45 protein-coding genes and 1 tRNA gene (2 of these 46 only partly in view) are annotated in these 57671 nt (G+C 49.6%); 26 read left to right on the top strand and 20 right to left on the bottom strand.

What is annotated here, in order from left to right:
- A protein-coding gene (locus tag ACDC99_RS11275; protein ID WP_289064926.1) for an OPT family oligopeptide transporter crosses the window boundary here: on the top strand, window positions 1-359 show its 3' portion. It extends 1636 nt beyond the left edge of the window; only the last 359 of its 1995 coding nucleotides appear in the window; the start codon falls outside the window, past its left edge; the stop codon is at window positions 357-359.
- Window positions 360-1189: 830 nt separating this feature from the next.
- Here ACDC99_RS11275 and ACDC99_RS11280 read toward each other — a convergent pair.
- The 3 genes from ACDC99_RS11280 to pckA form a co-directional block, all read right to left on the bottom strand.
- Entirely contained in the window at window positions 1190-1429 is a 240-nt protein-coding gene (locus ACDC99_RS11280) for a hypothetical protein (RefSeq protein ID WP_370756772.1), read from the bottom strand.
- Between the two features lie 22 nt (window positions 1430-1451).
- Complete coding sequence (locus ACDC99_RS11285; protein WP_370756773.1) at window positions 1452-4292, bottom strand: hypothetical protein; 2841 nt, start codon at window positions 4290-4292, stop codon at window positions 1452-1454.
- 1050 nt (window positions 4293-5342) lie between these two features.
- Entirely contained in the window at window positions 5343-6956 is a 1614-nt protein-coding gene (gene pckA, locus ACDC99_RS11290) for a phosphoenolpyruvate carboxykinase (ATP) (RefSeq protein ID WP_042520274.1), read from the bottom strand.
- Window positions 6957-7307: 351 nt separating this feature from the next.
- Between pckA and upp the strand changes: the two genes are divergently transcribed.
- On the top strand, window positions 7308-7967 hold the full coding sequence (gene upp / locus ACDC99_RS11295; RefSeq protein WP_370756774.1) for a uracil phosphoribosyltransferase: 660 nt from the start codon (window positions 7308-7310) through the stop codon (window positions 7965-7967).
- 545 nt (window positions 7968-8512) lie between these two features.
- Window positions 8513-8830, top strand: a complete 318-nt coding sequence (locus ACDC99_RS11300; RefSeq protein ID WP_288176896.1) for a hypothetical protein — start codon at window positions 8513-8515, stop codon at window positions 8828-8830.
- 68 nt (window positions 8831-8898) lie between these two features.
- Here the strand turns inward: ACDC99_RS11300 and ACDC99_RS11305 are convergent, their stop codons facing one another.
- The gene (locus ACDC99_RS11305; protein WP_044065192.1) at window positions 8899-10188 is read right to left on the bottom strand and encodes an ATP-binding protein; all 1290 of its coding nucleotides are present in this window, start codon (window positions 10186-10188) and stop codon (window positions 8899-8901) included.
- Between the two features lie 1327 nt (window positions 10189-11515).
- Between ACDC99_RS11305 and ACDC99_RS11310 the strand changes: the two genes are divergently transcribed.
- From ACDC99_RS11310 to ACDC99_RS11355, 10 genes are all read left to right on the top strand, one after another.
- Window positions 11516-12541: an IS110 family RNA-guided transposase gene (locus ACDC99_RS11310; RefSeq protein ID WP_042517114.1), complete on the top strand. Its 1026-nt coding sequence runs from the start codon at window positions 11516-11518 to the stop codon at window positions 12539-12541.
- A gap of 301 nt (window positions 12542-12842) precedes the next feature.
- A complete protein-coding gene (locus tag ACDC99_RS11315) occupies window positions 12843-14291 on the top strand; it encodes a DUF6242 domain-containing protein (protein ID WP_156136987.1) in 1449 nt (482 codons plus the stop codon).
- Window positions 14292-14492: 201 nt separating this feature from the next.
- On the top strand, window positions 14493-15191 hold the full coding sequence (porG, locus tag ACDC99_RS11320) for a type IX secretion system protein PorG (protein WP_042519267.1): 699 nt from the start codon (window positions 14493-14495) through the stop codon (window positions 15189-15191).
- Window positions 15184-15939, top strand: coding sequence for an isoprenyl transferase (locus tag ACDC99_RS11325; protein ID WP_022316699.1), 756 nt, complete (start codon window positions 15184-15186; stop codon window positions 15937-15939). Before porG ends, ACDC99_RS11325 begins: the two co-directional genes overlap by 8 nt.
- Window positions 15940-15986: 47 nt before the next feature.
- A complete protein-coding gene (locus tag ACDC99_RS11330; RefSeq protein ID WP_044080386.1) occupies window positions 15987-18608 on the top strand; it encodes a BamA/OMP85 family outer membrane protein in 2622 nt (873 codons plus the stop codon).
- A gap of 27 nt (window positions 18609-18635) precedes the next feature.
- A complete protein-coding gene (locus ACDC99_RS11335) occupies window positions 18636-19151 on the top strand; it encodes an OmpH/Skp family outer membrane protein (protein WP_022316701.1) in 516 nt (171 codons plus the stop codon).
- A gap of 112 nt (window positions 19152-19263) precedes the next feature.
- On the top strand, window positions 19264-19764 hold the full coding sequence (locus ACDC99_RS11340; protein ID WP_042519127.1) for an OmpH/Skp family outer membrane protein: 501 nt from the start codon (window positions 19264-19266) through the stop codon (window positions 19762-19764).
- Between the two features lie 176 nt (window positions 19765-19940).
- Window positions 19941-20444, top strand: a complete 504-nt coding sequence (locus tag ACDC99_RS11345; protein ID WP_022316703.1) for an OmpH/Skp family outer membrane protein — start codon at window positions 19941-19943, stop codon at window positions 20442-20444.
- A 79-nt stretch (window positions 20445-20523) separates the two neighbouring features.
- Window positions 20524-21363, top strand: a complete 840-nt coding sequence (gene murI, locus ACDC99_RS11350; RefSeq protein ID WP_022316704.1) for a glutamate racemase — start codon at window positions 20524-20526, stop codon at window positions 21361-21363.
- A gap of 214 nt (window positions 21364-21577) precedes the next feature.
- Window positions 21578-22756, top strand: a complete 1179-nt coding sequence (locus ACDC99_RS11355) for an ATP-binding protein (protein ID WP_042519125.1) — start codon at window positions 21578-21580, stop codon at window positions 22754-22756.
- Window positions 22757-22783: 27 nt separating this feature from the next.
- Here the strand turns inward: ACDC99_RS11355 and ACDC99_RS11360 are convergent, their stop codons facing one another.
- The 4 genes from ACDC99_RS11360 to ACDC99_RS11375 form a co-directional block, all read right to left on the bottom strand.
- Window positions 22784-24862 carry a helix-hairpin-helix domain-containing protein gene (locus ACDC99_RS11360; protein ID WP_370756775.1) on the bottom strand — a complete coding sequence of 693 codons (2079 nt, stop codon included), beginning with the start codon at window positions 24860-24862 and terminating at the stop codon, window positions 22784-22786.
- A gap of 148 nt (window positions 24863-25010) precedes the next feature.
- Complete coding sequence (secDF, locus tag ACDC99_RS11365) at window positions 25011-27974, bottom strand: protein translocase subunit SecDF (RefSeq protein WP_370756929.1); 2964 nt, start codon at window positions 27972-27974, stop codon at window positions 25011-25013.
- A 258-nt stretch (window positions 27975-28232) separates the two neighbouring features.
- Window positions 28233-29318, bottom strand: a complete 1086-nt coding sequence (locus ACDC99_RS11370; protein ID WP_022316708.1) for an endonuclease/exonuclease/phosphatase family protein — start codon at window positions 29316-29318, stop codon at window positions 28233-28235.
- Between the two features lie 4 nt (window positions 29319-29322).
- Window positions 29323-30282 carry a rhomboid family intramembrane serine protease gene (locus ACDC99_RS11375; protein WP_022316709.1) on the bottom strand — a complete coding sequence of 320 codons (960 nt, stop codon included), beginning with the start codon at window positions 30280-30282 and terminating at the stop codon, window positions 29323-29325.
- Between the two features lie 244 nt (window positions 30283-30526).
- On the opposite strand from ACDC99_RS11375, the gene ACDC99_RS11380 reads away from it, so the two are divergent.
- Window positions 30527-30799 (top strand): HU family DNA-binding protein, encoded by a 273-nt coding sequence (locus ACDC99_RS11380; protein WP_042519121.1) that lies wholly within the window; start codon window positions 30527-30529, stop codon window positions 30797-30799.
- 533 nt (window positions 30800-31332) lie between these two features.
- Here the strand turns inward: ACDC99_RS11380 and ACDC99_RS11385 are convergent.
- Together ACDC99_RS11385 and ACDC99_RS11390 are read right to left on the bottom strand one after the other, a co-directional pair.
- Window positions 31333-32394 (bottom strand): glycosyltransferase family 9 protein, encoded by a 1062-nt coding sequence (locus ACDC99_RS11385; RefSeq protein ID WP_278840941.1) that lies wholly within the window; start codon window positions 32392-32394, stop codon window positions 31333-31335.
- 36 nt (window positions 32395-32430) lie between these two features.
- Window positions 32431-33039, bottom strand: a complete 609-nt coding sequence (locus ACDC99_RS11390; protein ID WP_022316712.1) for a DUF4254 domain-containing protein — start codon at window positions 33037-33039, stop codon at window positions 32431-32433.
- 118 nt (window positions 33040-33157) lie between these two features.
- Between ACDC99_RS11390 and ACDC99_RS11395 the strand changes: the two genes are divergently transcribed.
- The 4 genes from ACDC99_RS11395 (at window position 33158) to rnc (ending at window position 37211) form a co-directional block, all read left to right on the top strand.
- On the top strand, window positions 33158-34183 hold the full coding sequence (locus ACDC99_RS11395) for a 4-phosphoerythronate dehydrogenase (protein ID WP_044065185.1): 1026 nt from the start codon (window positions 33158-33160) through the stop codon (window positions 34181-34183).
- A 155-nt stretch (window positions 34184-34338) separates the two neighbouring features.
- A complete protein-coding gene (locus ACDC99_RS11400) occupies window positions 34339-34575 on the top strand; it encodes an acyl carrier protein (RefSeq protein ID WP_022316714.1) in 237 nt (78 codons plus the stop codon).
- A gap of 361 nt (window positions 34576-34936) precedes the next feature.
- A complete protein-coding gene (gene fabF, locus ACDC99_RS11405; protein WP_022316715.1) occupies window positions 34937-36199 on the top strand; it encodes a beta-ketoacyl-ACP synthase II in 1263 nt (420 codons plus the stop codon).
- Entirely contained in the window at window positions 36192-37211 is a 1020-nt protein-coding gene (rnc, locus tag ACDC99_RS11410) for a ribonuclease III (RefSeq protein WP_287071668.1), read from the top strand. Before fabF ends, rnc begins: the two co-directional genes overlap by 8 nt.
- A gap of 614 nt (window positions 37212-37825) precedes the next feature.
- On the opposite strand, the gene ACDC99_RS11415 is transcribed toward rnc, so the two are convergent.
- From ACDC99_RS11415 to ACDC99_RS11425, 3 genes are all read right to left on the bottom strand, one after another.
- Window positions 37826-38908 carry a C1 family peptidase gene (locus ACDC99_RS11415; RefSeq protein WP_370756776.1) on the bottom strand — a complete coding sequence of 361 codons (1083 nt, stop codon included), beginning with the start codon at window positions 38906-38908 and terminating at the stop codon, window positions 37826-37828.
- A 100-nt stretch (window positions 38909-39008) separates the two neighbouring features.
- Complete coding sequence (locus ACDC99_RS11420; RefSeq protein ID WP_289065396.1) at window positions 39009-39737, bottom strand: tRNA 2-thiocytidine biosynthesis TtcA family protein; 729 nt, start codon at window positions 39735-39737, stop codon at window positions 39009-39011.
- Between the two features lie 73 nt (window positions 39738-39810).
- Window positions 39811-40179 (bottom strand): DMT family protein, encoded by a 369-nt coding sequence (locus ACDC99_RS11425; RefSeq protein WP_022316720.1) that lies wholly within the window; start codon window positions 40177-40179, stop codon window positions 39811-39813.
- Window positions 40180-40478: 299 nt separating this feature from the next.
- Here ACDC99_RS11425 and ACDC99_RS11430 point away from each other — a divergent pair, with 299 nt between their 5' ends.
- Window positions 40479-41057, top strand: coding sequence for a hepatitis A virus cellular receptor 1 (locus ACDC99_RS11430; protein ID WP_370756777.1), 579 nt, complete (start codon window positions 40479-40481; stop codon window positions 41055-41057).
- An 11-nt stretch (window positions 41058-41068) separates the two neighbouring features.
- Entirely contained in the window at window positions 41069-41593 is a 525-nt protein-coding gene (locus ACDC99_RS11435; RefSeq protein ID WP_022316722.1) for a hypothetical protein, read from the top strand.
- A gap of 505 nt (window positions 41594-42098) precedes the next feature.
- Here the strand turns inward: ACDC99_RS11435 and ACDC99_RS11440 are convergent.
- The 4 genes from ACDC99_RS11440 to ACDC99_RS11455 all read right to left on the bottom strand — a co-directional run bounded on the left by ACDC99_RS11440 (window position 42099) and on the right by ACDC99_RS11455 (window position 47579).
- Window positions 42099-42653 (bottom strand): NADH peroxidase, encoded by a 555-nt coding sequence (locus tag ACDC99_RS11440; protein ID WP_042519110.1) that lies wholly within the window; start codon window positions 42651-42653, stop codon window positions 42099-42101.
- A gap of 250 nt (window positions 42654-42903) precedes the next feature.
- The gene (locus ACDC99_RS11445) at window positions 42904-44541 is read right to left on the bottom strand and encodes an RluA family pseudouridine synthase (protein WP_302750927.1); all 1638 of its coding nucleotides are present in this window, start codon (window positions 44539-44541) and stop codon (window positions 42904-42906) included.
- A gap of 120 nt (window positions 44542-44661) precedes the next feature.
- A complete protein-coding gene (locus ACDC99_RS11450) occupies window positions 44662-44895 on the bottom strand; it encodes a DUF4248 domain-containing protein (protein WP_022316725.1) in 234 nt (77 codons plus the stop codon).
- A gap of 707 nt (window positions 44896-45602) precedes the next feature.
- Window positions 45603-47579 (bottom strand): AAA domain-containing protein, encoded by a 1977-nt coding sequence (locus tag ACDC99_RS11455; protein WP_370756778.1) that lies wholly within the window; start codon window positions 47577-47579, stop codon window positions 45603-45605.
- A 363-nt stretch (window positions 47580-47942) separates the two neighbouring features.
- On the opposite strand from ACDC99_RS11455, the gene ACDC99_RS11460 reads away from it, so the two are divergent.
- The gene (locus ACDC99_RS11460; protein WP_042519103.1) at window positions 47943-48959 is read left to right on the top strand and encodes a YqiA/YcfP family alpha/beta fold hydrolase; all 1017 of its coding nucleotides are present in this window, start codon (window positions 47943-47945) and stop codon (window positions 48957-48959) included.
- A gap of 1199 nt (window positions 48960-50158) precedes the next feature.
- Here the strand turns inward: ACDC99_RS11460 and ACDC99_RS11465 are convergent.
- From ACDC99_RS11465 to prmC, 3 genes are all read right to left on the bottom strand, one after another.
- Window positions 50159-51184, bottom strand: coding sequence for an IS110 family RNA-guided transposase (locus ACDC99_RS11465; RefSeq protein ID WP_042517114.1), 1026 nt, complete (start codon window positions 51182-51184; stop codon window positions 50159-50161).
- A gap of 766 nt (window positions 51185-51950) precedes the next feature.
- Window positions 51951-52454, bottom strand: a complete 504-nt coding sequence (locus tag ACDC99_RS11470; RefSeq protein WP_302961695.1) for a regulatory protein RecX — start codon at window positions 52452-52454, stop codon at window positions 51951-51953.
- Window positions 52451-53284 (bottom strand): peptide chain release factor N(5)-glutamine methyltransferase, encoded by an 834-nt coding sequence (gene prmC, locus ACDC99_RS11475; protein WP_022315712.1) that lies wholly within the window; start codon window positions 53282-53284, stop codon window positions 52451-52453. Before prmC ends, ACDC99_RS11470 begins: the two co-directional genes overlap by 4 nt.
- A 156-nt stretch (window positions 53285-53440) precedes the next feature.
- Here prmC and metG point away from each other — a divergent pair, with 156 nt between their 5' ends.
- The 5 genes from metG to ACDC99_RS11500 all read left to right on the top strand — a co-directional run.
- Window positions 53441-55507 (top strand): methionine--tRNA ligase, encoded by a 2067-nt coding sequence (metG, locus tag ACDC99_RS11480; protein ID WP_022315713.1) that lies wholly within the window; start codon window positions 53441-53443, stop codon window positions 55505-55507.
- A gap of 375 nt (window positions 55508-55882) precedes the next feature.
- A complete protein-coding gene (gene ribD / locus ACDC99_RS11485; protein ID WP_370756779.1) occupies window positions 55883-56896 on the top strand; it encodes a bifunctional diaminohydroxyphosphoribosylaminopyrimidine deaminase/5-amino-6-(5-phosphoribosylamino)uracil reductase RibD in 1014 nt (337 codons plus the stop codon).
- Window positions 56897-56915: 19 nt separating this feature from the next.
- Window positions 56916-57170 (top strand): TIGR03905 family TSCPD domain-containing protein, encoded by a 255-nt coding sequence (locus tag ACDC99_RS11490; RefSeq protein ID WP_042519097.1) that lies wholly within the window; start codon window positions 56916-56918, stop codon window positions 57168-57170.
- 93 nt (window positions 57171-57263) lie between these two features.
- Window positions 57264-57335 (top strand) — tRNA-Arg (locus ACDC99_RS11495).
- Window positions 57336-57431: 96 nt separating this feature from the next.
- Window positions 57432-57671, top strand: partial view of a DUF3467 domain-containing protein gene (locus ACDC99_RS11500; protein ID WP_022315717.1) — the 5' portion only. It continues 78 nt past the right edge of the window; only the first 240 of its 318 coding nucleotides appear in the window; it begins with the start codon at window positions 57432-57434; its stop codon lies off the right edge, out of view.

Consider the following 57671-nt stretch of genomic DNA (forward strand, 5'->3'; position numbering starts at 1 on the left):
CCGTAGTGCTCACCTTCTGCAAGGTGCCGGCATTGCCGTTCGCCCTCGGTATGTTTATCCCTATCGAACTGAACACTCCGCTGCTCATCGGCGGTTTCATCAGCTGGTATGTTTCTTCGCGCTCAAAGAGCGAGAAGGTGAACAAAGACCGCAACGAGAAGGGTACTCTTATTGCCAGCGGATTCATCGCCGGTGGTGCCCTGATGGGTGTTGTCAGTGCGTTGCTGCGCTTCTTCGGAGTGAAGTTCGACTATGAAGGATGGTGGGCAAACTCATGGTCGCAGGTTGCCGCCCTCGCTGCCTACCTGCTTCTCATCATCTATTTCGTATGGGCTACGAAGGTGAAGGAAAAGAAATAATCCCCTTACGATCTGATGACCGTTTTGGAATACACCCAAAACGGCCATCAGGTCATTCAATGTAATTTTTTTTATTGCTGTCTGCTACAACTTCTCTTTTTGAACATAAGTAAGACGGATTCATTTTTTTGATGATATCTTTTGCGAGCCTCACGGCTTGATTCCTGTCGCACAGGTCGCCCTTACGAGAGCAAACTCTCGACAGTCAACTTGCATGAAAGGAATCGGTGACGACTATGTCGCCACCTCGCAAAAGCATACAAGCGATAAACCAAGATAAACCGGCTGCGCGTAGTAACTGTCCTCTATTCGTAATTCTGAGCCGTGGGGGAATAATAATTATGACAACGCACATAGGCATCAGCCCCCACCTAACCTCTCCCGTAGGCAACCCATCCTGGCCTTCCCCAAGGGAAGGAACAAGTTACTCTGCAAATCAGCATCAGCCCCCACCTAGCCTCCCCCGTAGGGGAGGGACAGATACACTTGACTGCTTGACTGTCAATGGCTTATCAGATTAGGAGTAACCTGCATCTCCCCTACGGGGGAGAACGAGAGGGGGCTGATGATGATCACCGGAGAAACCTACTCCTATTCACGACATCAGCCTCCACTTAATCATATTAGCCCCCACCTAGCCTCCCCCGTATGATGGGCTGTCATAATCAGAGACACAAACAACGAAAAGCGGTTGAACAACGACATGGAAGTCGTCATTCAACCGCTTCATTTAACTCTAAACGGTCATTATGCCGTTCGGCGTTTTATCCCAATTCTGTCATTATGCCGTTTGGGGTTTATCCCGATTCTGTCATTATGCCGTTCTGGGCTTAATCCTCATCGCCCCAAAGGTTGAAGCCATTGTTGTCCTTGGCAGTCTCTGGCTGAGAAGTACCGTTCCAAATGCTGATGCCTTTGTCGCTGAAGCCGTAGTTATTCTTCAGTGTCACTTCATCCTTCTTGGCAGTCAAGTCATTATATTTCTTCACGCCGATGCTTGTGGCGGCCATCACCTTTTCGGTGTGCACCTTCATCAGCGTTGTCTCTGGTGATATATATATCTTTTTCATTTTTATCTGTCCTCCCTCAGTTTTACTTTACGATAAATTTCTTTCCGTTCACGATGTATATTCCCTTTGGCAGACTGCTGGTGTCGGCGGCGTTCATCTTCTGTCCGCTCAGACTGTAGATGCCATTTGAGGCAACCTCAGCATCATCGTTTCCGCTGATGGCGTTCCAGATGGCAGTAGTCTCGCCCTGCTCCTCAATGCCGTTGATGTGCATAGTGAGCTGCTTTGCTTCTGACGGGTTGGTAGAAGTGGAGATAATCCATGAGCGGAAAGCTCCGGCATGAGGTTTCACTGTGTTTGTCTCCACCTTGGTTGGGTCATACTGATAGAAGCTGTTTGTCTTGGCGTCGATGAAGTAAGAGTATGCAGGGAAGTCCACGTTGTTCCATGAACCGGTGCATTTGAAGCCTGTGTTCACGATGTCAACTACCTCTTTGCTTGTCAGCGTAACGTTTTTGAATACCGGATTAGTCACATCCTTAGCTGGCTTCATGAGCACAGGAGTACCGCCTACGATCATCTGATAGAAATGCTCGAAGAGGTTGAGGTCTGTACCTGTAACGTCGCTGTAGTGCAACACCTTCACTCCATTACCGAACACGTCCTTCATCTGCTTTTGGCTTACGCTGAATGGCAATACCACGGAATACCATCTGCCGCTGCGGAATGTGCGGTTTTTGAGAGTTACGTTATACTGATTGCCAACTGTCAGACCTTCTATCGTTGTTGCATTGTCTTTATCTCCGTAGAGAGTCACCTTTTGCAAATTTTCAGTTTTGTAATCCGCATCTTTATCGAAGCAGAAACCAGAGAGGGCGAGCTTCGTCCTTGATGCGAAGAGATAGTAAGTCTTGCCAGCCTTTACAGGGAACTCGTATGTCACGTATCCCTCGCTGATCAGCATATATCCTGTATGGTCGTAGTTGGTGTCGCCGGTCTCGCTCATGCCGTCACCCTTGAGAATATCGGCGTTGCAAGCCTCGTGGAGCACGATGATAGGCTGGATGCTCGTGCCGAGAGTCAGTGCCTTGCGCTTGTCAGCGTCGGCAACGGCAGAGTTGAAGTTTGTGAACTTGTCATTCTTGCCGTCGATGATATTCTGGTAGTATGCCTGCAGCTTGTCCATGTAGTCCTTCGTATAGAAGTTGTCATTGGAAGCATTGTCTGTATTTTGGATCTCTGTCCAGTCAGCCTTGTTCACCTTTGATGATGTGTAGGCATAATTGGCAGGTATGCTCTTGCCTGTCTCGTCGAGGAAGTATACCGGGCGCTTTCTAACCTTCTCAGGGTATAGCTTTCCGCTGACGTTATGGATAGCTCCCTGCTGCTCCACGAATACTGTGAGTTTTCCGTTGGCTTCAGGCTCAAACTTGAAGAAGCTGCCCACTGCCGGCAGTGCGAAAGTCCTCTCGTGGAGTTCCTGGCTTAAAGCATTGCAGTGGAGATATTCATGGCTTTTGTTCTCGCCACCGATCTTTCCGTCGCCGAGTTCCGACTCCACGTCAGCAGTTCCATACAATGCCTTGACTGATACTGTGTGGATAGAACCGAGGGTGTTGTCGTTCTTAGAGAGAGCCGTGAAGTTGCTGCTTCCCTTTATGCCTCCGTATGTCATTGTTATGCCGCTAATATCCTTAACGGTAGTGCCAACTTCCTGTGATTCCGATGTATTCAGATATGTTGTGTTAGCGTCGAGCAGGAAGTATGTGCGTGATACGATGTCAGATTTTATTACTTCGTTATTGCTATTAGTATACTCTGCGTAAGCCCTTACTGTAGAAGTTTTTGTCAGATTCAATTTTACAGGCAATGATTCAGCTACAGTCCAAGTACTTGTGGTAACGGTGCCGTCATTGTTTCTTACCTCTGTTGCGTATTTTACCTTGAGCTTGCCGGAGGGAGCCTGTGCCCATTGCTGGTCTGAAATAGTTACATCGAGATTTGTTGCTACCGTTGCCTGGTCACCAGGAGTGATATCGGGAGTAGCGAGGCCGCAAGAACCATCGTTCTTGAACGACTCTGATGCCTGCTTATCACATTCTCTGTATTTGGTATCGTCGCCTATTTTCACACGCTTCGTGAAGGCATTCACTGTCACATCGGCATTATTACTCCATGCCATCTTCACTGTCTGAGAAGTCCCTTCCAGCTTCACTCTTTTTGTATTTCCAGCCGAGTTAGGGTTAGAACCATCTGTGGTGTACCAAGTTTCGAGCGTCGTTCCTTCTTGCCCCTTTGCTTTCTGAGTGATGGTGAACGACAACTGTGAAGTCGTCGTTTCGTAGGTGTTCAGAGTGATTGTAGGGGCGGTTACGGAGAGAAGTCTCAATTCACCGGGAATATCCTGATAATAGATTGTGGCACCGAAAATGCGAAGATCTTGTTTGCCGCAAGAGAATGTCACAGACGTTTGACCGTTCCATGCTACAGGCATTTGGCAATATGTTTTTTTCCCGTCTGGAACATCAATAGATGTCGTATTAAATTCAACTGGGATTGTCGTTGGATTGGAATTGTTTTTACTTACCATAAGCTCAATCTTTCTGATTGTAGCAACGTTGGCGGTGATGGTAAGATTTCCAGTTCCGCCTGCAGAGAACTTAACGTTGTTGTCCATAAGAGAAACTCCGTTTCCCGAGAATGTTGCCGTTATAGCCTCATCTTTTGATTGGTACGATGATACTTTTTTTTCGTACGTAAAGGGGAAAGTCTTGTCCGTTGTTTCTTGCGCCCACGATACAGTCATGGAGCAAAGAAAGAGAATTACGAATGTGGCGAGTCGCTGTAGCGACCTTTCGCATTTGTGCTGCTTGCTGCCGGTAGAACTCGACAGGCAAGTCGTCCCTGTTTGTAGATTCTTCATTTTTTTGTTGTTATATTAATTTATTGTTCTTCTGTTGTACCTGGTTCTCGCTTCTGATATACGTGTTGGGGGCACCGGTGTGGGTATCGTCTCTCCGCCTTGCGCCTTCTTGTGTCATTGTGGCAATTCCTTTTTGGGGAACTGCCGGTATGACGCTGTGCTTGTATGTCGAATTTTTTATGTTGTAGAGTCAGATAGATTCCCTTACCTTAGTCGACAGGTTTTTGCCTGTTTCCTTTTGGCTTACGAGTAGATTCTCTATACGTATGTTTTGACTTACGAATGGAGTCGCTTTTTCGTCTGTTTTTGTAATTCGGTGTGGGATAATCTGTTGCTAAGTTACACAGATGAATGATACGTTATATTATCGGATGCGTTTTTTTTAACGAAAACGTTTGCGCAGACGTTGTGCTTTATCACGGAGATTATCGTGGTAGTGGTGTGTGGACATCGTCTTTATTATAATATGGATACATTATTATCACTGATTATTTATTTATTCTGTGGCGCTTTTCCTCTTTATATGATTTCAGACAAAACAAGATATGATTTTAGACAAAAACCAGGATAAACCTATAGTCAGTCACTGTGTTGAATATCAGCCCCCACCTAGCCTCCCCCGTAGGATAACCCATCCTAGCCTTCCCAAAGGGAAGGAACTTGTTACTCAGAATATTGTCATCAGCCCCCACCTAGCCTCCCCCGAAGGGGAGGGACAGATACCCTTGTTGTCTGATTATCAGAAGGCTATCAATAGTAAGAGTAACCTGCATCTCCCCTACGGGGGAGAACGAGAGGGGGCTGATGTTCATTGGCTGAATTGATTGGCTGAAGTCTTGACAAAGCAGAGTAACTTGTTCCTTCCCTTTGGGAAGGTTAGGATGGGTTATTTTTGGGTTTAATCGCTGTGTCCCACTCTGTCAGAAACGAAAAAAATCCCGCCAGGCAAAGCCCGACGGGATTCTTATTCTTGTGAGATGTCCAGTTTGTCAGTGCTTCGTGAGAAGCCGACAAGCGGGAACATCATGCGATGTATCGTCTGTTCAGCGATTAGAGCTGAGGACCAGCTGCAACGAGAGCCTTACCAGCCTCGTTAGTCTCATACTTCTTGAAGTTCTTGATGAAGCGGGCAGCGAGATCCTTAGCCTTCTCCTCCCACTGAGCTGCGTCAGCATAAGTGTCGCGTGGGTCGAGGATGTTGGTGTCTACGCCGTTGAGCTCTGTAGGAACAACGAAGTTGAAGAATGGGATAGTCTTTGTTGGAGCAGCGTCGATAGAGTGGTCGAGGATAGCGTCGATGATACCACGAGTGTCGCGGATAGAGATACGCTTGCCGGTACCGTTCCAACCAGTGTTCACCAAGTAAGCCTTTGCACCGCTCTTCTGCATCTTCTTAACCAGCTCCTCAGCATACTTTGTTGGGTGGAGCTCCAGGAATGCCTGGCCGAAGCAAGCAGAGAATGTAGGAGTAGGCTCAGTGATGCCACGCTCTGTACCAGCGAGCTTTGCTGTGAATCCAGAGAGGAAGTAGTACTTTGTCTGCTCAGCGCTCAGGATAGATACTGGAGGAAGAACTCCGAATGCGTCTGCAGAGAGGAAGATAACCTGCTTTGCAGCCGGGCCCTGAGAGTAAGGACGCTGGATGTTCTTGATGTGGTAGATAGGATAAGAAACACGTGTGTTCTCTGTTACGCTCTTGTCAGCGAAGTCGATCTTGCCGTCCTTGTCCACAGTAACGTTCTCAAGGAGAGCGTCGCGTGTGATGGCACCGTAGATGTCTGGCTCAGACTCCTTGTCGAGGTTGATAACCTTGGCGTAGCAGCCACCCTCGAAGTTGAACACACCCTCGTCGTCCCATCCGTGCTCGTCGTCGCCGATGAGCTTACGCTTAGGATCGGTAGAGAGAGTAGTCTTGCCAGTACCAGAAAGACCGAAGAAGATAGCTGTGTTCTCACCGTTCATGTCGGTGTTTGCAGAGCAGTGCATAGAAGCGATGCCCTTCAATGGGAGGAAGTAGTTCATCATAGAGAACATACCCTTCTTCATCTCACCGCCATACCATGTGTTGATGATAACCTGCTCCTTAGAAGTTACGTTGAACACTACAGCAGTCTCTGAGTTCAGACCCAGCTCCTTGTAGTTCTCAACCTTAGCCTTAGAAGCATTGTATACGATGAAGTCCGGCTCCTGGTCGAACTCAGCCTCGTTCTGAGGACGGATGAACATATTTGTAACGAAGTGAGCCTGCCAAGCCACCTCAACGATGAAGCGAACCTTCATGCGGGTGTCCTTGTGAGTTCCGCAGAAACCGTCAACAACGAACAGCTTCTTGTTGCTCAGCTCCTTCTTTGCAATTTCCTTTACTGCAGTCCAAGCCTCCTTGGAAGCACGGTGGTTGTCGTTCTTGTATTCCTCAGAAGTCCACCATACTGTGTCGTGAGAATTCTCGTCGTCAACGATGAACTTGTCCTTAGGCGAACGGCCGGTGTAGATACCAGTCATCACGTTTACGGCGCCGAGCTCAGTCTCCTGACCTACCTCGAAACCCTCGAGACCTTCCTTGGTCTCCTCGTTGAACAACACCTCATAAGAAGGATTGTACAGAACCTCAGTAGTACCTGTTATTCCATACTTCTCTAAAACTGACTTATCAAACTTTGCCATTTTATAATAATGTATTTAGTGTGAATATTTCTTTTTATCTTGAATAACTATTGAATCTGTCTTTGCAGAATACCTATCGATTTCTGTATACCTACTGTTTAAAATCGGGGCAAAGGTAGTAAAATTCTATTTTTCAACAAAGCGATGGTTGCCAAAATAACACTCGTCTAAACAATTTTAGGTTAAAGAAGTTTAAATGTAATGTCACTGAAAGTTATTTGTAAAATGCAAGTGTCAATTATTATTCTTTATTTCTTATTTTTGCACGATTCCAGAAACCGCTTCCGTCGGGACGCCCTCTCATAAGCAGCCCCGCATGGATAAGAATAACGACAAAACAATATATTCCCTATGAAAGTAATAAACTTCAGTGATCAGAATTCTATCATCAACCAGTATCTGGCAGAGATGCGCGACAAGGACTATCAGCAGAACCGACTGCTCTTCCGCAACAACATACAGAGAGTGGGCGAGATTATGGCATACGAAATAAGCAAAACGCTTGACTATCAGCAGAAAACCGTGCATACGCCGCTTGCCGACGCAGAGGTCAGCGTGCCGGTGGACGATGTGGTGGTGGCAACGATCTTCCGTGCCGGACTGCCCTTCCATACCGGATTCCTCAATGTCTTCGACCATGCCGGAAACGCCTTCGTCAGCGCATACCGCAAATACACCGACGAGGAACATACCCAGGTGGGCATACACATAGAATATCTTGCCACTCCCGACCTGACCGGCAAGACGCTCATCATCGCCGACCCGATGCTCGCCACCGGAGGTTCGATGGAGCTGGGCTGGGAGGCTCTCGTGTCGAAAGGCAGGCCGAAGCACGTGCATGTGGCGTGCGTCATAGCCACGCCGGAGGGTGTGGACTATATCAAGACACACCTGCCGGAGGAGAACACCACGATATGGTGTGCCGCCATCGACCCGGGACTCAACGAGCATAAGTATATCGTTCCGGGATTCGGAGATGCCGGCGATTTGTGTTATGGCGACAAGCTGTAGGATACTACAGGATAGATTATAGGTTTTGACCGATTTGGGTTTAAAGAAGACTTCGTATCTTCTGACATAAGTTCCCCTGCCTTTCTTCCTCTGGAAGGGCAGGGCGTTTTATTTCAAAAGCCCGGTCGGTCATCATGACGTTTTGGGCAACCGCTTGGCGTAAAATCTGCCCAACCGGGGCAAGGTGCTTGCCCATGATGAGAAAGCAGCGTGCCCCATGTGGGCAAGCACCTTGCCCATTATTTGTTCAAATGACATGGTGGCAAGGGATATTGGAGATGGCGTACAGCTTGACCCGAAACCTATTGTCATTCCGTGTTTTCATTTTTAGACCGGTGGAACATCGCCTTATGATGATGGACACTATATTATCACAGATATAACCTGTTGGCGGAATTAAATTAGCGCACGCTTATTAATGACCGATTGGGGTTAAAATTGGGCACGGTGCTTGCCCAACTGGGGTACGCTGCTTTCTCATCATGGGCAAGGTGCTTGCTCCGGATGGGCAGAATTGCAGTCAGACGTCTGCCCAATAAGTTAACATGCTATCTGACAATTCCTTCCATCAGCAAAACCATCCAGACAATTGGCTGACAATCGTAAGGTGGTCAATTGCTTGTTTGTCTGGATATTACGGCAAAAAACCAGATGGTCTGACAGTTTTTTCGGCAATTCTTGATTTTACGGAGAATCAAGCGATATTTACAACTTTTACTCATATCTGTCAACATAAATTAATCCCGCCAACGGGTAGATATAATTTATTCCGTGGTGCTTTTCCTCTTTATATGATTGCAGACAAAACAGAATATGATTTAGACAAAGAAACGGGATGTGATTTTAGACAAAAACCAGGATAAACCCATAGGATGGGTTATCCTTCGGGGGAGGCTAAGTGGTGGGGTAATTCGCGGTACCCACTATATATCTATACCCAATTGCCGACTGCATACAGAGGTCTGTTCTCCATCCATTCCTGATTCTGGTATGGCATCATGGAAAGGCGCAGACCTTTTAGTTCAGGGTGTTTGCCTATGAATGTTCTCAAGGATTTGGCATGCACGTTCACTTCAGCCTTAACTTCAATCGGAACAACAACAGCACCTTTTTGTACCACTAAATCGATTTCAACCCTCGAATCATTGCTGCTATAATAATATATAGACAAGTCCTCTGTCATCAACTGTGTCAATACAAACAGTTCGGTAAATGCACCTTTGTATTCCTTGAACAGGGTGTCAGCCACAATGATACTTTCAGCAGGAGCGTCTGACATTGCCCCCATTAATCCTATGTCAAGTACAAATAGCTTGAATACGGACATTTCCTCATAAAACTTCAAAGGAATCGAAGGTGTAGTAATTCTGTTGATTTGATATATTAGCCCCGCATCCAAGAGCCACTGTATGGCTATTTCGAACTCAGAGGCTCTTGCCCCTTTCTTTAAAACTCCAAATATGAATTTTTTGTTCTCCTTGGCGAGTTGCGCAGGTATGGAGTCCCATACCATATTGATGCGGGGCACTTCTTGAATTGGTGCATGCTTGGAGAAGTCTCTACGGTAATCGAACAGAATTTGCTTCTGGATGTTACGCACTTCCTCAAGATTCTTTGTCAAGGCAAATTCTGCCACAGCAGCCGGCATCCCTCCTACATAATAATACTGACGCAGACGATCAATCAAACGAACCGACAAAGAATCGATAATGGAGAAATCCTTTGAGGCTAGAACATCCACCAAAGGCTGTTCGTCTATAGCCATGAGAAACTCATCGAAAGTCATAGGATACATCTTTATCATGTCAACCTTACCTACTGGGAACGATGTGTCACGGTGAAGCGAAATTCCGAGTAGCGAACCAGCCACAGCTACATGATATTGGGATGCATCCTCACAAAAATATTTCAAAGAATTTAGAACCGTCGGATTCTCTTGTATCTCGTCGAAAATGATAAGAGTGTTCTCCGGTTCAATATTCACATGCAGAATGGCTGAAAGAGAGAGCAATATTCTGCTGATGTTATAGTCCTGAGAAAATATCTTGTCCAGCGTTTTGTTCTTGTCACAATTGACATACGCCATTTTCTCGTAGTAATGTGAACCGAACTCTTTTAAGATATATGTTTTGCCCACTTGTCTTGCTCCGTTGACAATCAATGGTTTACGGTTTTTCTTGTTTTTCCATTCAATGAGCTTTGATAAGATTTTTCTCTTCATATCTACATTTATTTGCACGAGTATTTGCTGCAAAGATACATTTTTTCGCACGAATAATCATCACGGTCACACATTTTTTCGCACGAGTCAATTATGTTTTTCGTTTTGCTGCTAATAAATGAGTAGACACATTACTATTTTGCAATACAACATGACATACCAAAAAGGAAGCACTGAAGCACTTCCTTTTCCTGAAGAATTCTCTTGTCCTATGGCATCAGCCCCCACCTAGCCTCCCCCGAAGGATAACCCATCCTAGCCTTCCCAAAGGGAAGGAACTTGTTACTCAGAATATTGTCATCAGCCCCCACCTAGCCTCCCCCGTAGGATAACCCATCCTAGCCTTCCCAAAGGGAAGGAACTTGTTACTCAGAATATTGTCATCAGCCCCCACCTAACCTCCCCCGTAGGGGAGGGACAGTTACTATTGCTATTGATAATCTATTGATAATCAGACAACTACAAACGGCTATCATGTAGTCAAGGGTATCTGTCCCTCCCCTACGGGGGAGGTTAGGTGGGGGCTAAAGTTCATTAGGCGGAGTAATCTGTTCCTTCCCTTTGGGAAGGTCAGGATGGGTTGTCTTGGGAAGGTTAGGATGGGTTGTCTTGGGAAGGTTAGGATGGGTTGTCTTGGGAAGGTTAGGATGGGTTGTCTTGGTGAAGGTCAGGATGGGTTGTCTTGGTGAAGGTCAGGATGGGTTGTCTTGGTGAAGGTCAGGATGGGTTGTCCTTGGTGAAGGTCAATGGGTTATCCTTCGGGGGAGGTTAGGTGGGGGCTGATGGCAATATTCAGAGTAGTTGGTATTGGTATTGAGTTAAGATTGAACTTCATTAACCTTGTGGTTTATCCAGGTTTTTTTCTTTAACCCAAAACGGTCATTAGGCCGTTTATTGTATTTTATATTTACTGCTTGCAGTCTTTTGTTTTTTATAAGGCGTCTTTTGCTTGTTTTTAATTCGTAATAGCTCGCTATTACTCATTAAAAGCCAAACAAAATCCACTCTTCTAAAAGAACAAAATCCAGGCAAGCCCTAATGACCTCTAAGTTTGCAGAAGATTGCGACGAAGTCGCATAAACTCCAAAATAATCAAGGTAAAACTATGATTGCTAAAGACAGTTTCGTACCTTTGTTGTAAAAAGGTAGAATCGGTCTGTCGAAGAGGTAAACCAGCTAATGACCCAGCCGTAAAGCTATAAATCGTTTAGGTCCTCATCGACATAGTTGCAAAGACCAGATAGAAAGTTATCGGCTCTGAGCCTTGTTAGAGTGTTAGTCCATACAACTATTGACCAATTCTACACAATATAACTCGTACAAAGTTATGAAGAATTTATTTATCGGAGTTGATTTTTCGAAAGAAAAAGTTGATGTGGCTATCCTTTTTGCAGACGGACTGGCAGAAACCGCTGCTAGAGTGTTCAACGAGTTCAAGACAACCGTGTCTGGCTATAGGCAGTTGGTCAAGTGGGTTGAGCAGAATTCCTGCGGTATCGACTCGTCCTTGTGGCTCTTCTGTGGCGAGAACACGGGCGACTACAGCAAGGGACTGTGCAACTTCCTCTACGGTAAAGGCTACGACATGTGGCTTGAGAACGCAAAGAGCATCAAAGACGCATCTGGTCTTAGACGATTGAAGTCTGACCGTGCTGACGCCTCGATGATTGCAGAATACGCCATGAGGAATTACGATAAAGCCGTTATGTACGAGCCTCTTAGCGAGTCGCTTACACAACTGCGTGAGCTGTTCCTATACCGTCAGATGATCGTAAGACACAGATGCAGTTTCCAGGTGCGTAGAGGCGAAAAGCGACTCACTATGGAGAAGTCGCCAGTCAAGACAATGATTTCGCAGAGCGGACGGCACATCGTCTCTGAACTCAATAAGGAGATAGAGAAGATAGATAAGCGCATTGCCGATCTCATCAAGTCGGACGAGGAACTCACCGAGGTGTTCACCATCGTGACCTCGGTGCCTGGCATAGGAACGCAGAACGCTGTGTGCCTGATGGTGTACACCGACAACTTCCGGCGTTTCAACTACGACTCACGCAAGATTGCCTGCTATTACGGCCTAGCTCCATTTGGCAAAGATTCGGGAACCAGTGTGCATTCCGATCCGCATGTACATTATATGGCTAACCGCCAGATAAAGGCCATGCTGACGCAAGCGGCACTAGCTGCCGTCAACTTCAATCCCATTATGGCGAGGTACTACATGCGCCTCGTAGAACGAGGAAAGAAGAAGCAGGTTGCACTGAACAATGTCAAGAACAAACTTGTACATTTGGTCACAGCCATGGTCAGAAATCGCCAAACATTCACCCCTGAATATAAAATCTCAGCATAAATTGAAAATAATGGTCAAAACATTTGGATATTAACATAGAAAGCGATTTGGGTTTAATCATACACTGAGATCAGCTGTTTACGGATTAACGGATGTCAGGTGCTAATCAAATTCCCAGCAAGTTCAGATTGCCGATTTGGGTTAAAAGACCTGTAAAAGTCGGCTTGTGTCATAAGAATCGTGCGTCGATTGACTAAAAAAACTCAATAAAACGGTTATTTTATATAATAAAGCATTATATAAGGTAGATTTTCCGATTATTCTGACTACATTTGCAGCTAAATTACACTAAAAGACTCTTATGAAACGAAACTTATTCCCGATCACGCTGCTTCTGGCAGGAGTCATGATGCTCGCTTCATGTCTCAACGACGAAGATGACAGCATCAAAATTACATATTACGGCGATGCCGCCCTCACCTCGTTTTCCGTTGGAACGCTGACGAGGACATACCTCAACAACAAAGGTGAGGCATTGAAATCCACCGTCGACGGTACCGACAGCACGACAACGGTAGACGGAAGCAAATACAAGTTCACCATCGACCAGCTGAAGCGTGAGATATACAATGCCGACTCGCTGCCGGCAGGTACCGCCGTGAGCAAGGTTGTATGCTCGTTGGCGAGCAAGAATTCCGGAGTGGTGTATGTAAAGAGAATGGCAAGCGACACCCTCGATTATTTCACCGGAAACGATTCCATCGACTTCAAAGACAAGAGAGTGTTCAGGGTGTATTCCACCGACGGACAGTCATACAGAGACTATAACGTGGAAATCCGCGTACACAAAGAGCTCGCAGACTCCTTTGAGTGGCAGAGAGAAGATGTGTCGAACATCCTTCCAGACCTCGGCAAATACAAGGGAGTGAAGATTTTCGCCATGGGCGAAAACGTGTTTGCGATGGTCAACGACGGAGCCACCTCGTTCGTAATGCGCAAGGGAATCAACGACAACAGCCGTTGGAACACGGTGACGCCCAACGTGAATACCGTGTTCTCGCCGGATGCCTACAAGAATGTGGCGACACTCGACGGATGGATATATATGCTCACCAACGGCATTATGTTCAAGTCGAAAGACGGAGCTGAATGGCAGAACGTGAATGTACAGGGAGTGGAAAACCTGAAGCAGCTCGTGGGAGCGTCGGCAACAAAACTCTATGCCATCACACAGAACGGTATGGCATCGTCGAAAGACGGCGAGGTGTGGACCGACGTGGCACTCGACGGCGACAAGAACCTGCTGCCTACCGGAAGCATCAGCTTCTGCACCATGCCTTCGACGACGAATAAAGGCGTGGACCGACTCGTGATGGTGGGAAATTCCGCCAAGGCAGACACCGCCGCCGTGGTGTGGGGAAAGATTGAAGACTACAGCGAGGAACAGGACTCATACTCGTGGTCGCTATATGAGGGAAACTACAAGAAGGAACTGCCTAATATGGCAGGACTATCAGTGGTGAGATACGACGGCAGACTCTATGCCATCGGAGGCGCAGGACTCGGCGGCAGCACCGCACAGCCATACGCGCAGCTCTATTTCAGCAAAGACCAGGGCCTGACATGGCATAAGAGCACACTCTTCACACTGCCAGCCGACATGCCGAAGGACGTGGACCCCAATACGCTGAGCATGACGACAGACAAATACAACAACGTGTGGATAATCAGTGCCTCTACGGCACAGGTGTGGAAGATGCGCATCAACCGCCTCGGATGGAAGACCGAACAGACGGCTTTCAGCGAGTGACCGTTTTAGAAATTCACAGAGCATGGGCGGATATGGTATCCGCCAGCCGGCGAAAGGCCGGTTTGCCGAACGCCATGCCTAATATATAATAAGGTGTAAAGAACATACAGCCCCAGAAGGCAGAAAACATATAAAATGACAACATCGCATATCCAGAATATCCTATATGCTGCGCCCCGTGAAGCACGCTCTGCAGGAGTGATGAGGCTCGCGGAACGAGGATGGGCTTTGCTGCTCCTGCTCCTCCTGCTGCCGCTGACGATGCAGGCACAGGAAGACGACATGTATAAGATGGAGATAGGAGCCGGTGTGGGACTGGTGAGCTATGAGGGCGACTTCAACGGGAGCGTGGCAAAGAACGCACAGCCCGGAGCATCCCTCGTGTTGCGCCGCGTGTTCAATCCATATATGGGACTGAAACTCAATCTCCTCTACGGCAAGCTGAAAGGCGACTCCGACGGGGAGAAGACATACTATCCCGACTATCAGCAGGAGAAATACAGCTTCAGCAACACGCTGATGGACCTCTCGCTGACATACGAATACAACTTCTGGCCCTATGGCACGGGACGTGACTACAGAGGGGCGCAGAAGCTAACGCCATTCGTGTTTCTCGGTCTTGGAGCCACATACGTGAAGACAAGCGACAAGAGCGTCTTCACCGGAAACTTCCCGCTCGGAGTGGGAGTGAAATACAAGTTGGGAAAGCGGGTGAACCTCGGACTGGAATGGGCAATCCATTTCTCCCTCAGCGATGAGCTTGACGGAGTGAAGGACCCTTATATGATAAAGAGTAGCGGACTGTTTAAAAACACCGACTGCTACTCGGCTCTGCAGCTGACGCTGACATACAGCTTCATGCAGAAATGTAGAACTTGCAACAGTGACAAATATGACTGACAACCAGAACATTATACCCCTGGATATGGAGCGCATACCGCAGCATATCGCCATTATCATGGATGGTAACGGACGGTGGGCTACGGAAAGAGGAAAGGAGAGAAGCTACGGACATCAGGCCGGAGTGGAATCGGTGAGGAGAATAACATCGGAGTGTACGAGACTTGGAGTGAAATACCTCACGCTATACACATTCTCCACAGAAAACTGGAACAGACCTGCCGACGAGGTGGCAGCCCTCATGGGACTCGTGCTCACGGCACTGGAAGACGAGCTGTTCATGAAGAACGACGTGCGCTTTCAGGTGATCGGCGACATCGACCGTCTGCCGGAGGAGGTGCAGAAGAAACTGCAGGAGACCATAGACCATACCGCCGACAACAAGGCAATGACAATGGTCATAGCCCTCAGCTACTCGTCAAGATGGGAGATAACGAAGGCGGTGAAGGAGATATCAACGCTCGTGGCAGAAGGAAAAGCCAAGGCCGACGACATCAACGAGGACTTCATCAGCAAGCATCTCGTCACCAGTTTCATGCCAGACCCCGACCTGCTGATACGCACCGGAGGAGAGCTGCGCATATCAAACTACCTGCTATGGCAGATAGCATATTCAGAACTCTATTTCTGCGACACATACTGGCCCGACTTCGCCGAGGCAGACCTTCACAAGGCGATAGCCAGCTACCAGTCAAGGCAGCGACGCTTCGGAAAGACAGAGGAGCAGGTGGAACAGGAGGAAAACTGAGGCAAAAGGAGAACAAGAAGACAAAAGATTATACGACATAAACAACGATGAATAAGTTATTAAAGAAAGTGCTGTTGTGCATAGCAGCGGTGATAATGGCATCCGATGCCTGTGCACAGGAGAAGATCGTAAACCCAGACATAACATACGCTGGATCACCACGCAACTGCGTCATCGCCGGCATCGCCGTATCAGGTGTGGACGGATACGAAGACTATATGCTGACAGGTATCTCAGGACTCACCGTGGGACAGGAGATATCTGTGCCGGGACAGGAAATCACCGACGCCGTGAAAAGATACTGGCGCCATGGACTCTTCTCAAAGGTCACCGTAGCCGCCGACTCCATCATCGGTGACAAGATATTCCTGCATTTCTATCTTGCCACCCGTCCGCGTGTGTCAGTAATCAACTACACGGGAGTGAAGAAATCGGAAAGAGAAGACATGGAGACGAAACTCGGACTGCTCAAAGGCAGCCAGATAACTCCAAACATGCTCGACAGAGCGAAGACCCTCGCCGAGAAATACTTCAAGGACAAGGGCTTCAACAATGCCGAGATAACGATAACCCAGATTGACGACATCTCCAACAAGAACCAGGTCATCCTCAATGTTGATGTGGACAAGAAGGAGAAGATAAAGGTGAGAAACATCACCATCGATGGCAACAAACAACTGTCTACCAAGAAGATAAAGGGTGGACTCTTCTCAAAGGGCGCCCTCGGCAAGATCCGTGAGGCAGGCAAACTGTCGAGCTTCCTGAAAGCCACCAAGTTCACGCCGGAGAGATATAAGGAAGGCAAGCAGGCGCTGCTCGACAAATACTACGAGCTGGGATACCGCGATGCCGCAATACTGGAAGACAGCGTGTGGGAAAACGACCCCAAGCATGTGAACATATATCTGAAAGTCACAGAAGGAAAGAAATACTATATCCGCAACATCACATGGGTGGGCAACACCGTATTCACCACCGACTATCTCAGCCGTGTGCTCGGCATGAAGAAGGGCGATGTGTATAACCAGAAGCTGCTCGGCAAACGACTCAGCGAAGATGAGGACGCCGTGGGCAACAACTACTGGAACGACGGATACCTCTTCTATAACCTGCAGCCGACAGAGGTGAACATCGTGGGCGACTCCATCGACCTGGAGATGAGAATCTTCGAGGGACAGCAGGCACATATCAGCAGAGTGCGCATCAACGGCAATACAAGACTCTATGAGAACGTGATACGCCGTGAGCTCCGCACAAAGCCAGGCGACCTCTTCTCGAAGGATGCCCTGCAGCGTTCTGCCCGTGAGCTCGCATCGATGGGACATTTCGACCCGGAGCAGATACAGCCAGACGTGAAGCCGAACTACGAAACAGGAACCGTGGACATCTCCTACGACCTCGTGCAGAAGTCAAACGACCAGGTGGAGTTCTCGCTCGGATGGGGACAGACCGGTGTGATAGGTCGTGTAGGACTGAAGCTCAACAACTTCTCGATGCGCAACCTGTTCAACAAAAACCGTGAGCACCGCGGCATCATGCCTATCGGCGACGGAGAGACACTCTCGCTCGGCGCCCAGACCAACGGTTCATACTATCAGTCGTATAACGCTTCATACTCCACAAACTGGTTCGGAGGCAAGCGACCGATACAGTTCACCGTCGGTGCATACTTCTCAAAGCAGACCGACGTGAACAGCAACTACTACAGCAGTGCGCTGATGAACAACTATTACTACAACTTCTACGGATACGGAAGCTCAAACAACTTTAACTACGAGAACTATCTCGACCCAGACAAATATGTGGAGCTGTTCGGAATATCAGTGGGATGGGGCAAGCGCCTGCGTTGGCCTGACGACTACTTCACCCTCTCGGCAGAGGTGTCGTTCCAGAGATATATGTTGAAGAACTGGCAGTACTTCATCGTGACAGATGGTAACTGTAACAACCTCAACTTCTCGCTCTCGCTCTCAAGAACATCTACCGACAACCAGCTCTTCCCACGTCGTGGATCAGAGTTCCTGGCTTCTGTGACAATCACTCCGCCATGGTCAAAGTTCCAGAAGAAAGACTATGCCAACCTTGCCACCGACCCTCAGTCGCCTAACTACAAGGACGAGCAGCAGGAGAAATACCGTTGGGTGGAGTATCACAAATGGAAGTTCAAGGCACGTACCTTCACTGCCCTCACCAATGGCCAGAAGTGCCTCGTGCTCATGGCACGCGCCGAGATGGGACTCCTGGGATCATACAACAAGCACAAGAAGTCACCGTTCGAAACATACTATGTGGGAGGTGACGGTATGAGCGGATACTCTTCAGGCTATGCAGAAGAGACCATCGGACTCCGTGGATACGAGAACGGTACGGTGGGATACAACAGCTATGCCTACGACCGCTTCACCATGGAGCTTCGCTATCCGTTCCTGCTCGGCAACACCACAATCTACGGGCTCACCTTCGTGGAGGCAGGTAACGCCTGGAGCGACACCAAGAAGTTCAACCCGTTCGACATGAAGCGCTCTGCCGGTATCGGTGTGCGTATCTATCTGCCGATGGTGGGACTGATGGGTATCGACTGGGCATACGGTTTCGACAAGGTGCTCAACGGATCATCGTATAAGAGAGGCGGATCGCAGTTCCACTTCATCCTCGGTCAGGAGTTCTAAATAATGGATAAAGAAAATATTAACACAATGAAGAAACTATTGTTTATCGCCGTGATGCTGGTTTCAGCATTGGGCATGAGCGCACAGAAGTTCGCTCTCGTCGATATGGAGTATATCCTCAAGAATATCCCTGCCTATGAGCGTGCCAACGAGCAGCTCTCTCAGGTGGCAAAGAAATGGCAGGCAGAAGTCGACGCCATGGGCACAGAGGTGCAGACGCTCTACAAGAACTATCAGAACGAGTCGGTATTCCTTTCGCAGGAGCAGAAGAAAGCCCGTCAGGAAGCCATCCTCGCCAAGGAGAAAGAGGCAAGCGAACTGAAAAAGAAATATTTCGGACCGGAAGGCGAACTGTTCAAGAAGCGCACCAGTCTGATGACCCCTATACAGGAGGAGATATACAATGCCGTGAAGGACATCAGCGAGCTGCGCGGATATTCCCTCGTGCTCGACCGTGCTTCAGACACCGGCATCATCTTCGCTTCGCCAAAGGTGGACATCAGCAATGAGGTGCTTACCAAGCTCGGATATTCAGCCAACTGATTTAGTGATGGATTATTTGGTGGGTAATAAAAAACATATTACATTTGCACCGCACAGAGAAAAGGTGGAAAGACAAGAATAATATTAATAACAAAACAAATAAACAACGAAAATGAAAAAACTGATTTTAATGTTGATGTTGTTCGCTCCTATCGCAACATTCGCACAGAAGTTCGGACATGTCAACGCACAGGCCGTTATGGAGAGCCTGCCAGAGTTCATTAAGGCACGCGCTGAGGTTGAGGGTCAGGCAAAGGTCTATGACAACCAGCTCAAGGAGATGCAGACAGAAATCCAGAAGAAGGCTGAGGAGTATGACAAGACTCAGGCTACTATGAACGATACCAAGCGCAAGGAGACAGAGGCTACTCTGCAGGACCTCTACCAGAAGTTCCAGCAGGCTCAGCAGGATAACGCTCAGGCTATCCAGAAGCTCCAGAACGAGAAGCTCCAGCCTATCGTTACAAAGCTCCAGAACGCTATCAAGAACGTTGGCAAGGCTGGCGGTTATGTTTACATCATGGACCTCTCAAGCGGTATTCCATACATCAGCGACACTCTCAGCAAGGACGTTACTGCTGACGTGAAGGCTGAGCTCAACAAGCTGAAGTAATACAGACCGCAAATACGGTGGACAGTGAATGAGGCGGATGACGAAAGTCTGAAGCCGGAGACGGCAGTCACCGTGGAGATATTACATACGGAGTGTGTCAAAAGTAGAGGACTGCGCCTTATAACGCTCCTTGCTTTTGACACATTCTGCTTTAAATCAACAACACCTATCAGATTATGAAAAGAATTTTCTTATTTCTCTTCGTTGCCATCTTCGCTTTTGCTGCTGAGGCACAGGATTTCAAGTTCGCTTATTTCAGTTATGGCGAAGCCCTCAAGTCGATGCCCGACTATGAGCTGGCTGCCACCAATGTGAACAAGCTGCGCAACCAGTATGACAACGAACTGAAGAAGGCAGAAGACGAGTTCAACGCTAAATATGAGGACTTTCTCGAGAACCAGCGCACCCTCGCTCCAGCCATCCTCGACAAGCGTCAGGCAGAGCTGCAGGAACTGTTGCAGAAGAACCTGAAGTTCAAGGAGGAAGCCAAGCGTCTGCTCTCTCAGGCAGAAAACGATGCCTTCGCTCCTCTCAAGCGTAAGCTCAATGCAACGGTAAAGAAAATCGGTATGGAGCGTGGCTATGCCTTCGTGCTGAATACCGACGGCGACGCCTGCCCGTATGTTGACAGTACCAAGGGCGATGACATCAGCGTGATAATCGCTGACGCACTGAAATAATCCCCAACCGGTCCATAAGACTGATTGGGAACAATTGCGTAACAACTATGGTTTGCAATCATATAAACATCATACTACTATGATTGAATCTACAGGTAAAACAGGTCCTATCGGAGTGTTCGATTCCGGCTATGGCGGACTGACCATCCTTCATCAGATGCGTCAGCTGCTGCCGCAGTACGACTATCTCTATCTCGGCGACAACGCCCGTGCTCCGTATGGTCCGCGGTCGTTCGACATCGTATATCAGTTCACTCGTGAGGCAGTGGAGAAACTGTTCAGCATGGGATGCCATCTCGTCATCCTCGCCTGCAACACCGCCTCCGCCAAAGCCTTGCGGTCGATACAGCAGAATGACCTGCCGCAGATAGACCCCAACCGCCGTGTGCTCGGCGTGATACGTCCCACGGCGGAATGTATCGGCAGCATCACGCAGTCGCGCCACGTGGGCATCGTTGCTACCGCCGGAACCATCAAGAGCGAGAGCTATGTGATGGAGATACACAAGCTCTATCCCGACATCACCGTGACGGGAGAGCCATGCCCCATGTGGGTGCCGCTGATAGAAAACAACGAATATGACAGTCCAGGTGCCGACTATTTCGTGGAAAAGCGCATCGGCAATCTGATGCGCCGCGACCCGCAGATAGACTCCATCATCCTCGGCTGCACCCATTATCCGCTACTTCTGAACAAGATTCTGAAGTATGTGCCGCGTGGTGTGCGCATCGTGCCGCAGGGCGAATACGTCGCCAACAGTCTGAAAGACTATCTCATGCGCCATCCTGAGATGGATATGCGCTGCTCCAAGCACGGCACCTGCCATTATCTCACCACAGAGAGTGCAGAGAAGTTTCGTGAGTCAGCACAGCTCTTCCTCAACGAGGATATCGATGTGGAGCGTGTCGTGTTGGGATAAACAACAATTTCTCCCGATTTTCTTGCTTTTCCCATTTTAAAATCTTATGTTTGCACCTTGGAAAGTGCAGATGAATCCAGAATATGCACCTTTGAAGGTGCATTTCTTGTAATTAAGTGCACCTTTGAAGGTGCATTTTGTGGTATTATATGCACTTTGGAGAGTGCAAACTTTATTATGGAACCAACTTCGGCGGTATAAAAATAATACGGATATGGATATTACACTTGTTAACTTCATGAACGAACAGTTAAGTCTTGTAAGTTTAGACTTCAAACGCTATATGTATGAGAAGTTGCCTTGGGAGGCAAGGCTCGTAGGGTTGATGGGACCGCGTGGTGTCGGTAAGTCAACAATGATACTGCAGCGAATCAAGGAGATGGCAGAGGCAGATCAGCAACAAACTCTCTACATATCGGCAGATCACAGTTATTTCACCACCCATACCTTTGTGGATACAGCTGACGAGTTTGTTAGAGAAGGTGGTAAATGGCTGTTTATAGACGAAGTTCATAAATATGACGGCTGGTCGAGAGAATTGAAGCAGATTTATGATTCCCATCCAGAGCTGCATATATTCTTTACTGGTTCTTCAGTACTTGATATTCTTGAGGGTGAAGCCGATTTGAGTCGGCGTGCATTACTGTTTGATATGCAGGGGCTGTCTTTCCGTGAATACCTCGAATTGTTTCATGGCATCAAGACACCAGTCAGGAGTCTTGAGGATGTGTTGGATGGCAATACACGTATCGAAGGCATTCTCCATCCCATACCATTGTTCAACAAGTATTTGCGTGAAGGCTATTATCCATTCGCAGAAGAAGGCTATGTGCAGCAGAGACTGCAACAGGTGGTTCGCCTTACTATGGAAGTAGACATACCACAGTTTGCTAATATGTCGCCAGCTACGGGTAAGAAATTACGTAGGATGCTGACGATCATAGCCGGTAATGTGCCTTACAAGCCGGAGGCTACAGGTCTGGCAAATGAAATAAAGGTGAGCAGAAATGATATCCCTACTTATCTGCTATATATGGAAAAGGCAGGTATGATAGGTCAGTTGCGCGATGAGACAGGCGGAATGAGAGGCTTGGGAAAGGTGGAAAAGGTTTATCTTGACAACACCAATCTGATATATGCCATATCTGGCGAGAATGCCAACATAGGTAATGTCAGGGAAACGTTCTTTTACAACCAGACCCGTCTGGCATGTGATGTTACATCTTCCAAGGTATCAGACTTCGCCATAGGTAAATATACTTTTGAGATTGGAGGAGCAAAGAAAAGCCACCGCCAAATAAGGGATGTTGAAAATGCTTTTGTGGTGAGGGATGATATGGAATATGCAAATGGTGATATACTCCCGTTATGGAGTTTCGGACTATTGTATTGATTCCAATCTGTGGAACTCCAAATTATTTCAGAATTTCCAACGCAGCTGCAACTGTATGTCGGTGAGAGATGATGCATCCACCTGCTGCAGTGCCGTTCCCACTTGCGAACGGTCGAAATACGTTGTCGTGCCAGCCTTTGCCATCACGTATAGACGCTTGGTGGGCATATACTTCATGATGAGCGCATAGCGGATTCCTTCGCCGTAATACGACGGGAAGGAGAAATCATAAAGCATGCCGCGTTCATAGCTGTATATGCTGCTGTAGTAATCGTCGGTGTGGAAATATCCGCATGTGGCGTAGATGGCGAAGCGGCGTATTGCCGTGGTGCCACCGCCGAGAGAAGCCATATATCCGTTGCTGCGCTCTTTGAACACCGTTGTGGTGCCGTCTATCTGAGCCTTTATGCTCCAGCTGCCGCCATCGTATAGTGCCGCCAAGCGAGCACGTTGGTCTGTCTTGTAAATCAGTGCCGTCTTGTCGGCATTGTCTTTCTGCCGTTTCTTCAGCCGGTAGCGCCCTGTCAGCGTGAGGCGTCCTGTGGTGTAAACGGCAGAAAACAGGTTATCGAAAGAACGTGATGCCGTTGATGCCTGATACCGTGCCCACGGGAAATAAGCTGCGTCGGCGTAATAGCTCAGCAGCAGACCGCCAAAGGGCTTCCAGTCAGCCCCCACATACACTCCGCTTTCGTTTTGCACTCTTCCTCCGTCGCTGTAGCTTTGAGAGAAGAGCGAATAATACTTGTATGAATAATATCTCTGCACGAGGCGCATGGTGAAATTAGACGCCAGGCGGTATGACATCGTGTTTATCGTAGCCCATGCGTGGCTGCTTCCCGTTGCTGTTTCTCCCCTGAAGGAGAACAGTCCGCTGCGGTAGCCATAGTCTACGCTCATGCCATAGAAACGTTCGCCATGGGGATAATATCTGCGGTAAAGCGAATTGGTGTTTGGGCTGAGGCGCTTGTCGAGGCTCGTGTAGTATGCCGACACGCCGCCAACGAAATGCGACTTCATGAACGAGAGGTTCGCTCCGGCGGCAAACTGCGAAGCGTTGTTTTTCTTCTTCATCTCCGTCTCCGTGCGGTGGTATCCAGTCTTCAGTATCGTGGCTATAGAACCGTCGTCGTTGTTCAGCGTGGCGTCGATATACCGGTATGATACGAAAGCAGTGAGATCGAGACATGGAGAAATCCTCACCGTGGCGGCACCGCCCTGCATATAGTTGCCGGATGACCGTGAGGAATGCGGACGGATAGCAGTCCCCGTCTTGTTGAAAGAAGCCATTGAGGTGGTCTTTCCTATCGAGAAATCATTGTTCACGAGCAATCCCATTCCCATCTTCACCTTGTAGCGTCCGAGAGTGAGAGCCTTGAGGCGTCCGAGTTTCCTTATAGAGAGATAATATGAATAGAAGTCGTAGCCCATGCTGTTGCGGCCAGAGAAAAACGGTTCGCCGGCATCCTGCGCTCCCACGATGCCCAGTCTGAAATTGTCGGTATAGCGGTATTCGTAGCGAATGCTGTGGCGGTATTTATATCCCATATACCCGTTTTTGTCACCTTTCCGCTCGTAGAGAGGAATGTTGCCGGTGGCGGTGAGGATGTTCTCACCGTATTTGATGATGTTTTTGAGCGTCAGTGAGCTGCGCTTCTCCACGGGAGTTATCACTATGAAGTATGGCAACAGCCGTCGGTTGGTGAATGTCAGAGACCGTATCATGGCGAGTTCGGCTGTGGTTTTCATCTCCTGGTTTCGGTATATATATTCCAGGATGTCAGCCACCTCGTCATCGCTGAGGAATGGTATGCGCTCAAGGTCCTCGCGGGTGGCGTGGTTGATGTCAACCGGCGACTGTTCGAGGTCGCACAGCGCATCGTACATGGATTCCCACTGCGCCACATCCTCGTCGCTGTCGTCCATCATTTCGCCTATAATCGCCTGCCAGGTGTGTTGCTGTGATGTAGCCTCCTCTTGTGCCGATGAGCAGAGAGAAACGGCGAGAAACAGAATGACAAGCATCCCGTACCTACGGATTATTGATATAAACCTTGCGTTTGTGAGCATGTTGCGGTATGGTATTAGAATTGTGATTATATTCAATATGTTGCTTTTCAGCTTGTATGATACAAAGGTAATGAAAAAAACGGACAAAGAGGTCGGGCTTGATTATTTCTCAAAAAAAAACATCACCCACAATCCTTCCGGATCATGGGTGATGCTGATAGGTTCTTATTTCAGAGAGATGCCGTTATGCCATCTCTTCGATAGCCTTGTCTCCACGCTGACCTTTGTCGCGGCGGCTCAATGTCATGTAGGCAATAGGAGCAGCAACGAAGATAGATGAGAGAGTACCGAATATCACACCGAGAATCATTGCGAACGCGAAGCTGCGGATGTTGTCACCACCGAGGATGAAGATACAGAGCAACACGATCAATGTAGTGAGAGAGGTGTTCACGGTACGGGCCAGTGTCTCATTCAGAGAGTTGTTGAATATCGTGAAGAAGTCGCGCTTCTTGTAGAGGCCGAGGTTCTCGCGGATACGGTCGAATACCACAACCTTATCGTTGATAGAGTAACCGATAACGGTAAGGATAGCTCCGATGAACGTCTGGTCGATCTCGAGAGAGAAAGGAACGACGTTCCACAGGAGTGAGTAGAAGCCCAATACCACTACAGTATCGATTGCGAGGGCAACGCTGGCTCCGAGAGAGAATGCCAAGTTGCGGAAACGCAACAGAATGTAGAGGAAGATGGCGATGAGGGCGAAGATGACGCTGATGATAGCACCGTATGTGATATCCTTAGCCACCGACGGACCTACCTTTGCACTGCTGATGATAGAACCACCGGCACGCACGTCAGGATTCTTGAAAGCCTCTACGCTCTTCTGGGTTACCATACCCTCCTTGCTCAACGCCTTGAAGAGGATTTCCTCTACCTCGTCGTCGATTGTAGGGCTGTTAGACTCTATCTTGTAGTTGGTAGAGATACGGATTGTCTTGTGGTCAGTACCCAATGCCAATGCGCTTACAGAACTGTTAGGGAACGAGGTCTGCAGAGCTCTTGACACATCCTCCGGCTCAACAGCCTTCTCCAGTTTCACAACGTAGTTGCGACCACCGGTGAAGTCGATGCTCTTGCTCAAGCCGCGAACGAAGAAGCTAACCACGAATACTGCAATGAGAATACCAACTATTGTGAAGGTCTTCTTATACATGTTCATGAAGCCCACGTGGTTGTTCTGCAAGAAGTTGCGGGAGAGACGTGTGGTGAAGTTCTGTTTCAGCCACTTGTCCTTAGCCAGGCGGTTTTCGTAAACGAGGCGTGTGAGGTATACTGCGGTGAAGAATGAGCAGCAGATACCGATGATAAGAGTAGTGGCGAATCCACGTACAGGACCTGTACCGAATACGAACAGGATAACACCAGTGATGATAGAGGTGAGGTTGGAGTCGAAGATAGCCGAGAAGGCATTTCCGTAACCAGCCTTGATAGCCTCACGCAGAGCCTTGCCCTTGCGAAGCTCCTCCTTCGTACGTTCATAGATAAGCACGTTAGCGTCGACCGCCATACCGAGTGTCAATACGATACCGGCGATACCAGGCATCGTAAGCGCCGCCTGGAACGACGTCAGGATTCCGAGTGTGAAGAAGAGGTTGACGAGCAAAGCGAAGTTTGCCATCATACCAGGGATGAAGTCATACATGAGAACCATGTAGAGCATCAAGAGGATGAACGCCACGGCGAATGAGATGAGACCCTGCTGGATTGACTGTGCACCGAGTGTAGGACCAACCACGTCTTCCTGCACGATACGTGCCGGAGCAGGCATACGTCCGGACTTCAGAGTGTTTGCCAAGTCCTTGGTGTCCTCAATGGTGAAGTTACCTGTAATCTGAGAGTTACCGCCTGAAATCTCACCGTTTACGCGAGGTGCGCTATATACGGCACCGTCGAGAACGATGGCGATAGCCTTGTTGATGTTTGCCTTTGTCATCTCTGCCCAGCGGCGTGCACCGTCAGAGTTCATCGACATACTTACGCTTGGACGGTTGCTCATCTGGTCGAACTCATCCTTGGCGTAGGTGATCACGTCACCTTCGAGAGGAGCATGGCCGTTGCTCTGTGTAACCTTCAGTGCATAAAGCTCATAAACGTTCTTTACAGAAAGTCCGTCAGCCGGCTTCGCACCCCAAAGGAGCTTGAGGTCAGAAGGCAGAACCTGCTTTGCGGCAGCAGAATAGATAATCTTGTTCACGGCAGCAGTGTCGCGCACGTTGGCATAACCAACAACGCTGAGAGAACCCCGTGGCGCGAGCTGCAGAACTGCGAGAAGCGGATTTGTCTTCTTTGCCTGTGCCATCTGTGCGCTCTCAGAGCTTGCAGCAGCCTTGGCAGCGCTGTTCTTGTTGGCGTTGACCTTGAGCTTTGCAGGAGAAGTCTTCTCGGCAACCTCAGCCTTCTCGGCAGCGTCGTTCTTCTTCTCAGTGGCAGCGGTGTCTTTCTTCACCTCGCCGCCGTTAGCCATTGTCTGGTCGAGCTGGCGCAGGTAAGGAGTGATTTCCTCGCTGTTGTATGTCTCCCAGAATTCAAGGTTTGCGCTACCCTGGAGGAGCTTGCGCACACGCTCAGGCTCACGAACACCAGGCATTTCCACCATGATGCGGCCTTCCTGGCCTTCGAGCTTCTGGATGTTAGGCTGTACGACACCAAACTTGTCGATACGGTTGCGAACGACGTTGTATGAGTTGTCGATAGCCGACTGCACCTGTGAGCGGAGAGCCTTCTCCACCTCCTTGTCGGAGCTCTGGGTGCTTACCTGTCCCTTGAGCTGCTGTGTGGCAAAGATTTCTGCCAGGCGGTGGCCAGGTGCGTTCTGACGATAATACTTGATGAAGAGAGAGATGAAGTCGCTCTGACTTGTCTCTTCCTCCTTCTTAGCCTGTTCCATAGACTTCACGAAGGCAGCGTCTGTCTTGTGGTCAGCCAGTGTCTCCACTACGTCCGGAACGGAAATCTCCAAGATAACATTCATACCGCCCTTCAAGTCAAGACCCAGACCGATCTGGGTTTCGAGACATCTCTGGTAGGAATAAATGCCGAGGTACTTCACTGAGTCTTTGTAATCCTGCTGAGCAATAGGATCTTTTATCTTTGCTGCCTCGCTGTCATAATAGTTTGTGGCAACGGAGAAAGACAAATAGAAGATGCTTGCAAGGGTCATCAAGACTGCCAGTACAATTACAATTCCTTTGTTTTGCATTTTGTTTTTATTGATTTAATTATAGTTTTTCAGATATATCCTGCATCATTGCCTTGCTGCTCTGAAGCGGGACTCCGCAGGGGCTCCCCGAGGCTTTGATACGTGAAGTTTCTTGTCGGGGCATGATGGTTTCCGTGTGAGAAAGCACAATACAGCCCTACATAGCGTGCAAAGATACTGATTTTTTTTAAACTTCTTAAACTGTCAGTGTGTTTTTTTATCATTATGCAGAGATTTCTTTACAAATCCCCACAGAGGATAGTGGTCGGAGACATTGATGCTCCTGTCTACGGTGAAGTTGTAGGGGTGCCAGTCGTTGGAGCACATCACGTTGTCGATGCGCACGTAGATACGGTTGTAGTGATAGGATATGCCGGGACCGTTGGCTGTCGTCACGTAGCAGTCGGTGAGGGTTCTGGCGAGCAGATGGTGGCAATATGAGATGGGGGTGTCGTTGAAGTCGCCGAAGAGGAGGATAGGTTCTCCCTTGCGGCTTTCTATATATCTGATGACACCTTCCACCTGAGGCACCCTGCGCTTGGCTGCTTCGCCCAGACGCACTATCATGCGCTTGGAGTCCTGGCGTACGGAACGGTTCTCCCAGTCTCCCTTCACGATATTGCGGAACTCGCTGCGCTCTTCCAGGGTGAGGCCCGATGTCTCGAAGTGGCAGTTTATCACTGTGGTGCGGTCGCCGTCGATAAGCACCTCGTAGGCTCCGCACATGCAGCCGGAGAGTTCGGGGTTGATGCGCGTCTTCGACAGTATGGGGAATTTGCTCAGCACTATCTGCACCTCGCCGTTCACGCCGTTGCGCATGGTGTCGATGTATTCGTATTCCTTCTTGAAGGCGTCGCGTATGACATCAGAAAACGCCGCCTCCTGCATGCAGACTATGGAGGCACCGCTGCCGTTCACGTAGTCGGCTATCTTCTGTATGCTTGCCGAGTCGCCGTTGTGGAACATATACACGTTGTACGACATCACCTTTATGGCGCCGTCGGGAGTGGAATGCAGCATGTTGAGTGGTGAATAGAAATGTGCCGGAATGTAGCACAATACGTATCCCGCTAACGGTATGAGCGTGAGGCGCTTCCATGTGAGCAGAAACAATACGAGGAAGCCGCCGTTTATGAGTAGGAATATGGGGAAGACAAGTCCGACATTGGCAAAGAGGGGGTGCTCCACGGGGTTCAGCTTGTAGCTGTATCCCACGGCCAACATCACGCATACCGTGACGGCACTCGCTGCCGCCAGCATGTGCATAGTGAACTTCTTGACTTTGTCCATCCGCTTATTTCTTGCCGTTTTCAAAGAGTTTCCTCTTTTCCTTTTCGCTCAGACTGTCGTATCCGCTCTTGCGTATCTTGTCGAGGATATGGTCTATCTCCTCCTGTTCCTTGTTCTTGCGGGCGTTGTAGTCCCAGTCGCTCTCCCTGCTGCCTCCGCCGAAAGAAGAGTTGTCGTGACCCGGCTTCTTGAAGCGTGAGAAGAAATCTTTCAGTTTGTCGGCAATGCTTCTGCCGCCGGTGCTGCCATAGCCCGAACCATATCCGCCACCATAGAAACCGCCGCCGTATCCACCGTTGGGATGGCGCTGCCAATAGCGGATGAGCAGATAGCCGAAGAGCATGCCGCCGAGGTGTGCGAAATGTGCCACGCTGTCGCCTGGCATTCCGAGGCCGAGCGAAAGTTCAAGCACGGCATATATTGCAACGAACCACTTTGCCTTGATGGGCACGGGTAGCGGGAATATGAATATCCTCTCCTCCGGAAACAGCATTCCGAAAGCCAGCAGTATGCCGTATATCGCTCCGGAGGCACCCACTGTGGTCCAGGTGTTGAGTGCGAACTCGTTGGCATGCACCGCCGTCATCACGTCACCGATGCCGAACTCCGGATATGCTCCCTTCATCGTGAGATAGAAGGAGATGAACTGTGCCACCATCTGTATCAGACCGGCTCCGATGCCGCAGGTGAGATAGTAGGTGAGGAAACGCTTCGGTCCCCACACCGTCTCCACGATGCGTCCGAACATCCATAGGGCGAACATGTTGAAGAAGATGTGCGACAGACCGGCGTGCATGAACATGTATGTCACGAGCTGGTACAGGTGGAAGTCTGACACGAGGAAGAAATGCAGTCCAAGCAGACTGTTGAGGTCGATATTCAGTCGTGAGAAGACGAAATATGCCGCGAACATCAGCACATTTATTATCAACAGGTTTTTCGTTATCGTAGGAATATTGCGCATAATATTAAAACGTCATTATTTGATTAATTCAGGTGGCAAAAGTACTAAAAATATCCGTGAAATGCTATTATAGAGGGGGATAAGACACTTTTTTTAATCTTATTCATAACTTTTTCCTGATTTTTATTTGAATTTAAAAAGGATTGCGCTATATTTGCGAAACATTTTCCTGCGTAAACCTTGCTTCGCCAGCGTATTACGCATGTATACGACAAATTTATTAATCAAATAAAAAACATCAATTATGAACAAGACAGAACTTATAGACAAAATCGCTGAAGGTGCTGGTTTGACAAAGGCTGACGCAAAGAAGGCTCTTGAGGCTACAACAGCGGCAATAAAGGATGCTCTCGTAGCAGGTGACAAGGTGGCTTTGATCGGTTTCGGTACATTCAGCGTTAACGAGCGTCCAGCTCGCGAGGGTATCAACCCTGCAACAAAGCAGAAGATTACAATCGCAGCCAAGAAGGTTGCCAAGTTCAAGGCTGGTGCTGACCTCGACGAGGCTCTGAACTGATTTTTTTCAGAAAGCAACGCTTTTGGCATGATTGCCAAGAAATAAAATAGGGCTTCCCCCACGGGAAGCCCTTATTTTGTTTCTTTATTTTATCCCAAGCCGGTCATTAGGGCTTGTACGCCAACTCCAATATATCCTTTGTCATCCATGATAATTGAACCAAAAACGGGCACGCTGCTTGCCCAACTGGGGCAAGTAGCTTTCTCAACTGGGGCAAGCACCTTGCCCCAGCTGGGCAGATTTTACGCCAAGCGGTTGTCCAATAAGTTCATATTGCAATATCCATATTCCTATTTGCAGGATTCTGCCGACTTATGCAATTCCTGTCGTCCGAATTCCATTCATCTGATTCCCTTTCGCCTGACAATTATCTCTCGTCTTCAAACCATCCAGACAGTTTGCTGACAATCGGTTGGTAGTCAACTGACTGTTTGTCAGAATATTACAGCAAAAAACCAGATGGTCTGATGGTTTTGGCGTTTTTTTAGTTAGTTCCGTAAAACGGGTACGTTTAGTGATTTTTTCACCGTCACTTACTTTCTTTTCTCCTGTAGTAGAACGATGTCCACCCGTCCGGCAATCTGCTCCGGCGTGATGCCGGTCAGACAAGGATAGTCGCCCTTCGCACATATCTTGTTGCCGTAGATGCTGCATGGTCTGCACGGCATGTCGATCATCACGGCATTGCTCTCGCTCTGTCCCCAGCCCATGAATCCGGCGTAAGGATGGGTAGCTCCCCATACGCTCACCACCGGTGTGCCAACGAGGGATGCGAGGTGCATGTTCGAACTGTCCATCGAGAGCATCACGTCGAGATGGCTCATCAGTATCAGTTCCTTGTCTATTCCGCCGAGCACACGGGACGCTATCTCCAGGCGGGGGTTGCGCTCGCGCCATGCCGCCATGGTGTCCATTTCCGACTTGCCGCCGCCGAACATCAGTATTCTTGCGTCGGGATGGCGGTCGGAGATGATGGTCAGCGTCTTTTCCATCTGCTCCTTAGGGTATATCTTGCCTTTATGGGCGGCAAACGGTGCCACTCCTATCCACTGCTGTTCCTCCGGCTTCACGTTGAACGGTTCGGAGAGCTGCGAGAGTTCGTTGCCGCCGTCGGCAAAGATGGATTCAAACTCCACTTTCACCGGATAGCCCAGCTGTGCGAATACGTCGGCATAGTTGCTGAATGGTGTGGGCTGTTGCACGAGCTGCTTGTTCTCCATCGCCGTGATGGCACGTCGTCCGGCTCTATGCTTGTTGATATGTGCCACTTTGAAACGGTCGATATTGAACCTCATGCGCAGATATTTCGACCGCAGCACGCTGTGCAGGTCGGCGATGGCGGTGAAGTTCTTTGCCATCAGCCGGCGGTAAAGGGCGTTCAGCCCCTTCACTCCATGGTACTCGTTCTTGAGGTCAGCTTCCATAAACCCCACGTTGTGTGGCATGTGCTCGAAGAACGGGCGCGCGAATTTCTGGCTAAGCATCGTAATCCTGACGTCAGGATACTGCTTGGCCAGTGAATAGACTACGGGGACCGTCATTGCGACGTCGCCCATAGCCGAGAATCTTATTACCAGTATATGGTCGGTTTTCATTCGTGTGCAGAAGGCTGCGGAGCGTGGGCTCCCGCCTTATTTCTTGTTTGCGTAGAGGATAGGGTTAGTAGAAGGGTCGTTGTACATCTTCATCTGTCTGTACACCTTCATGTATTTCCTTCCCGCCTTTATGTCGTCGAGAAGTTGGTCTATGGCAGTGCCGAGGTCTACCTGCTGCTCCAGCAGCACGTTGAGCTTCTTCTGGCACTTGTCGATATGCTCATCGGATGCGTCGCTGCGGTCCACCTGCTCCTTCATGTGGTATATCTTGAGGGCGAGGATAGAGAGGCGGTCAACTGCCCATGCCGGACTTTCCGTATTGATGGTGGCGTCAGCCAAGGGCTTCACGTCATTGTATATCATGCGGAAATAACTGTCAATCTGCTCCACGAGGTCCGTGCGGTCCTGGTTGCTCCTGTCGATGCGGCGCTTCAGGTTGAGAGCCTCTACGGGGTCGATGTGCGGGTCGCGGATGATGTCCTCGAGATGCCACTGCACCGTGTCTATCCAGCACTTCAGATAGAGGCGGTTCTCAATGGAATCGCGGTCGTACGGGTTGTTTATCTGTGTGTCAACATTGTCTTTCACATGGTAGTCGTTGATAGCCAGATTGAACACCTTGTTACATAGTTGTGAGAATGTCATGACTTTACGTTGTTTAAATTTGTGGCAAATCTAATAAAATAATTTTATATGACCAACTAAAACACAATAAATAACCCATCACGAGGTTATAAAGGCAACATTAAAGGTTTTATGAATCATGAAGATTATTGTTGACGACAAGATTCCGTATATTAGGGAGACGCTTGGTGAGATAAGCCCAGACGTTACCTATTTGAAGGGTGCCGACATATCTGCCGGCGACGTTGAGGACGCTGATGCACTGATAGTGAGAACTAGGACATGCTGCGACGAGAAACTGCTGCAGGGGAGCAAGGTGCAGTTCGTTGCCACCGCCACCATCGGCTACGACCACATTGACACAGAATACATGCAGAAGGCAGGGATAAGCTGGATGAACTGTCCGGGATGCAACTCCGGCAGCGTGGCGCAATATCTGCGTTCTACCCTCATCCTGCTGTGCCGCGAAAAGGGCATATCGCCAGAGAAAGACATCGTCGGTGTTGTGGGCTACGGTCATGTAGGCAGCAAGGTGGTGGCAGAGGCACGCGCCATGGGCTTCAAGGTGCTCGTGTGCGACCCACCGCTTGGCGACGGCGGCAGCACGGCAGAACATTTCGTTGACATGCGGCAGATAGAAAGAGAATGCAGCGTCATAACTTTCCACGTGCCACTCACTAAGGGCGGAAACCATCCCACTTTCCATCTTGCCGATGAGGCTTTCTTCGGCAGACTTGCCAAGTGTCCGGTGATAATAAACACGAGCCGAGGCGGTGTGGTAGACAACGGAGCCTTGCTCGCTGCCCTGGACAAGGGGATGGTGAAGGATGCCGTCATCGACACATGGGAGGGAGAACCCGACATCTCCCTCGCATTATTAAATAAGGTATATATAGGTACGCCCCACATCGCCGGATACAGCGCCGACGGCAAGACGAACGCCGACAATATGGTGATTGAGGGCCTGTGCCGCCACTTCGGGATAGAGAACCGATGGCATATCCTTCCGCCTTCTCTGCCAGACGGTTTCAAGGCAGGCGACAGTGAAGACGACACGAAACTCGCACTCTATAATCCTCTGGAAGACAGCCGGCGACTCAAAAACGCTCCTGAGAAATTTGAGGAATTGCGTGGAAATTATCCTTTAAGAAGAGAAAAATTGTAACAAAACACGCTATTTTCTGCACAGTTATACCCTCTGTGTGCAAAAGAAAGTGCTTTTTTGTTGAATTTATTTGCACAAGTTATAAAAAATGCGTTCCTTTGCACCCGATTTACGAAATTGAATATAATTTAAACACTTTAAAAACATTAACTATTATGTCAGAAATTGAATCAAAAGTAAGAGCTATCATCGTAGACAAACTTGGTGTTGATGAGGCTGAAGTTAAGCCAGAAGCAAGCTTCACAACAGACCTCGGTGCTGACTCTCTCGATACAGTAGAGCTCATCATGGAGTTTGAGAAGGAGTTCAACATCACTATCCCAGATGACAAGTCTGAGTCAATCGCTACTGTAGGCGACGCTATCGCTTACATCGAGGAGAACGCAAAATAATTATCAGAAGTGATATAAATCGAAGGTGAAAGAAGTGAGATGAGACCGGTCTATGGATCTCACTTCACTTCTTTCACTTTTTTTTCTATTAAAGTTGATAAGTTGGCAAGTTGGCGGGTGCAAGCGGAAGGACAGGCAAATTATGCCGTCATAGGGCTTGCTGATCTGAAAGTCAAAATGTCAGTGAATCAACGGGTTTTCGAATTGCGGGGCAGAAGTCTCATGTCTATAAATTCATGACCATTAAGATAGCGAGTCAACGGCTTTGTGTGTTGGCCGGAAAAACGAGCAGTCATATAGTTTCCAATTGTCTTCTCGTCATCCCGACGTTCGTCAACCTTAAAAATAAAACAATTGAAATATGGAATTAAAAAGAGTAGTAGTAACAGGACTCGGTGCCGTTACACCAGTGGGAAACAATCCTGAGGAAACTTGGAAAAACCTTCTCGAAGGCGTAAGCGGAGCCGCTCCTATCACACATTTCGACGCATCCCAGTTCAAGACACAGTTCGCTTGCGAGGTGAAGGGATTCAACGTCAACGACTATATCGACCGCAAGGAAGCCCGCAAGATGGACCGCTACGCTCAGCTCGCCATGGCTTCTGCAGTACAGGCTGTTGAAGACAGCAAGATGGATCTGGAGAGCGTAGACAAGAACCGCATCGGTGTTGTCTATGGTGTAGGTATCGGCGGTATCAAGACATTCGAGGACGAGGTGGGCTACTATGCCACACATCAGGAGAATGGTCCGAAGTTTAACCCGTTCTTCATCCCTAAGATGATTTCCGACATCGCAGCCGGACAGATTTCCATCCGCTACGGTTTCCACGGACCTAACTATGCCACTACATCAGCCTGCGCTTCTTCAACCAACGCTCTGGCTGACGCATTCAACCTCATCCGTCTTGGCAAGGCAGATGCTATCGTTGCCGGTGGAGCAGAGGCTGCCATCTGCGCTTGTGGCGTAGGCGGTTTCAACGCCATGCACGCCCTTTCTACACGCAACGACGATCCGGAGCACGCTTCACGTCCATTCAGCGCAAGCCGCGACGGATTCATCATGGGTGAAGGTGCTGGATGCCTTATCCTTGAGGAACTGGAGCACGCCAAGGCGCGTGGCGCCAAGATCTACGCCGAGATGGTGGGCGAGGGCATGAGTGCCGACGCATACCACATCACCGCTTCTCATCCTGAGGGTCTCGGTGCATGTCTCGTGATGCAGAATGCTCTCAAGGACGCTGGCATGACACCAGAGGACATCGACTATATCAACGTACATGGCACATCAACACCTGTGGGCGACGTTTCAGAGGTGAAGGCTATACAGAAGCTCTTCGGTGAGCACGCTTACAAGCTGAATATCAGCTCTACCAAGTCTATGACTGGCCACCTGCTCGGCGCTGCCGGTGCCGTTGAGGCCCTCGTGTCTGTATTGGCTGTCAAGAACGACATCATTCCTCCTACTATCAACCACGAGGAGGACGACAAGGACGAGAACATCGACTACAACTTGAACTTTACCTTCAACAAGGCGCAGAAGCGTACCGTACGCGCTGCCCTCAGCAATACGTTCGGCTTCGGCGGACATAACGCTTGCGTAATCTTCAAGAAGTATGATGATTAATAATTTCATTGACCGCATGAGGCTTCCTTTCAGCAAGGACAAGGAGCTTCGTGCGGCTCTTTACGAAATCTTCGGTTTCTACCCACACAGGATACAATTCTACAAGCTCGCCCTGATGCACAAGAGTGTGACCAGGCGCAACGAGAAAGGAAAGCCACTGAACAATGAGCGCCTCGAATTTCTTGGCGACGCTATCCTCGACGCTATCGTTGGCGACATCGTATACCGCCACTTCGAGGGAAAGCGCGAAGGCTTCCTCACAAGCACACGCAGCAAGATAGTGCAGCGCGACACTCTGAACCGTCTCGCCACCGAGATGGGCATCACCCAACTGATAAAATTCGGCAAACATACTCCCTCCCACAACAGCTACATGGGTGGGAATGCGTTTGAGGCCCTTGTGGGAGCGATGTATCTCGACAGAGGCTACGAGGCTTGCATGCGATTCATGGAGAAGCGCATACTATCACAGCTCATCAACATCGACAAGGTGGCATACAAGGAGATAAACTTCAAGAGCAAGCTCATAGAATGGTGTCAGAAAAACAAGGTGAAACTCGACTTCAAGCTTCTGGAGCAGAGCCGCGAGGGCAAAAACAGTCCTATATTCAAATACCAGGTGCTCATAGAGGGTCTTGAGGGCGGCGTAGGCGAAGGCTATTCCAAGAAGGAGAGCCAGCAGCTCGCCAGCAAGATAACGCTGCAGCAGCTGAAACGCAAGCCGCAGTTCATCGACGCCGTGTTCACCGCCAAGGGCAACCGCACCAAGATGGAAGAGGCACCGGTGCTCACCGTGCCCGATACGGAGCAGAAGACCGACTTCATAATTCCTCAGGCGAAGGACGAGGGCACAGCCCCTGTATATTCAGACAAGGTGGAGGAGAAGAAGGTGGTCGTAAAAGAGAAGAAGGAGGCCGACGAGTTTGATTTCTCCGACATCCAGGCCACTCCCAAGGAAGTCACTTCAGAGGATATCATCGCGGCTTCAATGGCAGAGGCATACAAAGAATAAGATTCTCACAACCGGCATACCCCCTGTGTGTATCAGGGCACAGCCGCATGCAGCGCAAATACGGGAAGAGAGCGTACGAAACCATAACGTACGCTCTCTTCCCGTATTTGCATATCCCAAATCAATCATTAGGACATTGATTTTTGGAGAGAAAAACCATGTGCCGTCGTCTGGAATACCCCCAGACTTCAATCTGATGCTCAGAAGACTGTTTTGGTATTTTTACCTTCAGATATTTCTTTATTGCGATTATAATTATTTTATTTGCAATAAAACAAAATAGAGGATAGTTTTTTCATTAAACCCGAATCGGTCGTTAGGGCTTGCTTGGATTTTGTTTTTTAGAAGGATGGATTTTGTTTGGCTTTTAATGAGTAATAGCGGGCTATTGCGAATTAAAAACAGACGAAAGACGCCTTATAAAAATCAAAAGACTGCAAGCAGTATTAAAATAATACATTGAACGGCCTAATGACCGTTTTGGGTTAAAAAGCAGCATGATATGGACACATCTGTAATACTCAATCCATTTGTAGCGGGAAGATCTTTTGCAACGTGGCTGGCAAAGGACTATTAGGGAGATACAGGCAGCCTGTATCCGTAGCCCTCTGTCATCAGTCTTCCATAGCCGGCAGAACGATGTTGTTGAGCATTACGGCGATGGTCTTCAGCCGCACATAGTCGAACGACATATACATCAGTCCGCCATACGGATTCTCCGTACCCCACGAGTTCTTGCAGATGAAATACTTCCTGTCTTCCTTGTCGCGGGCAATGCCGATTATTGCCATGCAGTGGTCGTCGGTGGTGCGGAAAGTGTCAAACTCCCTCTGTCTCATCGCCTGCGAGCAGTTGCGCTTTGCCAGCGGCACATCTGCCACACCGTCGGCGAATGAGAATCCCCGTTCACTGATGTCGCCCTCCCAACATACGGGATGGCCAGACCTGACAGACTTCTCCATCAGTTCCATCAGTCTGTCGATAGGCAGGTTGACGAAGCGTTCGTCGTTGTAGTTGTCAGTCAACTTCAATGCCACCTTCTTGTTCATCGGTTCGTGGGTGAAGCTGGTGAACGCCATATATTCGTCGGGCATACACACGCTATGCGCAAACTCCAGCGGCGTATATTCCATTCCCAGCATATACACATGCTTGGGCAGCGGATTGATGCTGCCGTCGAGCACGTTGTCGGCAGCCTGTCGGGCTTTTACAAGTCCCGATCCCCTGCCGACCTGTGCCACGAGTGTAGACCGCAGTTTGCGTGCCGCCACATTCATGTTGGCGTCCGTGTGGTAGGAGTCGTAGGGCATCAGTCCGTAGGTCTGTATCAGTCTCACCAGCTGCGGCATCGTTCCGCGGAGCGTTATGTCGCTGCTGCCGTGGCTCAGATAATACCTGTCCGCCTGTTCCTTCATGAAATTTCGTGCCACATAAGCCACAGAGAGGTTCACCGAGTCGCCCCTCTGGATATGTTCCGTCTCTATCGTGGCAAGCATGGCGTATGCCCAGCATAGCGAACTGTGTCCCTGGTCTTTCACGGGTGTCATGCCGAGCCTCACCTCCGTGCGGAATTTCATCGGATTCAGCATCGTCTTTTTCTCGGTTTCGTCGCATGCTGTCATCACCACCGCTGCCAGGGCGATGGTGAGCATCATGGCTATATTTGCGTTTGTTCTTTTCTTGATGTCTTTGTACATGGCATTCTCTGTATATGATGTTATTCTTCTATATAGTTGTTCTGCACAGGTCGGTAACCGGCGGCCAACCGACGGGAATGGACAAGCATCTTCGCTTTTGTCATTCCACGAGCTTTCCCTCAGCCTTCAGGGCGTTCCACATCGAAAAACGAGCCTCCGGCGCTATGCGCTCCATCTCCTCGAACAGGTGTGCCACGGTGGAGCGGTGGGAGTCGGTCTCATAGGGACACAGCTTCTTCTGTTTTTCATATCCGTTCGTCTCCGCATAGCGGCGGATGTCAGCCTCTTCTTCCATGCATAGCGGACGGATGATGGTGATGGGCATCTTGCGCATCGTGAGGCGTGCCGGCATAGTGGAGAAATGACCCTGAAACATCTGGTTCATCAGTGCCGTATGCAGTATGTCGTCCTGATGGTGGCCCAGCGCAATCTTGTTGCATCCCAGTTCCTGAGCTTTCAGGAACAGCTGCTTGCGCCTGTTCCAAGAACAGAGGAAGCATGGCGACTTGCGGTTGTCGGTGGTCATGTCGAAGCTTGTGGTCACGAGGTGGAGCTTCACGCCGAAACGCTGGCAGAAGTCTTCCAGATATCTTGTGTCGCTCTCATATCTGATGTTCTGCATCCTGATATGTATGGCGTGCACCTCAATCTTCGGACGGTTTATCGCCTGCTGTCTGCCTAGCATCTCTACCAGAAATAGTGAGTCCTTGCCGCCGGAGAGTCCGATGAGCACGCGGTCGCCGTCTTCTATGAGTTCAAACTCCTTCAGCGCCTTGCGGTAGCGGCGCATGAGCTTGGCTTCGAGCTTCTGTTCTTCGGTAGGTTTCATGTTCTTTTCTCTTGTCTATGTCGTTGTTTATGATTTCCTGTGCCGCCAGCCGTCGCCGGGCATCCGTCTCTCCTTATTTCAGAAACACCAGATACACCGCCGCCACGAGGAAGAAGAAGGCGAGGTAGTGGTTCCAGTGCAGCCCCTGGTTGCCGAACATCATGTTTATCATCACGGTGAACACCAAGAGGCTCACACACTCCTGTATTACCTTGAGCTGCACGAGGGTGAAAGGTCCGCCGTTCTCCACGAATCCGATCCTGTTTGCCGGCACCTGGCAGCAATATTCAAAGAAGGCGATGAGCCACGAGAAAGCGATAACGCCAATCAGGGGCCAGTTGCTCGATGTTCCCGTCTGCTGCAGTTTCAGGTGTCCATACCATGCCAGTGTCATGAAAATATTGCTAGCCAAGAGGAGCAATACAGTGTATAATCCGTTCATATTTTGATTTATCCTTTTAAATCGGCAAAGTTATGAAAATTTGCTCAAAAACAAGAATGTGGCAATGTTTTCGTGATGTTGCTGACGAAATATGTGGCAACAGGTATAGGTGGATAAAAAGAAAAACCTTGGTTTGACAAGATCTCAACGGGAATGCCTACACCTTTTTAGGGGATTCCCTAACAAATATTATGGTTTTTATCCTTGCGCTGTTCTGCCATAAATAGTAAATTTGCAACGTGATAATAAACAGCGGGGCTTCGGCGCCGGAGATATTAACGACATAAAGACATTGTATCATGAAAAAGTTTTATTCCATAATCACCATTATAATGATGGTACTGACAGCCACGTTGACAACGGGCTGCACCGACGAGAATGAAGATGTGGCGTATAACCTCTGGGGCACATGGGAGGGAAACATGTATATGCAGAGCCAATACAACGGCAGAGTGTATCAGTCGAGCTATTCGGTGTTGGCGTTCGACAAGAACCCATATCAGTATGCCAGCGGAACGGGTTACTGGATTGACTACTACAGCAATGCCCCATGGGACTACTATTCAAGCCGCATACAGTGGAGGGTGACGGGCAACCAGGAGATACAGATATACTCTCAGAATGAGGGCCGCACATATTATATCTACAACTACAGCATGGGCAGCTATCGCTTCACGGGATGGATAAACGACGGACAGAACAAGCCCGTATACTTTGAGCTCAGAAAGACATCGGAGCCAGACTGGGGCGACTACGACTGGGACGGATATTACTGGGATGACTATTACTACGGTTACAACTACTCTCCGGCTCGCTCGAAGTCTGTTGTTGAGGCTCCAGTGAGGGGAATAACCAGAAATGATGATACGAACAAATAAATGATACAAACATGAAACAGGTAAAGATCTTCACGATGATGGTGGCGATGCTGCTTATGGCAATCACAGCACATGCCGGAGTGAACAGCAAGAACACGATGCCAAATATCACCTATCCCTATGTGGACAACTGCAACACCCAATACTGCAAGATAGCTTCGATAACCTACGGCAGCACGATAACGATGGTGAAGCTGGTATACAATGTGGCGAAGGTGAATTTTGAAGACACAAAGAACATCGTCATGACCGACTCCAACGGCAAGGAATACAAGCTGAAATTCATCAACGGACTGAAGGCCGGACAGGAAATGGAAATCGAAGGCAAGAGATTCATTACCCTCGTGTTTCCGAAGATAAAGAAGACTCCGACAAAGGCAAACATCGAATGGGCTGACGGCAATGGATTCATGTTCGAGGGAGTGGACCTGACACAGAGCGGACCGATACAGAGCGTGTTCGACAAGGATGCCCTGGAGAAGGAGCTGAACAGCAAATACGGCAACGGAATGCACTTCCAGGAGGTAGACGAATAACGGTGTCTGCCGGACCTGCTGCATACAGCTTACGCCAAACGGACATAAAGCATATATGTTATTTTTTCATTACGGCTTGTAGCCTCATGCCAAACCGGGCATCAGGCTCCAGGCAATCCCGGAAGAAAGATTTGGGATAAACAACGAGGACTGCGTGGCGGAAATGATTTTCCAATCACGCAGTCCTCTTTATTGTTGGTTGTAGTCAAGCTGACGAGGATGTTTGTCTGTCTCTGACAGCTGTTGGCAAACCAGGATATCTGTCAGACAGTGTGCCTGGAGCCTCTGCGCCAACCTCCCAGATAGTGCCGACATGCGACATCAGTCCGCCGCTGATACCTACATATTAATTTTATGAAATAAATGAATAAAAAGACAAACGGTGCTTCTTACGCATAGAAACAAAAATGAGGTATGCTGCACAGAAATAATTCTGTGCCGCACACCCCATCAGTAGACTACCCCTTAAGTCCGGATATGGACTTAAGGGCTATGTCAGCAGTGGTTATTTGAAATATCTCTTGTAGAGGCCCATGAAGCCTGCGCAGTGGCGGGCCTCGTCCTTAGCCATTTCGTGAACGGTGTCGTGAGTAGCGTCCATACCGGCAGCCTTGGCGTTGCGGGCGATGCGGAACTTGTCCTCACATGCTCCACGCTCAGCAGCGATGCGAGCCTCAAGGTTGCTCTTGGTGTCTTTCAGCACGTCGCCAAGGAGCTCAGCGAATTTAGAAGCGTGCTCTGCCTCCTCGAAAGCGTAGCGCTTGAAAGCCTCGGCAATCTCTGGATAGCCCTCACGGTCGGCCTGGCGGCTCATTGCGAGATACATACCCACCTCACCGCACTCACCGTTGAAGTGAGTCTCGAGGTCCTTTATCATTTCCTCGTTGGCGCCCTCCTTGCGGGCAGCGCGCAATTCGTGTACTGTAGCGAAAGTATCTTCTTCACCCTCTACCAGCTCTTTGAACTTAGATGCTGGAGCCTTGCATACCGGGCACTGCTCTGGAGCAGCGTCACCCTCATAAACGTAACCGCAAACGGTGCAAATAAATTTCTTCTTCATAATGTCTTTGTTTTTATATGTTACTTATTTTCTTTTCTGAAAGCGTATCCTTTGATAATCGCTATTATAGTTCAGTGCTTTTCTTCATTGGCAAAGGTAGGAATTATTTCAATATGCTGTACGCTTTTTCTTGATTGAATTTTTCTATTTTGGCATTAATTATATTGATTTAACCCCAATCTGCCCTTTGTAGTCCGTCTGTATTCTGACAAGTCCTTGGCTCAGGAAAATGTCTCTTGTCCGGCATCAGTCAGAGGTGGAGTCCGCCACGGGATTCCAGTTCCATTCTCTTGCCCGTCAGCGGATGATGGAATGACACATATTCGGCATGCAGATACATCCTGCCGCTTGTGGGGTGGCCGTATAGGGTGTCGCCAAGTATCGGCGTGGCGAGTCCGTCGGCATGGGCGCAGTGCACTCGCAGTTGATGTGTCCTTCCGGTGAGAGGATACAGCAGGATCTCCGTCTTGCCGTCGGCGGTGGAGATTATCTCATAGCGGGTTTCGGCAGGTTTGCCGTGCTCCTGGTCCACCACCTGTCGCGGACGGTCTGTCGGATCGGCGGCAAGCGGCAGACGGATTGTGCCTTGGCGTGGAGCGTGGGGGATGCCGTCGAGTATTGCCCTGTAGCGTTTCTCCACCGTGCGTGATGCGAACTGTTCGTGCAGATTGCGCAACACGGTGTCAGACTTCGCCACTACGAGGAGTCCGCTGGTCGCCATGTCGAGTCTGTGGGCAGGCATCAGAAACTGGCTGCCGCCACGCTCCCGCCTCAGGATGTCAACAACAGACTCACGTGCCACGTTGCCCGGCACGGAGAGAATGCCGGCAGGCTTGTCAACCACTATCAGACTCTCGTCTTCATAAACTATATGCAGATCTTCGCAGCTCCCTGCGGCGCTGTCGTGCGGGTCGGCGTCCACATTGAGGCCCTGCAGCATGTGTGTGAGGATAGGTTTGCATTTGCTGCGGCAGGCAGGGTAGTAGTGCAGGTGGTGGCGAATCTCGGTCTTAGGCGACTTCCCCCACCAGAATTCCGCCATGCACACAGGATGCAGACCATGAAGATAGGCATACTGCAGGAGCTTTGGAGCGCAGCAGTCGCCGGCTCCCGATGGCGGCACCCTCTGTGGCGTGGCGGCGAAGATTGATGTCAGGTCGCAGCGTTCGCCACGGGCGTTGAGCATGGAATATTGGCCGAAGAGCCATTGCTGCAGACGGTCAGATTTCTCCTTGCGTTCCTGTCGCAGTGTGGCGATGCGGTTGTCGAGTTCTGCCTTCTGGCGGCGTGGTTCGGCGAGCGTCCCATCCCATCTCTTCTTGATGCGGCGCAGTTCCGCTTTCTGATATTGGCTCTCTCTGACCATCTGCTCCTGCTGCTGGGCAGAGAGGGACTGGCCGGATGCTCTCAGGGCTGCGCGTCTCTCCTTTGCCTCCGCCATATACTGTCGGAAAGCCTGTATCTCGTTGTCGGCGGCAGTCTGCAGTTTGGCAGTCCTGTCTTTCAGAGCGGTATATTCCGCAGATTCCTTGATGCGTGCTATCTCATGGTTGATGGATGAAATCTCGCGCTCGTGGGTCTTGAAATATCCGTCGGGCTGCTGACTGTCATATACCGACGGCACGAAATATGGCAGGTCGTTCCTGCCTGCCAGCAGTCCGGAGTATGCGGCAAGGAATCCGAGGTCTCCTGTGGCGTCTGTCACCACAAGCACACCGAACATCTTTCCCTTCTCCACTTCGTCTCTCCACTGTCCGTTGCTGCCAATGTAGCGTTGCAGTTCGCCGGCAGCCAGCAGACATAGCGGGTGTGGCGTGTAGTTGAAGGGATAGGTGAAGCGCTCGGGGCGCTCTATATCGGTGTGCAAAGGGTGGAAAATCTCGTTCATACGGCAAAGTTACTGATTATCCGCCAACATCAGCGACGTGACGGGTGGAAAATAATCATGCCGATGGAAAATAATGCAGAAAAGCGGAATGAGGACACCAATGTCTGCCGGTGCCGCCTGTCATGGTTCACCGAGACGCTCCACGATGAGTTTCACCTCCGCCGGTGTGAACGACCGTACGGGCGGCATCTTGCCGTTTTTCAGCAGACGTCTTGACAGTTCCGGTTCCAGACTTATCCACCGGCATAGTTTGCGGAATGCCGACTCTGGTTGCAGGTTGGGACAATACATCTGCGCCAATTCTGTGCGCCCGTAGGCGCGAACCTTGAAATTCATTGCTTCGTTGTTTTTCATGATAAAAATTATTTTTAGTGGATTAAAAATGCTTCTCCCGTCGTGTTCCGACCACTGCCGGCAGGGGAAACGATATTGATATAAATATAAATCAGGGACCGCTGCCACTGATAAGAGTTTCGTTGTTCCACTGTGTATATATGTGATAATGCAAAGTTAGCAATTATTCCGCAAAGCGCAATGGGATTCTGAAAAAATATTTTCATGTTCCCTTGTCTGCCCGTCATCTTGATTATCCCTGATTTGTCATTAAGACGACCTGATGGACGATTGGGGGTTATATAATAAGGTGAGACAATTTGTTGGGTTGTCTTTTTGCAATCGTTTTCGTTACAAAAGCAAACATTTTATTAGTTTTATTCGTTTGTTTCTTCAAAATGTATTACTTTTGCATCAGTTAATACAACATGACACAAATATCATTCGCTATGTTCCGGGAGCGGAACACTGTCTGACCCTTGACAAACAAGGATAATGACAGCACAGACATCAAAAACAGATAAGATACAACAAAAGAGACAACGCAAATGCGATTCGATAAAAAGGAACGAAGAATATAGGAATAGGAAAATGAATGAATTTTTTATAGGTCATAAAGTTAGAACTGAATATAAAAGGGAAAAAGACAGTAAGTAAGGATGCACACAACACGAATACAAGTATGAAATGGAGCAGGATGTTCGTCATCCCGCTCCATTTTTCTTGATTCATACTCTGTCGGCATCCTCTTCTCCGGCATCCTCTTCGCCTGTGACATAAGCATAGAGCTTCTTGTAGAACGCCGTGTGACCGAGAGTCTCGGCATTGCCCATGATTACGAGTTTCATTCTGGCACGCGTTATCGCCACGTTCATGCGCCGCAGGTCGGAGAGGAAACCTATCTGCCCCTCCTGGTTGGAGCGCACGAGAGATATGAATACGATGTCGCGCTCCTGTCCCTGGAATCCGTCCACCGTGTTCACCGCGATGAGCTTGCGGTAGGGACGGAAGAAGTCGCTCTGCTTTATCAGCTGTCTGAGATACTGCACCTGTGCCCTGTATGGCGAGATGATGCCCACGTCGATACTCTCTTCGAGGATGCGCTCCTTGCCGATCTTCTCGAAATAAGTCTGCAGGGTGTCGAGGGTGAGACGCGCCTCGCGCTTGTTTATCCTTCCGAAACTCTCACCCACAAACTGCTCGTAAGCCTCTATGCCGGAGGTGTCTATCCATACCATCGGCTCGTCGTAGTCCAGTATTCCCCGGTGTCTCACCTCAGGAGCCGGTTCCACCATTCCGCCATAAAACCAGTCGCTCGAAAAGCGCATTATCCTTTCGTTCATGCGGTATTGCATTTTCAGCAGCGTCACCACCTCGGGCTTCTTTTCCACGATGCGCTCCATCAGCGTCTTGGCGAGTCCGCCACGCATCGCCTCGAAGCTCTTCACTGTTGGCGGCAGCTGACAATGGTCGCCGGCGAGCACCACTCTCGACGCCCTCTTCATGGCAATCCAGCATGCAGCCTCAAGTGCCTGTGCTGCCTCGTCGATGAATAGTGTGGTGTATTTCTGTCCAGACAACACGTGGTTGGCGCTGCCTACGAGAGTTGAGGCTATCACACGCGCCTCGCCGAAAAGCTGGGCGTTGATTCGGCATTCTATCTCTGTGGCGCGGCTCTTCAGGCGTTCCACCTTCTGGTGCCAGTTGTCGGCAGCCCCTCGTTTGCGGTTCTGCCGCAGCTGGCGTATCGCCTTGCGGATGCTCCATAGTTCGGGATAGTCGGGATGCGACTCGAAGCGCCGCTCGTAGGTGAAGGAGAGCATCTTGTCGTTCACTCGTGTGGGGTTTCCGATGCGTAACACCGCCACTCCGCGGTCTACGAGCTTTTCGGATATCCAGTCTACTGCCATGTTGCTCTGTGCGCACACCAGCACCTGGCTCTCCCGCTTCAGCGTTTCGTATATCGCCTCTACGAGCGTGGTGGTCTTTCCTGTTCCCGGCGGACCGTGTACCACCGCCACGTCCTTTGCCCTCAACACATTGTTCACGGCGAGTTCCTGTGCCGTGTTGAGCCATGGGAATTTTATCGCGTCGAACGAGAATGTCTGCGCTTTCTGCTTTGAATAGAACAGGTCGCGCAGGTATGCCAGCCGGTTGCCTTTGGCGCGTATCACGCGGTCGAGGGCTTCAAACATCAGCTTGTAGCTGGTCTCGTCGAAGAATAGCTGCACACCCACATTCTCCGTGTTCTGCAGCGTCACGGCGAGTCCTGTCTTGTCGGGAATCACCACCACCATGCGGTCGGTGTCGGCATAGCTCACGGTTCCTGTGGCAATCAGGTCGAAAGCCTTTGCCGTGCCTTTTGCCTGTGTCTTGCCGGTGGGCAGCTTGTCTGCTGTCGCCTCGCTGCCCGTCGCCTCGTCGGTATGGAAGAAGCACACGGGTTTTCCGAATTCGAAATTGTGTTCTATGTCGTCGTCGGCAGTGCGATACACCTCGATAGCCAGCTGGTTGAGCGAGTTGTAATAGCTCCTGCCGATCCTCACGGGATGCCATGCGTCGCCTCTGCGGATGCGTCGCGGGAGTCCCATGGCCTGCATCTGCCGTTTGAAGTTCTCCTTCTCCTCGTCGTATTCGGTCTGCAGCAGCGCTTTCTGGCGCAGCAGACTCATTATGGGGCTTTGTATTGTCTTGTCGTTCTCCATCTTGTTGTCTTTTCATTGTCAGGAATGGGGCATTGCCTGACGGAGTGTAAGAACAAAGGTAATGAATTATCCTGATAACGACAACCCGATTGCAGATTTTTGTGGCTGCCTCATGTCTGCTGTGGATATGATGGCATCTGGTGATAATCCCCCAACGGGCTGGTCTCCGATTCGGGATAATTCATTTTCCGTTGTGCATTAATTTGTCTTTCGTTTTGTATTGAGCATGGATTATGCTACCTTTGCCTGATGAAAAAGCCGTGGGCAGTAGTCCACGTTGCACATATCGGAGAAACCGTTCCAGCAGCTCATCGGCATGTATGCCGGAAGCATGCGGAACCCGAATATAAAACAAGGGAAAAGATGGAAAAGGAAAACAAATACGTATTGCAGTATCCCTCGATAATGAAGGGCAAGAAGATAATGTATGTCCACGGATTCATGTCGTCGGCACAGTCGGGCACGGTGGCGCGCATCCGTGAGATGCTGCCGTCGGCAGACGTAGTGGCGTATGACCTGCCGGTGCATCCGCAGGAGGCGATGGACCTCTTGAGGCAGAAATGCGAGGAACAGAAGCCCGACCTCATCATCGGCACGTCGATGGGAGGAATGTATACCGAGATGCTGTATGGCTACGACCGCATACTGGTGAATCCGGCTTTCCTGATGGGAGATACGATGACGAAACACGGGATGCTGGGCAAGCAGACCTTCCAGAACCCAAGGCAGGACGGTGTGCAGGAGTTCATCGTCACCAAGAGTATGGTGGAGGAATACAAGGAGGTGACGCGGCAGTGCTTCGCGGCAGTCACCGACGAGGAGCAGGATAGGGTCTACGGACTCTTCGGCGATGCCGACACCACGGTGGCTGCAGAGACCTATGGCGTGTTCGCCGCCCACTACCGCCAGGCGATAAGTTTCCACGGCGAGCACCGCCTCATAGACAAGTCGCTCATCCATGCCGTCATTCCCGTGGTGCGCTGGATCGACGACCGTCAGGAGGGTCGTGAGCGTCCTATCATTTACGTGAGCATCGATGCGCTGCGTGATGCCAGGGGCAGCCAGAGGGGAAGTGCGATGAAGGGTTTCCAGACTCTGCTCAACCACTATGCGATGTATGTCGTAGCCCCGTCGCCAAGCTACGACGAGGAGTATGTTGCCGAGGTGCGCCGTTGGGTCAACGACACGGTGAATGTGCCGGCATGGCAGCGCCTCACCTTCACCAACCAGGAGAATCTGCTCTATGGCGACTATCTCATCGCTCCCGTGGCGGAATGTGAGCGCTCCGGATTCATGGGCACTACGATAGCCCTCGGTTCCGACACGTTCAAGACGTGGGACGAGATAATAGAGTTCTTCAGCCGTCTCGGCGGACAATAGTTCTCATGGAGAACGTCTGTATTGATGGTAATCTTTGATACGTCAAAGTCTCCATTATTGCCTGATAGAGGTTTGTGACCAAAAAAACGATCAAAATTGTCAGATTGTCAGGTTTTTGCTGTAATGCTTTGATATACAAATGGTTAGCGACCTGATGATTGTTTTCGATTGTCTGGATGGTTTGCAGATGAGAGGAAGTATCAGATGGCAGGAATTGCATGTGTTGGCAGAATCCAGAAAACCTGAATGTGGATGTTACAACATTAACTTATTGGGCAGCCGCCTGGCGCATTTTCTGCCCAAGTGGGGCAAGCAGCGTGCCCAAGTGGGGCAAGCACGTTACCCAACATGGGCAAGCACGTTGCCCCAGTTGGGCAGATTTTGTACTCTCTGACAGGATCATAGACTGCTGTCCATCAACCATAGGCTGGGGATACAGCGACATCACGGAATGACAAATGGGTTTAGGGTGTTTTATCTGTAACCCATACGCTCTTGGTTACAAACTAACCTTCCCAAAGGGAGGTAACAGATTACTCTGCCTCTGACTTCAGCCCCCTCTCGTTCTCCCCCGAAGGGGAGATGCAGTTTACTCCGTTTCTGTCATAGACTGGTGATGCAGTTTACTCCGTTTCTGTCATAGACAGGTGGTGCAGTTTACTCCGTTTCAGCCATAGACTGGTGATGCAGTTTATTCCGTTTCTGCCATAAACTGGTGATGCAGGTTACTCCGTTTCAGCCATAGACTGGTGATGCAGGTTACTCCGAATACTGATGACCATTGGTGGTCAAGTTGCAAAATTATGGATAACCCACTGGTAAACAGGCAGTCAAGAGTAACCAGTCCCTCCCCTACGGGGGAGGATAGGTGGGGGCTGATGGCAATATGCAGAGTAACTTGTCCCTTCCCTTTAGGTAGGTCAGGATGGCCCTAATGACCGATTGGGGTTAAAATAAATAAAGCTGTATGATATTTCGATGATACATCAATGATACTTTTCTGTAAAGAGTTCGGAAAAGTATCATTGGCGTTACTCGTTGGCTTGCAGGATTTTAGCCGTTCTGCGAGACCGTAAAATGATACTATGATACTTTTTCGCGGAAAAAACATTCTTATGTGTATATTTTGCGCTTGATTATCGTTAACCACAAATCGCTTTCTATGTTAATATCCAAATGTTTTGACCATTATTTTCAATTTATGCTGAGATTTTATATTCAGGGGTGAATGTTTGGCGATTTCTGACCATGGCTGTGACCAAATGTACAAGTTTGTTCTTGACATTGTTCAGTGCAACCTGCTTCTTCTTTCCTCGTTCTACGAGGCGCATGTAGTACCTCGCCATAATGGGATTGAAGTTGACGGCAGCTAGTGCCGCTTGCGTCAGCATGGCCTTTATCTGGCGGTTAGCCATATAATGTACATGCGGATCGGAATGCACACTGGTTCCCGAATCTTTGCCAAATGGAGCTAGGCCGTAATAGCAGGCAATCTTGCGTGAGTCGTAGTTGAAACGCCGGAAGTTGTCGGTGTACACCATCAGGCACACAGCGTTCTGCGTTCCTATGCCAGGCACCGAGGTCACGATGGTGAACACCTCGGTGAGTTCCTCGTCCGACTTGATGAGATCGGCAATGCGCTTATCTATCTTCTCTATCTCCTTATTGAGTTCAGAGACGATGTGCCGTCCGCTCTGCGAAATCATTGTCTTGACTGGCGACTTCTCCATAGTGAGTCGCTTTTCGCCTCTACGCACCTGGAAACTGCATCTGTGTCTTACGATCATCTGACGGTATAGGAACAGCTCACGCAGTTGTGTAAGCGACTCGCTAAGAGGCTCGTACATAACGGCTTTATCGTAATTCCTCATGGCGTATTCTGCAATCATCGAGGCGTCAGCACGGTCAGACTTCAATCGTCTAAGACCAGATGCGTCTTTGATGCTCTTTGCGTTCTCAAGCCACATGTCGTAGCCTTTACCGTAGAGGAAGTTGCACAGTCCCTTGCTGTAGTCGCCCGTGTTCTCGCCACAGAAGAGCCACAAGGACGAGTCGATACCGCAGGAATTCTGCTCAACCCACTTGACCAACTGCCTATAGCCAGACACGGTTGTCTTGAACTCGTTGAACACTCTAGCAGCGGTTTCTGCCAGTCCGTCTGCAAAAAGGATAGCCACATCAACTTTTTCTTTCGAAAAATCAACTCCGATAAATAAATTCTTCATAACTTTGTACGAGTTATATTGTGTAGAATTGGTCAATAGTTGTATGGACTAACACTCTAACAAGGCTCAGAGCCGATAACTTTCTATCTGGTCTTTGCAACTATGTCGATGAGGACCTAAACGATTTATAGCTTTACGGCTGGGTCATTAGCTGGTTTACCTCTTCGACAGACCGATTCTACCTTTTTACAACAAAGGTACGAAACTGTCTTTAGCAATCATAGTTTTACCTTGATTATTTTGGAGTTTATGCGACTTCGTCGCAATCTTCTGCAAACTTAGAGGTCATTAGGCCGTTTAATATATAATTCTAATAACTGCCTGCTTGGATTTTGATTTGGGTTAACGAATCTAAAAGCTACGACATTTATAGATACTAATTCTCACTATAATATGTCATTTTGTTTAAAAGCGTAATAAAAACAGTAAAATATTTGCCAATATGAAATATTTTTCCTTAATTTGCAAACAAGACAATGCTGCTTATGTGATAGCGTTCATTCTGTGAGGATGAACAGGCATTTGGATGTATGGAATGATAGACAAATATTTGGTATGGTTTTAAGACAACGTTTTTTCGACAAACAATATGGTCGAGATTAAGTTCGCTTCAATCCTTCATGGCAGAATTAAATGAATAGAATAAATGTTTCTTATAATTAGATGAATAAATGTTGATTGAATAATGTTGGTATGTTGAGCAATTGCTCACATCGAGCTCAGCCGTATTCGTGAGAAACCGGCTGAGTTTTTTTATGGTTTCACTCTAAAAATCATCCTCAGCCACTTCTTCCTCCCTGTATAATTCTCCCAAGCAGTTGCGTATTTCTTCCATGTCGTAACCTCTGCCGAGGGCATAGCGGATAAGCTTGCAACTCAGTTCGTAGTCGCTCTTCGCCTTCACGCTCTTCATCTTTGCCTTCAGCAGAGGGCGCAGCGAGTCGGTGAAACTCGTTTCCTCAATCTCGTCGATAACCCGTCGGCGGATATCCTCGCTGATATGCTTCATATAGAGAGCCTGGTCCACCTTGTGGCGCCCCCATTTGTCGTATCTCACCTTGTCGTTGGCAAAAGCTCGGGCATAACGCTCGTCGTCGATATACCTGCCCTCCGTAAGAGCATCCACCACACGGTCCTGGGCATCCTCAGCCAGTCCCCATAGCGTCATCTTGCGCCGCATCTCAAACGAGCAGTGTTCCGCACGTGAACACAGTGCGGCGAGCTTGTTGAGGGCCTCCTTTTCCGTAATTTCCTTCTTCCCCTTCATCATTTTCTGCATATAGTGTTCCTGTTCTTGCCGTAGATGTCCTTTATCGTCTTGATGTCCCGATATCCCATATCGCCGAGCATTGTCTCCATCTCGTTGGCATAGAGGGCGTTGATCTCGAAGCAAAGCCATCCCCCAGGGCGCAGCGCATGACATCCGTAGCCGGCGATGGCACGATAGAAGAGCAGCGGGTCGTCGTCGGGGACGAAAAGCGCCAGATGAGGCTCGTGGTCCAACACGTTGGAGTGCATGCCGCTCCTCTCCCTGCCGCAGATATACGGAGGGTTGCTCACTATGGCGTCCCACCTGTCGGTGTCGTGGGGAGCGTTCAGGGCATCCTGTTTCACAAAATTCACCCTTGCTCCGAGCCTTTCCGCATTATCCCGGGCTATGCCGAGAGCCTTGTCGGAGATATCCCATGCCGACACCTCCCGACTCTCATCGTCCAATGCCAAAGTGCAGGCTATGCAACCGCTGCCCGTGCCGATGTCGAGGATGGCAGGGTGGGGCAGGGCGGCGGTGAGGCCGGCAACGATGTCGCAGAGCTGCTCCGTCTCGGGACGTGGGATGAGCACACCAGGCGCCACACCGAAGATGCGGCCGGCAAACGGTGCCTTGCCGGTGACATACTGCACGGGTTCTCCCTCCTTCAGCCTTGTCATGGCGCAGGAGAGCACCTGTGTGTCGGCAGAAGACAGACTCTCCACACCGCCACACACGATATCCGTGAGCGACATGCCGAAAAGGTCGTCGAGAACGGTGCGGCATACAGCCTTCGCCTCGTTCTCGCCATATATGGCGGCGAGTTCTCGCCACAAGTCATTGTATCTCATCTCATAAGTGTTAGAATTGCAAAATTATCGTTTAACGCATTGACCTACAAACTTAATCGCCGATATTTAACGTGAAATTCGAAAAAAACACTAACTTTGCAGTTGAAAACTTGTGATACACATTATATAAATATAAGATAATACATTATTATATATATGGAAGAGAAGAATTTTAAGCGCACTACCGTGACCGCCGCCCTGCCATACGCCAATGGCGGAGTGCATATCGGCCACCTCGCCGGAGTGTATGTGCCGGCAGACATCTATGTGCGCTATCTGAGACTGAAGAAACAGGAAGTGATGTTCATTGGCGGTAGCGACGAGCATGGAGTGCCTGTCACTATCCGTGCACGCAAGGAAGGCATCACTACTCAGGAGGTGGTAGACCGCTACCACTCGCTCATCAAGAAGTCGTTTGAAGACTTCGGCATTTCGTTCGACATCTACAGCCGCACGACATCGGCTATACATCATAAGTTCGCATCAGACTTCTTCCGCACACTCTACGACAAGGGAGAGCTGGAGGAGAAGACCGAAAACCAGTTCTGCGACGAGGTGACAGGAGAGTTCCTCACCGACCGCAACATCGTGGGCACCTGTCCAAGATGCGGAGCAGAGGGAGCCTATGGCGACCAGTGTGAGAAATGTGGAGCCACCCTCTCGCCAGACGAGCTTATCAACCCAACCAACAAGAACAACCCTGGCCACGGCCTGGTGAAGAAGCCTACCAAGAACTGGTATCTGCCGCTCGGCAAATGGCAGGACTGGCTGAAGAAGTGGATATTGGAGGGACACAAGGAATGGCGACCGAACGTGTACGGACAGTGCAAGTCATGGCTCGACATGGATCTGCAGCCACGTGCAATGACCCGCGACCTGGACTGGGGTATCCCGGTGCCGGTGGAGGGAGCTGACGGCAAGGTGCTCTATGTGTGGTTTGATGCCCCTATCGGATATATCTCGAACACTAAGGAACTCTGCGACGCCAATCCCGAGACTTGGGGAACATGGCAGAAATGGTGGCAGGACCCTACATCGAGACTCGTACACTTCATCGGTAAAGACAATATCGTGTTCCACTGCATCGTGTTCCCGACGATGCTCAAGGCTCACGGAGATTATATACTGCCGGACAACGTGCCGGCAAACGAGTTCCTCAATCTGGAGAACGACAAGATTTCCACTTCCCGCAACTGGGCTATCTGGCTGCATGAATATCTCGTGGACTTCCCGGGAAAGCAGGATGTGCTGAGATATGTGCTCACGGCGAACGCTCCTGAGACAAAGGACAACAACTTCACCTGGAAGGACTTCCAGGAGCGCAACAACAGCGAACTCGTGGGTATATATGGAAACTTCGTGAACCGTGCGCTGCAGCTCACCAAGAAATACTGGAACGGCGTGGTGCCGGAGTGTGGAGAACTGACAGACTACGACAAGCAGACGCTTGAGGAATTCAAGGACGTGAAGAAGAAGGTGGAAGACCTGCTCAACGTGTTCAAGTTCCGTGATGCACAGAAGGAGGCAATGAATCTGGCGCGTATAGGAAACAAGTATATCGCCGATTGCGAACCGTGGAAGGTGTGGAAGACCGATCCGAAGCGTGTGGAGACAATCCTGTATATCTCGCTGCAGCTCGTGGCAAACCTCGCCATTGCGTTCGAACCGTTCTTGCCGTTCAGCAGCGCCAAGCTCCGCAAGATGATAAACATCGATGGCTGCGACTGGAACCAGCTCGGTGCTACCGACCTGCTTAAGGCTGGTCATCAGCTCAACGAACCGGAACTGCTCTTCGAGAAGATAGAGGACGAGACGATACAGCATCAGCTCGACAAACTGGCTGAGATAAAGAAGCAGAACGAGGCTGCTGAATACAAGGCAAAGGAAATCAAACCTACGGTGAGCTTCGAGGATTTCGAAAAGCTCGACATCCGTGTGGGAACGATAAAGACCTGTGAGAAGGTGAAGAAGGCAAACAAGCTCCTCAAGTTCACCATCGACGACGGTTCGGGCACCGACCGCACCATCGTCAGCGGAATAGCCAAGTTCTATAATCCGGAAGAACTCGTAGGCAAGCAGGTTTGTTTCATCGCAAACTTCGCCCCACGCAAACTGATGGGTATCGAGAGCCAGGGAATGATTCTCAGCGCAGAGAACTTCGACGGCAGCCTTAGCGTGACACGCATTGACCGCGAGGTGAAGCCGGGCAGCCAGGTGGGATAAGCATGAATGCAGGGGTGACCTGTACCTTTCCTTATAATGGGGCAGGACAGGTTTTCCTCATCAACCGATATAACGGTGATGTCTCAGCGCCGATGTGGAATTAACCGCCGCCGGATGAGACAGGCGGCAATAGGAGGAATAACTATGAAGCGTACACCTAAGTGCTACAATGAGGAAGAGTTTGAACTCGACAACATCTATAACGATGATGACGATCGCTACGGAAAAGCGGGACTCTCTGCTATGTTTTATTGATTAGACCTCTATTGAATGACTAATAAGGACGGGCGTTTGGCGGAAAGGAACAAACGCCCGTCTTTTGATTACTCCTCCCAATCGGTCATATTGCCGTTTGGGGATAAAACTCTCAGGATTATGACCACAGATGAAAGATATATGATGCGCTGTCTGCAACTGGCAAAGAACGGGATGCAGAACGCCAAGCCAAACCCTATGGTGGGTGCCGTGATAGTGAGCGGCGGCAGGATTATCGGTGAGGGATACCACGTGTGCTGCGGAGAAGGCCATGCCGAGGTGAACGCCTTCGCTTCGGTGAAGGCGGCAGACGAACATCTGCTGAAAGAGGCTACGATATATGTCAGCCTCGAACCCTGTTCTCACTACGGCAAGACACCGCCATGTGCCGACCTCATCATCCGGAAGGGGGTGAAGAGGGCGGTAGTGGGCTGTGTTGACCCCTTTGCCAAAGTGCATGGCAACGGAATCAGAAAACTGCGTGAGGCTGGCATCGAAGTCACTGTGGGAGTGCTTGAGGAGGAATGCAACGAACTGAACAAGCGCTTCTTCGCATTCCATAGACTCAAACGTCCGTATATATTGCTGAAATGGTGTCAGACGGCAAACGGTTTCCTCGACGACTGTAATAAACCGCTGCGCATGTCTACTCCATACACGCAGATGCTCGTGCATAAGCTGAGGAGCGAATACGACGCAATACTCGTCGGACGAGTGACGGCGGAGAGAGACAAGCCGAAACTCAATGTGCGCCTATGGGCTGGCAATGACCCTAAGCGCATCGTGATAGACAGGGAGCATCCGTGTTTCGATGGTCTCTGCTTTGACAACGGCGACACCGTGCCCGGACAGATAGCCGGTTGGCTGCATGGACAAGGAGTGCAGTCGCTGATGGTGGAAGGTGGAGCGGAGACGCTGAAGGGCTTCCTGCGTGCCGGACTGTTTGACGAGATAAGGGTGGAGACGGCACCGGTAGTGGTGGACGGCGGTACGGCGGCTCCGATGCTGGCCGGAGAAGAACTCCGATTCACAGGCAGAGAGGTGTATGGACAGAATGTAATCGACACATACCACCGCATCGGTTTGGTCTGCCGATATGGGGAGACCGTGGGTTCAGACAATAATATTATGTAATATAAACAACGAAAACATTATGAAGATTTATGATTATATGACTCAGGGCACCTGCAGTCAGGCAATACACATCGAGCTCAACGACGACAATACCATCAACAACGTGTCGTTTACTGGTGGCTGCAACGGAAACCTGAAAGGCATCGGAAAACTCGTGGAGGGAATGCCGGCGGAAAAGGTGGTGGAGAAGCTGCGTGGTGTGACTTGCGGTTTCAAGAACACAAGTTGTCCGGACCAGCTCGCCAACGCCCTCAGTGAGATGTTGAAAGGTTGATGCCATTTTTTATCCGTAAAATGCGAGATAAACAAAAAAAAATGTTACCTTTGCAATCGTTACAAAAAACCGATGTGCGCAGAGGTGCATAGGGGTCTCATAGTTCAATGGATAGAACAAGTCTCTCCTAAAGATTAGATCCGAGTTCGATTCTCGGTGAGACCACATCAGTGATTACAGACAAGACGGATGGCGTAAACATTGCGGCCAACCATTATTGCCTTATTTTAAAACAATATCAGAGACTTAAATTTTAAATTTATGGAAAATAAAGAAAAGCAGGAGGGACAGTTCCAGCTCGAACTTCCTCAGAATGTTGCTCAGGGTGAATATGCAAACTTCGCACTCATCACCCACTCTCGTTCAGAATTCATCGCAGACTTCGCCCGCGTATTGCCAGGTCTTCCAAAGGCAGTCATCAACAGCCGTGTGATTCTCGCTCCGGAGCACGCCAAGCGTCTGCTCATGGCTCTTCAGGAGAACGTGGCTAAGTATGAGCAC

Source organism: Prevotella pectinovora (assembly GCF_041323955.1).
GTDB classification, from domain to species: domain Bacteria; phylum Bacteroidota; class Bacteroidia; order Bacteroidales; family Bacteroidaceae; genus Prevotella; species Prevotella pectinovora.

What these genes read in the sequence shown, in the direction of transcription:
- ACDC99_RS11395 (WP_044065185.1), top strand. Translation starts at nt 33,158, where the DNA reads ATGAAGATTATTGTTGACGACAAGATTCCGTATATTAGGGAGACGCTT.
- ACDC99_RS11325 (WP_022316699.1), top strand. Translation starts at nt 15,184, where the DNA reads ATGACTGACAACCAGAACATTATACCCCTGGATATGGAGCGCATACCG.
- ACDC99_RS11450 (WP_022316725.1), bottom strand. Translation starts at nt 44,895, where the DNA reads ATGAAAAACAACGAAGCAATGAATTTCAAGGTTCGCGCCTACGGGCGC.
- ACDC99_RS11315 (WP_156136987.1), top strand. Translation starts at nt 12,843, where the DNA reads ATGAAACGAAACTTATTCCCGATCACGCTGCTTCTGGCAGGAGTCATG.
- ACDC99_RS11385 (WP_278840941.1), bottom strand. Translation starts at nt 32,394, where the DNA reads ATGAAAACCGACCATATACTGGTAATAAGATTCTCGGCTATGGGCGAC.
- rnc (WP_287071668.1), top strand. Translation starts at nt 36,192, where the DNA reads ATGATTAATAATTTCATTGACCGCATGAGGCTTCCTTTCAGCAAGGAC.
- ACDC99_RS11455 (WP_370756778.1), bottom strand. Translation starts at nt 47,579, where the DNA reads ATGGAGAACGACAAGACAATACAAAGCCCCATAATGAGTCTGCTGCGC.
- ACDC99_RS11300 (WP_288176896.1), top strand. Translation starts at nt 8,513, where the DNA reads ATGCTATCTGACAATTCCTTCCATCAGCAAAACCATCCAGACAATTGG.
- ribD (WP_370756779.1), top strand. Translation starts at nt 55,883, where the DNA reads ATGACCACAGATGAAAGATATATGATGCGCTGTCTGCAACTGGCAAAG.
- ACDC99_RS11285 (WP_370756773.1), bottom strand. Translation starts at nt 4,292, where the DNA reads ATGAAGAATCTACAAACAGGGACGACTTGCCTGTCGAGTTCTACCGGC.
- porG (WP_042519267.1), top strand. Translation starts at nt 14,493, where the DNA reads ATGAGGCTCGCGGAACGAGGATGGGCTTTGCTGCTCCTGCTCCTCCTG.
- ACDC99_RS11355 (WP_042519125.1), top strand. Translation starts at nt 21,578, where the DNA reads ATGGATATTACACTTGTTAACTTCATGAACGAACAGTTAAGTCTTGTA.
- ACDC99_RS11330 (WP_044080386.1), top strand. Translation starts at nt 15,987, where the DNA reads ATGAATAAGTTATTAAAGAAAGTGCTGTTGTGCATAGCAGCGGTGATA.
- ACDC99_RS11435 (WP_022316722.1), top strand. Translation starts at nt 41,069, where the DNA reads ATGAAACAGGTAAAGATCTTCACGATGATGGTGGCGATGCTGCTTATG.
- ACDC99_RS11370 (WP_022316708.1), bottom strand. Translation starts at nt 29,318, where the DNA reads ATGGACAAAGTCAAGAAGTTCACTATGCACATGCTGGCGGCAGCGAGT.
- ACDC99_RS11490 (WP_042519097.1), top strand. Translation starts at nt 56,916, where the DNA reads ATGAAGATTTATGATTATATGACTCAGGGCACCTGCAGTCAGGCAATA.
- ACDC99_RS11440 (WP_042519110.1), bottom strand. Translation starts at nt 42,653, where the DNA reads ATGAAGAAGAAATTTATTTGCACCGTTTGCGGTTACGTTTATGAGGGT.
- metG (WP_022315713.1), top strand. Translation starts at nt 53,441, where the DNA reads ATGGAAGAGAAGAATTTTAAGCGCACTACCGTGACCGCCGCCCTGCCA.
- ACDC99_RS11420 (WP_289065396.1), bottom strand. Translation starts at nt 39,737, where the DNA reads ATGAAACCTACCGAAGAACAGAAGCTCGAAGCCAAGCTCATGCGCCGC.
- pckA (WP_042520274.1), bottom strand. Translation starts at nt 6,956, where the DNA reads ATGGCAAAGTTTGATAAGTCAGTTTTAGAGAAGTATGGAATAACAGGT.
- ACDC99_RS11335 (WP_022316701.1), top strand. Translation starts at nt 18,636, where the DNA reads ATGAAGAAACTATTGTTTATCGCCGTGATGCTGGTTTCAGCATTGGGC.
- ACDC99_RS11380 (WP_042519121.1), top strand. Translation starts at nt 30,527, where the DNA reads ATGAACAAGACAGAACTTATAGACAAAATCGCTGAAGGTGCTGGTTTG.
- ACDC99_RS11460 (WP_042519103.1), top strand. Translation starts at nt 47,943, where the DNA reads ATGGAAAAGGAAAACAAATACGTATTGCAGTATCCCTCGATAATGAAG.
- ACDC99_RS11310 (WP_042517114.1), top strand. Translation starts at nt 11,516, where the DNA reads ATGAAGAATTTATTTATCGGAGTTGATTTTTCGAAAGAAAAAGTTGAT.
- ACDC99_RS11415 (WP_370756776.1), bottom strand. Translation starts at nt 38,908, where the DNA reads ATGTACAAAGACATCAAGAAAAGAACAAACGCAAATATAGCCATGATG.
- ACDC99_RS11465 (WP_042517114.1), bottom strand. Translation starts at nt 51,184, where the DNA reads ATGAAGAATTTATTTATCGGAGTTGATTTTTCGAAAGAAAAAGTTGAT.
- ACDC99_RS11305 (WP_044065192.1), bottom strand. Translation starts at nt 10,188, where the DNA reads ATGAAGAGAAAAATCTTATCAAAGCTCATTGAATGGAAAAACAAGAAA.
- ACDC99_RS11375 (WP_022316709.1), bottom strand. Translation starts at nt 30,282, where the DNA reads ATGCGCAATATTCCTACGATAACGAAAAACCTGTTGATAATAAATGTG.
- fabF (WP_022316715.1), top strand. Translation starts at nt 34,937, where the DNA reads ATGGAATTAAAAAGAGTAGTAGTAACAGGACTCGGTGCCGTTACACCA.
- ACDC99_RS11340 (WP_042519127.1), top strand. Translation starts at nt 19,264, where the DNA reads ATGAAAAAACTGATTTTAATGTTGATGTTGTTCGCTCCTATCGCAACA.
- prmC (WP_022315712.1), bottom strand. Translation starts at nt 53,284, where the DNA reads ATGAGATACAATGACTTGTGGCGAGAACTCGCCGCCATATATGGCGAG.
- ACDC99_RS11390 (WP_022316712.1), bottom strand. Translation starts at nt 33,039, where the DNA reads ATGACATTCTCACAACTATGTAACAAGGTGTTCAATCTGGCTATCAAC.
- ACDC99_RS11280 (WP_370756772.1), bottom strand. Translation starts at nt 1,429, where the DNA reads ATGAAAAAGATATATATATCACCAGAGACAACGCTGATGAAGGTGCAC.
- ACDC99_RS11470 (WP_302961695.1), bottom strand. Translation starts at nt 52,454, where the DNA reads ATGATGAAGGGGAAGAAGGAAATTACGGAAAAGGAGGCCCTCAACAAG.
- upp (WP_370756774.1), top strand. Translation starts at nt 7,308, where the DNA reads ATGAAAGTAATAAACTTCAGTGATCAGAATTCTATCATCAACCAGTAT.
- murI (WP_022316704.1), top strand. Translation starts at nt 20,524, where the DNA reads ATGATTGAATCTACAGGTAAAACAGGTCCTATCGGAGTGTTCGATTCC.
- ACDC99_RS11345 (WP_022316703.1), top strand. Translation starts at nt 19,941, where the DNA reads ATGAAAAGAATTTTCTTATTTCTCTTCGTTGCCATCTTCGCTTTTGCT.
- ACDC99_RS11445 (WP_302750927.1), bottom strand. Translation starts at nt 44,541, where the DNA reads ATGAACGAGATTTTCCACCCTTTGCACACCGATATAGAGCGCCCCGAG.
- ACDC99_RS11430 (WP_370756777.1), top strand. Translation starts at nt 40,479, where the DNA reads ATGAAAAAGTTTTATTCCATAATCACCATTATAATGATGGTACTGACA.
- ACDC99_RS11425 (WP_022316720.1), bottom strand. Translation starts at nt 40,179, where the DNA reads ATGAACGGATTATACACTGTATTGCTCCTCTTGGCTAGCAATATTTTC.
- ACDC99_RS11400 (WP_022316714.1), top strand. Translation starts at nt 34,339, where the DNA reads ATGTCAGAAATTGAATCAAAAGTAAGAGCTATCATCGTAGACAAACTT.